Source organism: Legionella sainthelensi, from assembly GCF_900637685.1.
GTDB classification, from domain to species: domain Bacteria; phylum Pseudomonadota; class Gammaproteobacteria; order Legionellales; family Legionellaceae; genus Legionella; species Legionella sainthelensi.
Genome location: NZ_LR134388.1, coordinates 971,373 through 1,029,043, shown reverse-complemented (window position 1 = coordinate 1,029,043; position 57,671 = coordinate 971,373). Strand labels below are relative to the sequence as shown.

Below are 57,671 nucleotides of genomic sequence, written 5' to 3'. Positions count from 1 at the left end.
CTCATGAAGAAGAGATAGTTCATACTGATCGAGCCATTCAGAAAAAATCCATTCTTACCACTTTAGGACTTTTTAAGGAAATCAATACGAAGCAAATGCTGGTACCGCGCCCTATCCAAAAAGAGATAGTTAAACATGCATTTGATGATGTTCCGTCTTTATTTAGATAATGCCGTTGGGAGCATCTAGTCCCAAAAAACTCATTTTCTAAAACATTTTTAATGCAACATCGATGGGTCTCACAAAATCAGCATCAGGGATTTTCTCTTTAACGCGACCCAAAGCATGCTGCATAGTAATGGAGTGCTTACAAAGTACATTGATGGGCACTTCTCTAGCTTTCTGTTGGCCTGTTGTAGTCATTGTATTGCTATTTTGACAAATCATCCGCAATAATTTTTGCATGCCAGTGCCATGAATATAATCTATATCAGGTTGCGATTGCTCCAACACCTGTAAAATATGTTGGCAACGCCATGCGGCTTGATCATATGATTGGGATTGCTCGACTTGTTGAACGAGTAAAGAACGTACTCCGTGCTTATAATTCATGAGATGGTTTAACCATGCCACTGCGGCCTGAGAGTCGCTTAAGGGAGTCATTAATTGCTTCTCATTGCTCCATTTAATCTCATCCAAGAGTTGATTAACGAATGCATTCATGGTGACATTCACCCATTCGTGTAGAGGGCTTTCAATCCCATAATCTTTTTTTATTTTCATAGCAGTGTCATAAAATGCATCAAACACCTGCGTATTTTGGGGAGATTGTACTATTGTTTCGTACAAGTGGAATAATTCATCAATAACAGAATGCTCAGAGAGTTTTATCTGCTTTTTGATCTCCTTAATAACGGATTGCACATGTTCCATCGGTAAGAGATGATGATGCCATTCGCGTTGTACAAACTGAGTTAATTTTAAATGTTCACGCGCTTTGATACTTAAAGACGAATCATAGGTATCATGAATACGTGTCCGTTCTAAAATGTTTTCTCTCACCTCATTGGATACGATGAGCTGATAACAGAAAGTGCATTGTAAAAGGAATTCTTTTTGTGACTCATTCAATTCATATTGGTTGAGAATCTGTTTTTCATTTCCAGGTCTGGATAAGAGCTCCATGAGCACCTCTCTCATACTCTCAGGGAGTTCTGTAACAATATCACTTAATGTAAATTGATTTAGCATCATTTGATATTGCCCCATAAAACTGGAGAACAAGGTTTCTAATCCCCATTGTATATCAAGTGCGTTATTTATCCATGTTTGAATTTTATGCAATCCTTGCTCTTTTTCTTTTAATTTTGCAAGTGCCATGCTATTAAAACGGAACTGAGCTATATCTTTTCTTTTAGCATCAGGATTATTCGCATAGTAAACAGCCAAAGCAGTTAAGGCTTTGTCTTGCGGATTTTTTAATTTGTGTTTGTCAATTATTATTTTAATCTTTTCACGAGTCTCTTGCTCAAAATTGGGCATAGTTAAGCATTCATAAAGCGCATAAATTAACACATTATCAATTTGCAAGACATGCTTATTGATGATGCGCTCCAAGACTTTATTACTCCCAGTATCAATCACAGGAACGAATAATTGTTGCCATTCGGAGGCTTCTAATGGAAATGCGTTTAACAAAATTTGTTTATAGCGAATTTCTTTTGTGATGCGTCCAGAAAATAATGACGGATGTATTTTTTTAACATGAGTTAATAATCGATTAATTAGCTCTTCCTTTGATGGGCTGTGGCCATTCACTGTTGCCATGAGTTGCAGTAAATGATCACGGATATCCATAATCGCATGAACACGTGCTCCAGGCTCATTACTCGGTGCAGAAGAAATAGCCAAGCTATGATCTGCTTTTTGTTGCTGTATGGTTGAAGTAAATAAACTATTATAAAGAGTCCTGGGTATCGAACTTAACGCATGACTTGCACCTAAGCCTGTGCCATAAACAAAACCACCAATCCCAGAACCGATTGCCTTTAATAATTTGTAGCGTTCTTGAGTACTGTATTTTTGATAACCTGCAATATAAGCCTGAGCAAAAGGTTGGGTAAGCAGACTAAAGAAAGTCTTATCACGACGGATGAGAGGCAATAAAGCTCCCCCGGTTTTGACCATTATATCTAACCAAGCTTCACGGGCTGAGGGTCTAACAATTTGATTTCCATCCAAATCACGATAACCGGAATGAAAGTTCATCGTATGACGTCGACCATAGAAATCTTGGCTTATCGCTGGAGATGGCGCTTGATATTTTAAAGCATCATACATTAAACCTGGTGACACTTTGGGTGAAATATTCGCTGCTGGATTCTTACGTAGATCTGCAAAATACGCTTTGACCTCTTGCAATGCCAATAAGGGTTTAGCATGTAATCGCGCTTGTTGCGCTATGGCTTTTGCCGTTTCATCACTCGGAGAAGGATAGAAAAAATCAGTTAACTGACGCAGATAACTCAGCGTATTTTCATAATGTTGCAACCTCATTATATTTTGTAAAGGTTTTAGCGTAGTGAGCTCACGAATCAAACGATCACAAGTAGCACGATTCTGAGGAGCAAATGCATCGGGTGAGCTTGTCAACTCAACAAAATAATAATGCAAATCTGCATCTTCTGGAGTTAAGGGATATAAACTGTAGATGAGCTCTTTAAATAAGGAAAAAAACGCTTTATGACAGGCTTCTGCTGTTCGTTGTGGATCATGTAAGATCTTATCAAGCATTTTCCATTTACGATTTATTTCAATATTAGTATGACTGGGCAATAGCGGGGTCGCTCCATCGATCGGAGGTAAAAATCGTGCTGCAATCGCAAAATAATAAGCACTAAATGTAGGACAATAGGCCATTAAACGCGACGATTGGAGCATGCGAATGACAAAAGAAGCACAAAGCTCTACCTGTTTAAAATGTTTGTCGAAGTTTTTGGGTATCACCCCAATGAAAGGCACAAAGAAATCTTCTGCTTCACGTATTACCTGGCCATAAAATGCATCCGGTATAAATTCATCTGGCCCGATGGGATTATAAACCAGATGCCCACGCATTCCCGTAGAAGATGATTGTGCATATTGCAATTGCAGAGGCCACAATGGATTAGCGACAGAAAGTGATTGCGCGCAGTCACCAGAACCCGTATCTCTAGGAAATGCCTCTACCACCAATGAACCAGCTTGTCGGAACATAGGTGTTTGTTTGTAGTCACCTTTGTTCGTTTTAAAATAGGTACCTTGAGGATCTGGTTGGTAAAAAAAATCAATTTGTTGCATCCCTTCGTCAGTCTCATTCACCACATAATGACGACGATACTTGGCGTAAGCTGAATTTTCAAAATAAGGAGGCTCAGGAAAAAGACCTGTGACCAAATTATCCACCAAAGCATTGTAAAGCGTATTAGCGTGTTCTGAAGGTTGTAATTGAGTCATATACTCAAAACTTGATAGAAGCGCCTGAAGTTCATATTTAATCCCAATCGCTGCATTCATACGCGCCTCAGAGGGGCCTTGTCTATGGAGGCTTAAATTTCTGAAATGAAGAGCCCACTCAGGATCATTAAATCTAAATGCATCAACTCCCGCTTCATTAGAGTCACTAACAACTCCACCCCAATTTGCACCAATTCCCAAAGCTTCACCTCGATTAAATTGAAATCGCTGTAAGAAGCGCATTAAATAGCGACCGATTATGGGTAAGTTCTCAGCTCCAATAGTTATGTCTGCTTGCTCACACTGCTCTTGTAAAATGCGAAGAACCATTTCTTCATTTAATGAATTTAATATGGTCTTATGATTGAGAAAAGGACTGACATAACACTCATAAGAAGATGATTTTAAAGTGATAAATCCTACTCCCAAGCGTTGTAATACAGTTTGTAACCAATCAAAAAATTCATCATTAAGTGGTAGATTAATAAGTTGGGATAATTGCCGTCGAATGTTAGATTGCCATTGTACCCAAGGTAAGAAATCCGGAATTTTCTTAGCCAATGCATCTGCATGACCACCTGGTTTTAAAGCAAATCCATGAAGTGACAAATAAACACTTTTATCCGCGATACGTCCAGCTTCATTAATCTGATAATCAAATGTTGAGGTAAAGGGTTGTGTCTCTACGTTCTTATTTGTGGGAAGATGTTGGGCAATCGGATCAACCAATTTTTTTGAAAACGATATTGACTCCACCTGGGCTGGATTATCTGTATGAGCCACAGGTGACAACAGGTAAGGATAATTCGGTAAAAACATTTCTACAGGAGCTGTTGACCAAGCGCTCATAGCTTTTAGCAATTCCCATAAGCTATTCATATTGCACCCCATGTAATGATCTTTTAGGGCAAGTAAGACGTCTTGATAGGCATTATCTAATGCAGATGCATCTAACTCTTTGGCATGATCATCAGCATGATATGCCTCAATGAGTTGATTAAATTGTTTGATCTTAATGTTAATTTCCCTGCTGTGAATAGGGTATTCACCTAAGAAGTTGGGCAAGCGATACTTGAAGGGAGCCAAGTGATTGCATGGACTTTCTTGTAATTGGGTGATTAATGATAAAGCTTGTTCTAGCGGAGTTTTAGAAGAAGGGTGTACTTTGTATTGCTCTTGCAATTGCTCACAAAGTCGATGAACACAGTCATCATCACTCAACATAGCTAATAAAAAGTAAGCACGAGTTTGTGTTTTCAGATTTAGCTGCTCCCTCATCACGTGCGGTAATTTTGTTCTTAGCGTTCTTAGCATGACAACACTGCCATCCTGATCATCGTCAATATCGAAAGTGTGATAGTTGTACATAGGTTCACTCTGTTTTTGATCCATTCTGAGGTGCACTAGCAGCGTCTCGAAGCAGCAACATAAGCATATTGAGCTCCGAAACAGCGAAATGTTTCTTCAGCCCGAACGTCTCAGGGTAATGATTCACGTTCTTATCTCGAAACGAACGTTCACTTAAAGGATCTATCTTATTACTACGTCCCACGACTTGTTCGTGGGATCCAGAAATATCGCCCCATATTAGATCTCACGGACAAGGCACAGGGCGCCGATTCAGGCGAATGTCTCTGATATCAATGTCTGGACTCGTTGGCAAAACAGTTCTAAGTAGCTACTGGAACCTCAATGTTTCATTTTATAAGCTTTTTTCAGAAACAAGTCGCACAGAACATAGAGGGATGAAAAGAAACATTCCCTAGTCTACCTATTTTTTACATCCTTAGGGCGCTAGGTTGATGAGTCTCTTCTAACTGGGGTTGCACCAGGCCTATATCCACCTGGAACTCCTGTCGTGTAGGAAGTTTTCTTTTAGTAGAATTATGGCGTGCGACATCACTCATTTTAATTTGTTTGTAATGTTGAAAGAGTTCTTCAAAAACATGTTCATACAATATCTGGGCTTTTGCACTTCGTTGGTCTTGTGGTAACGCGTCATGTAATGCTTTTAGTAAAGACAAATCATCTTTAGATTTATCTATAAATTTACGCAGTATGCCTTGCGCATCATCTTCATTTGCAAATTGAGCCACAAACCTTAAATCAGGTACAGGCTCATCGCTGTAAGCACCAAATTTTGAGTGATAACTTGATAAAGAAACACCACCAAAATTGAGTCGCTTAATCAAACTATCAAGATCTGTCGCCTGAACATTGGGCGCCAATAAGCGAATAATGATTTTATAAAATTCTTTCAAGCCTTTTTTATGATCAGACTGCTCTTCATCGTCTTTTAGTGCCATAAGTCCAGCAATCTGTTGATCAATCACCTCTTGCAATCTGTTTTGGGCATTTAAAGTAGAGTCAGTGTCACTATATTGATCAAGTGTTTTAAAAGCATCAAGAATATTCATTAAAATGGCACTCGTTCCCGCACTAGAACCGACGCTAGGCTGGCTGAATGTATTTATCAATACTCCATTAGGATTAGAAGAGTCATTGGTTTCCAATTGCAATGCAATGTGTGAGTCTCGATGCAAACTAATAATTTCCAGTACGTGAAGAAGCCTTAATGTAGTATCAAGGCCAATTAAACCTCCTTGAGCCAAAACTTTAAGTATATTAGTGACTGTTCCGGCAACAAGATCGGTACTAAACCCTATCGATTGGGACGAATCACTGCTTCTTTTACTGCAATTTTCACTTTCATGTGTTTGTGCGGGATGTAAATGAGCATCGGTAGTGTGAACTTTTTTATGCGTCCAATTCACCGAACCATTTAAGCTCGCAGGAGATGCTGAAGCAGCACCGGTTGTTAATAATGAGCCCTCTGCAAGATAAAGTGCAGCATAAGCGCTGGAAGTCAGCAAGCTTTGTTGTAATGTATGCATAGCAAGATCTCGTTGTACTGTATCCATGTTATCTTTCAATGCATTATGTAAATCCAGTGCGATTCGCATCAGAGCAATCCCCGTATGCGATAAAGTTAAGCGTAACGCACTTATTGCATGAGTAGTGCTATAATCTTGACCTAAATGACTATCCCACCCAATCTGGTCTGTGGATTGAGCAGACTCCTCTTTGCTAGGCACCTGACTGGCTTTTTGTGATATAACTTGCAGACGATTTTGATCAATTAAGGTCAATGAACGACAAATACTTAGCATTTCGTCGCATAATAAAGCTAAAGTACTTGCTGCCCAATATACGGTTGCAGTGTTGCTTGCAACCGATTGGTGTGTTGATAATAAAGAACCCTGTTTTTCTGATTTTCCCGATTTTGCTTCTTTTTCAATTTCTACGATAAAGTTTCGCGTCGAAGCTTGAATAACATTTAGCATCTGCGTCATCTCAGGAAGCGTTTCCATCAAGGCTTCATTTTTTTGCGCCTCATTTATTTTGGCTACCGCTTCTTTAGAGGCTTTCGAAGCCAGCGTCACAGGATTGCTAAATAGGCTGTGCGTCGCTACCAGAGAAGAAACCGCACCGTGGGCAATCGAACTTAATTGGCTTGCCATATCTTGATTAAGGCCTGGGATAATATTTTGTTGATTTTCTTGTTCAATTCGATCAAGCACTCCTTTGATAGTCGCTTCAGATCGATCCAAGATCTCTGGATTGGCAATATCCACCGAACTATTCACTATTCCTGAAGCATGATTTACTTCATTTTCTTGCTGTGGGCTAACGAGTTGACGTAATGCGTCAGCCAATTCGCCCACATGACTTAACAATACACTCATGGAACGACTTGAGATCACTTCACTACTTTGCTCTGCTGTCATTATTGCAGGCGATCCCCCAAGATTTTCGGCACAAAGACGCATAATATTTGAAAGAAAACTAAGATTAGAATGTAAACTGTTGATACGGTCTACACCACCAGAAGGCCCTCGAGCTGTTGCTTCAGCAAGAGCTTTTTGCACACGTCCATCGGTGGTTACAATAGCTGTTTTGTTGATGCCTCGTGACGATTCAACAAAAAAAGATAACACAATTAAACGAAGCAATGCTGTGGTCCATGGACTGGTAACGCTTTGATCGGACATTAAATCAGCTGCCGGTGCAGTATGAGACAAGGCTGCTTCTAGATCGCGTAACTGTTGTTTTGAGGCACGGCTATCTCCGTTTTGTGTTGCTTTAGATACACCACTGCTGGCATGGTAGACATTTTTTTCGTTATCTTTGCTTGCTGATTCATTTCCTGAAAAATGACTAATCGCCTCCCCTTCCCTAAAAATTTGTCCAATCATATCAGTTAACAATGCTGTCGCGGTAGGGAGGACGGCTGTCGTTGCTACGCTGGCTCCAGCCCCTGTGGATGCTGCAGCACGAGCATGAGTTTCTGCATGGGAGTTACCATCTATGTTAATCCCTCGAGCAACTTCATCCATAACATGACCACCTTGATCACTAACACCTCGAGAGACACTATTAATGCTGACAGATGCCCCCTTACCTTTAGCATCGAATTTGAATGCTTGTTTGATTGCTTCTTGCATTTTGTCAGTGGGAATTTGTGCCTGGGATACGCCATGTCCAGTTTCTTTTACAACCGTTACAACATCACTAGGCACTTGTGCCAAGTGACCTGCACCGCTTAGCAAACCCAATAAAGCATTTCTAACAACAAAAGCTATAGAATCATTGGTTGCAATAGCCCCTTCTCTTATTTCTTCTATATAAGTTTCTAAAGCGCTGTGATCCAGTTTAGGAGGGTTCTCAAATAAGACATGCATTGCTCGGAGAATAGAATCACGTTGACCACTTTTTTCAGACAATACCGCAGAAGCGTTTTTTGCAGCTAATACAGATTGGGATACACCACTACCTACCCCTAACACAGAAGCGCTCGGGATACCTGTAATTGCGGCACCAGTTACAGTAAAACTACGAAAAAAATTATCACGCATGATCAACATCCCTGCTTTTATTAAAGTGGCGCAATGTATAGAATTGCTTTTTAATTGTCAATCTGTTTAGGATGATCTGACAGTGGCATCAATTCCGATAAGTATTCTGCGCATAAAATACATTATGCTGAATTAAAAACCGTTGACATAACAAAGGTGTATGTTGCAACAAATGATGCAAATACGCTTTAGTAAACCGTTGGCTACAAGTAGGGCAAATGCATTTAATATCAATTGGTTCAAACTGCATTTGGGCGTTTAAATCCGTTAAATCTATAGTTCCAGATTGAGTATATATTTTTCCTTGTAGCGCTGCTTTTGCAGGTTCATCAGTCTCAACAAGCGCAACTCCTTCATGAGACAATTCATGAATTAATCCTGGTTCAAAACTACCTATTACATAGCGCGGGATGTTAGACCAGCGACCTAATTGTTCCCAATCCAATCCATTCTCCTCAGTGTTAAAATAAACACCATAGAGTTGGTTTATATTTTGTTTTTCTACATCATTCTGATGAAAAAAAGGAAAAATAGCACAATTCCAATGATCCCAAAATTGTGGAAAATGATTCATGATATTTTTAGGTAGAATAACCGCTTTGGGATTTAAATGATGGATTAATGCAAGTAAATCAAAAAGGCTAAGCTTTATTTTGGAACCATCATAAGGAGACTTAAGCACAAAAAGGCCTTCCTTATTCACTCTAAGCGACATTCCATTGAATATGACAAAACCAGGCCATGCTAAATAATGCCCAATATCAGTTATTTTCTTTAAAACGTCTATGCCTGGTTTATACAATAAACTTTCCAACGAATAAGAACCCGCAGTTATATTGACCTCCTGCCAATTTTTCGCGGTAAGACATAGACCTGCTTCTGAAGTTAAAATGGGTATAAACTTTTGAGTGACAGCAAACATTCCTATTTCTCCTGATTTACAGCAATAAGCTTGTGTCGCCATAACTAAAAAATCGATACTTTTTCTCAATCGCCTCATGATAAAGCTTCATTGCTTGTTTATGGCCTATAAAAGCTGAAACCAACATAAGTAAAGTGGATTCAGGTAAATGAAAATTAGTCATCAAACCATCACAAATTTTAAACTCATATCCCGGATAAATGAAAATATCTGTGTCTCTGCTGCAAGGAGTTAAAGCCCCATTCTGTACCGCACTTTCAAGACTGCGCAAAGCGGTAGTACCTACTGCAATCACCCTATTTCCAGCAGCTTTTGTTGCATGAATCGCAGCACATAATTCCGCACTAATGGTAAAATGCTCACAATGCATTTTATGATCTTCAATCTTATCACAGCGAACTGGTCTAAATGTTCCCGCCCCTACGTGTAATGTGACATACGCCACAGCAATACCCCTTGAACGTATATTGGCTAACACTGTTTCATCAAAATGTAGTCCGGCAGTTGGGGCTGCAACTGATCCTTCATATTTAGCGTAAATAGTTTGATATCGATCTATGTCTAAACTTTCATCATTTCGCGCAATATATGGTGGCAGAGGAATATGTCCTACTCCGTTGAGTAGTTCCAACACTTCTGTGTTGGCCTTACAAACAAATAGATCATCTTGCCGGTCAAGAATTTCAATGTGTTTATTTTGTTCTAATTGTATAATGGAACCCGCTTTCAATGCTTTACTTGCTTTAATATGAGCAAGAAAAGTCAATTCGCCTGTAATACGTTCCACCAATAACTCAACCTTTCCTCCGGTAGTTTTGTGACCATATAATCGTGCCGGAATTACTTTCGAGTCATTCATAACCAGCAAATCACCTGATTTTAAAAAATCTGCGATTTCTCGAAACTGATGATGGCCATATTCGCCTATTTTACGGTCATAAACCAGAAGTCTTGAATCGCTCCGATTAGCTAGCGGGTATTGAGCAATAAGCTCCGGGGGTAAATCAAAATAAAAGTCCTCTTTATTCATAAAACAACCTGCAAACAAATTATCGTTATTATACACTAAAGAAAGAATTCAGCACTTAAATAGTGTAAGGCATTCAAGTTAAAATGCCCTCTGATCTTTTCTAGTTACATCGAAGCTGTGTATGGGTTGTTATCGGATTGAATCCATCAAACTGCTCTTCTGTTGAAGGATCATAAAATAATGAAGCTTTTTGTACCGGTTTTTGGCCTACGTCTATATTTTGTCTTGTATTTAGACCAAGATCTTTCATTTGAGAATGAGATGTTTTTATCTCTTCCAGCTCTATTTCCTCATCTTCTTTTGATTGAGAAAATCTCGAGTTATAAGTCTGCACAACAGCCTTAGCTCCCATACCTGCCAATCCTCCAACAAGTAAAAAAGGGGACCATAGAATTGCACCTATAGATTTTACTGCGCCTGTAAAACTCAAACCATCTTCATTAACAACCTGTGATTTAACCATATGGAGCACATTTTTATTACTGCCGTAGCATTCTTTAGCACTAGAATATAAATAAACCATTCCGATAACACCGTAAACAAAGAGAGCACCTATTCCCAAAGCAGTACTAAAAGCAAGTGTACTACCTATACCAACCCCTACTCCAGTAGTGCTTGTCCCTGCGGCTATTCCAGCGCTTACCCCCATCTTTGCCCCAACTAAACCAGTAGCCGCCATGGATGTCGTTGCAAAATGATACGCTCCCACCGTCAATTTAAGGATTAACGCGATGAGAATAATAGGAATAACAATCATTGCGCCGATGAATAAGGAACCTAAACCCCAGCCAGAAGTATTATAATAATGTCGATGATAGCGGCCGTGGTGACTATGATGATGCGTATGAACGTTAACCTGGGCTCCTTTATTTCTTGGCTCATAATGCATTCTATCGAACACTTTAATCTCCTTTTATTACTTTCAACTGATTTGAATCTTGGAGTATATGAAAGAAAACTTAAGGTTTTATTAAAAAATTATTGTTTACTAAAAGTTACTTTGTAGAAAAAAAAATTACGTGATAAATAAATAACCCAATGAATTGATAGATATTTTCATAAAGATGGGTGGTCAGCAGCATCTATTAACATGACCATTAAATCCGCAAAATCGCACGGGATAACGTCTTAACTAATGACGGTACTCCCAAAAATCAGATGATAACCAGCAAAACAACACATAAAATCCAGATAATCCAACTTGTAACATAGGGATATTTATACTTTCTAAAACTTTTTCTTCGAGATTGGAGATCCAGAATAAATACGGGGACTACAGAAGCAGTTGTGAGCAAGATAACCAGTGCAACTGAGTTTGCACCTGTTCGAAAAGGCATGATACCTGTTAAAAACATCACGACATAAAGTAACGTTTCACGTAAATAAAAAGCTACCCATAAAAACCAAAAATCAAAAGTATAAATAAGCCAGGAAGCAAGAAATAAAGGTATAAATAATTTGGCTCCTTTTATCGCAAATAATTTCTTAAAAATTTTAATAAATTCTTCTGAAAAAAAGACCAATATGGAGCCTAAAAAAACAAGCAATGCTAAAGTTACTAACATTTATGTGTTCCTTTTTTCAACAGCTTCCAGGGTTTCCCAACGTGCATAAAGTTGTGCTAATGAATCTTCATTCTCCGCAAGACTTTGATTTATCTTCGTAATTGTCTGAGCATCTTGTTGATAAAATTTAGGATCAGCCATTTGCAGCTGTAAATCAGCTATTTTTTCCTCTAAATGCTCAATTTTCTGTGGTAATTGTGCCAATTCGCGCTGCTCATTAAAACTTAACTTATTTGCGATTGTATTTCGTTTTACAACAGGAGCTTTTGTTACGACCTCACGTTGCTGTTGTTTTTTATGCATTTTATATTCATCATAGCCACCAACAAACTCATTGAACTTTCCCACTTCCTCATAGACGAGAACGCTGGTAACAACTTGATTAATAAATGCTCTATCATGACTAATTAGTATTAAGGTTCCAGGATAGTTTATTAACATGTCCTCCAGGAGCTCTAAAGTTTCAATATCCAAATCATTGGTTGGCTCATCCATCACCAGTAAATTGACAGGTTTTGCAAAAAGTTTCGCTAATAATAATCTATTTCTTTCTCCACCTGATAAAACAGAAACAGGTTGATTAAATCGTTCAGGTGAAAATAAAAACTCTCGTAAATAACTCGCAACATGTTTTTGTTTGCCGTTAATAGTTACATAATCGGCACCATCACCAACATTAGCCATAACAGTTTGATCTTCACGTAATTGCCTACGTAATTGATCAAAGTAGGCAACACTTAAAGAGGTTCCAAGTTTAACCTGTCCGCAATCAGGCTGTAGCTCTCCGAGTAATAATCGTACCAATGTTGTTTTGCCACAACCATTAGGACCTATAATTCCAAGTTTGTCGCCACGGGTTAGAAGTAATGAAAAATCGCGTAAAATCGTCTTTTTCCCTAAGGTATAATCAATGTGATTTGCCTCTACAACCATTGACCCCGAACGTGTCACATCTAAAGAAAATGCTTTTACCTGCCCTAACTGATTACGACGAGCTTTATATTCCTCACGCATTGATTTTAAGGCACGCACCCTGCCCTCATTACGGGTTCGTCGTGCTTTAATTCCCGTGCGAATCCATACTTCTTCTTCAGCCAGTCTTTTATCAAATAAATCATTTTGCTTTTGTTCACTAAGGCGAATAGATTCGCGTCTATCTAGATAAGTTTCATAATTACAATCATGTTGGTACAATTTTCCACGATCAATTTCAACGATACGATTGCTGACTTGATCCAGAAACTCTCTATCATGGGTGACCAATAATACCGTACCCTTAAACTCTTTTAAGTAAGATTCTAACCATTCAATTGCTCCAATATCTAGATGGTTTGTAGGCTCATCCAAAAGTAATAGATCGGGAGTAGCAATTAATGCTGCGCCAAGCAGTACTCGTCGTTTCATTCCTCCTGATAAATTACTCATACGTTGATTTGTAGCTATGCCTAAACGACTTGCCATCGTTTCTATTAGTGGTAATTTATCCCAAGCATGTAAATTATCCATTTGTTGTTGGCATGCCACTAATTTATCCATATCACCTTGCTGAGACAATTCATAGAAGCGTGATAATACCTCACCTACCTCACCAAGACTTTTCACTAAAAAATGATAAACCGTATCATCTTCAGTAATTGGGACTTCCTGGGTTAAACCTGCCACACGTAATCCAGAAAGCCGATTGATTTGACCACTATCAGGAAGTAGGTCACCCTGTAATAATTTAAGTAGAGTCGATTTTCCAGCACCATTCCTCCCTACCAACGCAATGCGCTCTTGGGGATGTATCTGCCAGTCCGCTTTATCTAATAATTGATTACCTGCAATATTAAGGGACACACTATGAAGAGAAATAATACTCATAAAAATGAACTCTAGCTTTTTAATGTGTAGTCTAGTTCCAATAAATCATAGAATAAAGCATAGCACACATAAGTTATGCTGTTATTTTTCTCCAGACTACATGTACTGAATTACTTTGAAGACAAAACCATAATGCCATCCATCTCAACCAATGCACCACGTGGTAGTGCTGCAACACCAATAGCAGCTCTTGCTGGAAAAGGAGCGGCAAAATATCGACTCATCGCTTCATTAATCAAAGGAAAATGATGTAAATCGGTAAGATAAACATTTAATTTCACAATATGAGCCAAGCTACCGCCAGCAGCCTCACATACTGCAGACAGATTTTCTAGAACCTGTGTAATTTGAAGCTTAATGTCTTCGCTGCACATCTGCATGGTTGTCGGATCAAGTGGTATTTGTCCCGAAAGATAAATTGTATCACCACATTGAATGGCCTGTGAGTAAGTTCCAATAGCCTCCGGAGCCAATTTTGTATTTATTGCTCGCATTAATTCTCCCCTTGTTTTTTTCTATAAAGACGCATAACCACTTTATTTGCTCGTAATCTACGCATAACACGAGCTAAATGCGTCCTGTCAATCACGCTAATTGAAAATGTGACCGCATTATGTCGCCCATCACGCGGATCTACATTTATATTTCCTATGTTTGAACCTGATTCCGCAATTGCGGTTGCTAAAGCCGCTAATACCCCTCGTTCATTGACAACTTCAACCGTAATATCAACCCAATATTCGCCCTCAACTTTTTCATCCCAACGCAGGGCAACAAATTGTTCTGGATTGGTACAGGAATTTTTTAGGGTGACACAATCACTGCTATGCACAATGATTCCTCGTCCTTGTTGAAACTTTCCAACGATATTATCGCCCGGAATGGGTTGGCAACATTCACCAAAATGAATAACCATTCCTTCAGTACCTTTAATAGCTAGAGGACGAGCTTTAATTCCTTTATCTAACTCATTAGAATCTTGAGTCACGATTAATCTCTTGGCGATAACCATTGCCATTTGGTTACCCACTCCAATGGCATACAACAAATCGTCCATGATTTTATAATGTAAATCACTTAATAGTGCTTGCAGCGACTCGGGAGGAATTTTCGCATAATCACTGGATAATTCATTTAAGGCTTGTTCCAATAAACGTTTTCCTAAACTAATTGATTCCGTATTTTGCTGGCTTTTCAAAAAATGACGGATATTAGAACGAGCTTTTCCGGTAACAACAAAATTTAACCAGGATGGATTTGGATGTGCACCCGGCGCAGTAACAATCTCTACCGTTTGGCCATTCGATAAAGGAATACTCAGTGGAACTAATTTTCTATTTACTTTAGCAGCAACACAACTGTTTCCAACTCCCGAATGCACGGAATATGCAAAATCAACAGGAGTAGCTCCTTTAGGTAATTCCATAATGTGTCCTTTTGGAGTAAAAACATATACTTCATCTGGAAATAAATCAATTTTCACATTTTCAATAAATTCTAATGAATTACCCGTACTGCGCTGCATTTCTAATAAACTTTGCACCCATTCTCTTGCCCGCAGCTGAGCTTCATTCACTTCAAGACCAGAAGACTTATAAATCCAATGAGCGGCTACTCCATTATCAGCCACTTTATCCATATCACGAGTACGTATTTGCACCTCTAGAGGCACTCCAAAAGGACCAAACAAAGTCGTATGTAAAGATTGGTATCCATTTGCCTTGGGAATGCCAATATAATCTTTAAACCGTTGCGGGACAGGTTTATAGGTACAATGTAATGCACCTAAAATGCGGTAACAAGAGTCAATATCCTCAGTGATCACGCGAAATGCAAATACATCGGTAATCTCGGTAAATGAAGCTTTTTTTTGACGCATCTTTCGATAAATACTGTATAAATGCTTTTGTCTGCCAAATACTTGTTCGTACGGAATATTTAACTGGGCCAGTGCAAGCTGCAAATCTCTTTCTATGGTTTGAGTTAACTCACGACGGTTGCCACGAGACTTTTCTACAGCTGATTTAATTGCTCTATAACGCATAGGGTAGAGCGCTTGAAATCCTAAATCTTCAAGACCTACATAAATTGAATGCATGCCCAGACGGTTTGCAATAGGCGCATAGATTTCTAGAGTTTCTATAGCAATGCGTCTGCGTTTTGCATAAGGCATTGCTCCAAGTGTTTTCATATTGTGCAAGCGATCGGCTAACTTCACAATAATGACACGAATATCTTTAACCATAGCCAAAACCATCTTGCGGAAATTTTCCGCTTGGGCTTCTGCTTTTGATTCAAATTTAATTTTAGTCAGCTTCGTTACGCCATCAACAAGAGAAGTAACTTCTTCTCCAAATTGGCGAGTTAAATCCTCTTTGCTCACCGCAGTATCTTCAACTACATCATGGAGCAAAGTGGCCATAATAGTTTGATAATCGAGACGCATTCGTGCAAGAATTAAAGCAGCGGCTACAGGATGAGTAATATATGGCTCGCCTGAGCGACGGGTTTGACCTTGATGCGCTTTTTCAGCGACTAAATAGGCCTGATAGCATTTTTCTATTTGTGACTGCTCAAGATAGCATTTTAGCTCTTCATCGAGCTCCTTAAAGTAGCTCACGCAGTACTCCCTAGTATCTAACATGACCTCACCTCTCATTTACAGTATAGGGCATCCCCTCCTTTACTGCATTGCACAAAGAAATAGATTTCTTGATAACTTGCTATCTTGAGTCAAAATGACTTGATTTTCGAGCATCATAGCACACACAGTACAACATACACGAAGTATATGGGTACTAAATGCAGGAAAACAAGACACTTTGGACAAGTGAATAAAATTGCAACCTGTCCTACTCTTTATCCAAAATTTCAGCAGTAACTAAACCTTCTGCAATTTCGCGTAAAGCCACTACAGTTGGCTTATCATTTTCCCATTCAACCATTGGTTGATCGCCCCGCACAGCAATTTGTCGTGCACGTTTGGTAGCCACCATAACTAATTCAAATCGATTTGCAACGTGCTCTAAGCAATCTTCAACTGTAACTCGTGCCATAATTCTCATTCTCCAGTAGCAAAACTTCTTATTTTACTGCGATGACATCAGGAAAGAAAGTAATTTTGATTGTTTCTTTATCTGCCGCTCGATACGTAAGCGGTTTGCAAGCACAATTGCACCTAATTCCATCGCCGCTCTTTCAAAATTATCGTTAACGATTAAATAATTAAATTCAGAATAATGACTGAGTTCATCCTGTGCTTTTTTCATTCGATCGCTAATTACTTCATCTTTATCTTGACGTCGATTCAACAACCTTTGTTTCAATTCTTCTAAGGATGGCGGCACAATGAAAATACTCACCGCATCTGGAAAAGAATGTCTGATTTGCTGCGCTCCTTGCCAATCAATATCCAAAACCACATCGATTCCTTCATGCAGACGTTTGGTAATTTGCTCCATCGACGTTCCATATAGATGATTAAAAACTCGAGCGTATTCTAAAAATGCACATTCATCAACCATACAGGTAAATTCTTTTTCATCAACAAAAAAGTAATCTTTTCCATGTTGTTCTCCTGGACGCATTGATCGTGTCGTATGTGAAATAGAGACCTCAATACTGTCAAGAGTTTCAACTAATCTTCTTACCAAACTGGTTTTGCCCCCTCCTGAAGGTGCAGCTACTATAAACAAATTACCTAAATAATCACCCACAATAGTACTCACTCAATATTTTGAATTTGCTCACGCATTTGCTCAATTAAGACTTTCATCTCAACTGCAATCTGAGTTAAAGCTACAGAATCAGATTTTGAGCTGAGCGTATTCGCCTCCCTATTTAACTCCTGCATTAAAAAATCAAGCCGTCTTCCAACTATTTTATCGCAATTTAACGCCCGGTTCACTTCATTAAGGTGAGTTTGTAATCTGTCTAATTCTTCACTGACATCAAGGCGAGTTAAAATCAAGGCTATTTCTTGCTCTATGCGTGATTCTTGCACTTCAATTTGCAATGATTGCAAGCGTGTTAACAATTTATTTTTAGCTTGTTCCACTTGCTGAGATGCTGTAGTTCGCGCGCGTTCAACTTCTCTGCCTAAATCACTTAGACGACTTTCCACATGCTCTTTTAATGCATTGCCTTCGGCAATTCGCATTTGCATTAATTGTTCAATGGTGTGTTTAAATAAAGCGATTGCCTGCTCTCCTAAAGAATCAGCATCTGGAGTGCTGACTTGAACCACGCCAGGCCAAGATAAAACCCGAGTGACGCTCAAATCATTGGTCAAACGATGTGATACGGATAACTTATCACCCAAATCTATTAATGCATCAACCATGCCTCTATTTATAAGCATAGCTTGATTATTAAAACCTGTGTCTTGGTATTTAAGTTGACATTCTAATTTTCCCCGACTTATTTTATCGCGCAATTCATTGCGCAAATGAGGCTCTATAAATCGAAAAGACTCAGGCAGACGAAATGAAACATCCAAATACCGATGATTAACTGATTTAATTTCCCAGCAAAAATGACCTTCTTCAATCTGTTTTTGCACACGGGCAAAAGCTGTCATACTTTGTAGCATATTGATACCAATAAACAAACCTTGCGCGAATATACCCCAATTTAAAGGAATTGGACAGAGAGAGGCTACTTGAAATTAACAATAAGTTTAAGATGCAACTCAAAGAGTAACACGTTATACTCTAAGATTTTAGCGAGGATTATTTCATGCGCCCCAGTAATCGTGAAGCAAACCAATTACGTCCCATTCAATTAACCCGAAACTATACAAAACACGCTGAAGGCTCTGTCCTTGTCGAGTTTGGACAAACCAAAGTGTTATGTAATGCTTCCGTTACCGAAGGAGTTCCGCGTTTTATTAAGGGAAAAAATCAAGGCTGGGTAACCGCAGAATATGGGATGTTGCCACGGGCAACACATAGTCGTACCGAACGTGAAGCAAGCAAGGGAAAGCAAGGTGGTAGAACCATGGAAATTCAACGTTTAATAGGCCGATCTTTAAGAGCTTGCGTTGATTTAAAATTCTTAGGTGAAAATACAATTACCCTGGATTGCGATGTAATTCAGGCTGATGGCGGAACAAGAACAGCAGCAATTACTGGTTCTTGTGTCGCCATGAGAGATGCAATCAGTTGGATGGTAGAACGAGAAAAAATACGTAAAATGCCTACATTTAACTATATAGCTGCCGTTTCTGTTGGACTTTATCGCGGGCAAGCTGTACTTGATTTAGATTATGCGGAAGATGTACTTGCTGAAACCGATATGAATATTGTCATGAATGAAGCAGGACATTTTATTGAGATCCAAGGCACCGCAGAAGACCGGCATTTCAATCGAGATGAGCTGAACAATATGCTTGCATTAGCTGAAATAGGTATCCCACAATTAATCGAAATCCAGAAAAAAGCATAAAGAAGTCTTAATGGAATAAAGTCTAGCGTCATCCGCCAAGTTCTAGATAAGATTTAAGCAGAGTGAGGTGAACAAGCTTGCAAGCTTGGCGGATGACTGGAGCAGTGTCGGTTTCGGAGGGACGGCTGCCCTATAAAAATGGGCTCTATTTCGCTTGAAGTTCTGATAGCTAAGCAGTTCCTGGAGCGGAGAATTTTTCAAACTTCTTAAGAGCCTGCTCGCAAGGAGCTGGCTTCTCGTCTTTATGATAAAAAAATCTTTTTAGTAATGATGGTTCTGTAATCTGTAGCATTGGCTCAGTCTTTACCTCTTCCTGATGCTTATCAAAGTTATGCCTCATCGCGTTATAATTGGGAAACAACTTAGTCAAATAAAGTTCAGCGCTACTGCTATTGTTTCTTATAAAATCGTTGACTGTTGTAAATACGCTACCCTCTGGGTACTCATGTTGCATATGCCATAGTCTTCCCCAACAAAAAGTTTTGTTATGATCATCCGCATCGGGATGATGTAACGCCTGGATGTAATAGCTAATGGCTGAAAAAGCACAGATTTCTGCATGAGCGTTAGATTGCTCTACTGGGATTGCATCTTCCTCATAAAATACAGGGATCCGTTCTTGTTGTATCAATGCGGCAGCAACCAATGCCCAAGGTGTATTCTGAGCTAATAACTCGATGATTATGAGTGCTTTTTTACGAGCATCAATTTCTATAGGAAAACTACTAAAATCTGTATACAGTATCTCCGCAAAAGAGCAGTTTTCGTCTGTTAATGGCTGTTGTATGGCGGTCAGCAATCGTTCTACAGCACGCTGTGTCGCGGCGCTACTCCCTGATTGTGCTAATAGAAAGTCATCGACATTGAAGAGGCTATCATCGAGTTGAATATTGTGTATACGAGATGGAAGGCTAATAAAAAAGTTAATTAATTCATTACTGGTTTTCTTAACAAACTCATTCCCACTTAAATCAAGCGATGACACACTGGGTGACAAAGCATTTAGAATTTTAGCAAATGTTATGCTATTGAGGTTGTTCTCACTCAAATTAAGGGAAGTTACTGTGCTTGGCAACGCTTTGATAATATTAACTAATTGTTCTTCTGTCTTGTCACCCAAAAAACTTGCACTCAAATTAAGTGAGGACACATGATTTGGCAAGACATTCAGGAGTATCATTAATTCCTCATTTGATTTTTTACTAAAGTTCCCACTTAAATCCACTGAGGACAATGTTTTTGGTAAGGCATTAAAAATCTCTAACCATTCCGAACTATTTTTATCTCTAAGATTATTGCGTCGCAAATCAAGCGAACTTAAGTTATTCGGTAATTCATTTAAAATAGCAACTAATTCGCCACTGCTTTTTTTACCGAGACCGTTGCTGCCCAACATTAGTGAGACAACACTTTTTGGCATATATTTTAACATATCGACCAATTATTGGCTGTTTTTCTCACCTAATTGATTCGAACTCAAATTAAGTGAGTTTATGTTTTTTGGTAAGGCACGTAAAATTGCAATTAAATCATCTTTAGATCTCTTATTTAGATTGTTAGAGCTTAAATTTAGTGAAGTAACACTTGAAGGCAGAGCATTAAGGATCTCAATTAATTCCGCGCTCGTCTTGTCACCAAGATCATTGTCACTTAAATCAAGAACAGCCACTTTTTTTTTCATTGCCTTAAAGATGAGGACTAATTCTTCGCTGTTTTTTTTCCCAAGGCTATTATGACTCACAGCAAGAGAAGTAACGTTATCAGGCAAAGAGCTAACAATATTGACTAACTCCGCGCACGTTTTGTTCGCAAGATCATTTCCACCTAGATGAAGCATCGTTATGCTGTTAGGCAAGGCATTGAACATAGCGATTAATCCTGTGCTTTTTACACGATTCAGTTTATTCCAACGTAAATTAAGGGTAGATAAGTGATTAGGTAGGGTTTTAAAGAGAGTACTTAATTCTGCCTCGCTTTTGTTGGCAAAGTCATTTCCACTCAAATCCAAGGTGGTGATTCTGGTGGGCAATGCGTGAAAAAGAGGGATTAACTCCTCCGTCCTTTTGCCACCAAGATTATTCCAACCCCAAACCAGCCAAGTGACTTCATTAGGAATTTCTTTAATAGCCTGCAAGCAATCTTTTTGGGATAAGCCATCCAATTTCAAGTTATGGTACATCAATCTTCTCTAGATATTTAAAACACCATTTAGGCCATACATTGTACATTATGTTGGTAACAATAAACTAATTTACGTCTTTAAAGCAACCTATTACCAGACTGAAACGCCAATAATCCTGCCTGTACAAAAAACCTTAAGGATCGTTACCTAATATTATCTTAAGAGAATAATGATATTATTTTTAATCATTAGATCCAAAAAATATACAAAATTAAATATATGCCCAAATATATGCTGCAGAGGAAAATATTATGCGTGAAAAAAATGAAACAGCTGCTTATTTGCAAGCTCTAAAAGCAAACCCAATAGATTCCTCTGATTTTATTCTTTTGACCACAGCTCTTCTAAAAAAGGAATTAGGTGGAAAAGTTAGGCAAGAAGTAGATGAAATTATGACCCACTATCTTCATCTTGAGAAGGATAAGGCCATATTAGCGATTGAAAAAATTTGTGAAACCCATCGGGAAATTAGTGAGAATCATCTGTTATCGACCACTATTGTAGAAGCAAAAAAACATGTTACAGATAACCCTATAGAAAATCAAAGTAGACGGTATTTTGAAACTAGATTTGCTACGAATCTGTTCGAATCTATGGAGGAGGAATCACCGGTTTTCTACGATGGCATGCAAAAACTTTCTGATTTGGTAAAAGAATTAAACCCAGGATTATATGATAAGGACATTGGAAAAGGTAAAGACGACGTAGCAATTACAACCATGGAGGGAGCAAAAAGTGTTGTGGGAACCATACGCGAATTAGGCGATACGACCCCAGATTTTACCTTGAAGAGAAATGCTGTTCGGCGCAATAGCCCTGCCGCTTATAAAACCAAAGACAGACTTAATGAGCCAGTGCGAGGAACAAACGAAGAAAATAATGTATTCAGTCAAAATCCAGGTATTATGAAATCCATTCATGCCATGCCATTCAATGAAAGAACCTCTGAAGAGCAAAACAGAATTGTTGATTCATATGCGTTAAACCCTGCAGTGAAGGATGGTTATTCTGCTACTAAAACCCATGTTCCATTTGTTAATTCTGTATCAGGAACAGCCTTCTCTACGGTGACTCTCGCTGGTGCTTTCATTGAAAAGCATCCTCAAGATCCTGATTTACAAGAGCATGTGGATAATATTGTCCTGACGTTTGTCGCACGAGCAGTGAATGAGGGATTCCATAGCCTGAGAGAAATAATGGATGTTTTTAAAGAACCTGCCGTTCAAAAGGTTATTAATGATCACAAACTTGAGCTGAGGATAAAATATCCCCCCGAAGTACTGAATAAGAGTTTTCAGGAGGCTGTTCAGTATTCCACTAAAGTTTGTTTGGGTCGTTGCGTGAAAGATGAGTTACAAAACATACATGAACATACAGGAAAACCCGAAGTATCAGAGAAAGGAAAACCTCATAAACCACCATTTCCTACAGAACTTGGTATTCGCGAAAACAAAGTCACAGGGCCTCGCGTAGAAGAAGCACTTAGAGAAATGGCTAAAAATAATCCACAACAAGCACTTGAATCTGCCCAAAGATTCTTAGCATGGAAAAACTATCATCATAGGAATTTTAATGTTAAAGGTATAAAAGAACTAGTAGGCGAACTCAAACCCAAAAACTCATTGTTGGATTCTTTTAAAAAGATGAAAGATGTTTTACAGACTACTAAAAAAGAAGAAATGATCAATACTGATAGTACAAGACAGGATATGAACAAGACTTTTTAGGAAGGTTCAATGAATACGTTCTGTCGAGAAAATTTCGCCAGAGCAATTATTATTCCACTCTGATTGCTAATAACATAAAAAATCACTTGTACCATTTGTAGATTTAAAATAAAGACTTATCAAAAGCAACTGCATAAGCCGTATTACGTGAAATAAGATTTTTATTAACCAGTTCTTTTAAATGTTGATCTAAAGTTTGCATTCCTTTCGCTTGCCCAGTTTGGATGGAAGAATACATTTGTGCGACTTTATCCTCTCGAATTAAGTTACGAATAGCTCCTGTGCAGATCATTATTTCTAAAGCAGCTACTCTCCCACCCCCATTTTTTTTCAACAAAGTCTGAGCAATGACAGCTTGTAGCGATTCAGACAGCATTGAACGAACCATAGCCTTTTCTTCTGCCGGAAATACGTCAATTATTCGGTTAATTGTTTTTGTTGCAGAATTAGTATGTAAGGTACCGAATACTAAATGCCCTGTTTCAGCTGCGGTCATTGCTAGACGAATCGTCTCTAAATCGCGTAATTCTCCTACCAAAATAACATCAGGATCTTCACGTAATGCGGAACGCAAAGCTGCATTAAAACTAAGCGTATCCCGATGAACTTCACGCTGATTCAATAAACATTTTTTACTTTGGTGAAGAAACTCTATAGGATCTTCAACGGTCAAAATATGATCATAACGAGTTGAGTTAATGTAATCGATCATCGCAGCTAACGTTGTACTTTTTCCTGATCCTGTAGGTCCGGTGACCAGTACTAATCCCTTAGGATAGCTTGCCATTTCTTCGAAAATAGAGGGCAACCCTAAGTCTTTCATACCTAAAATCAGAGAAGGGATAGTACGAAAAACTGCTGCGGCACCTCGTGATTGATTAAATACATTGACCCTGAAACGAGAGAGATTGGCAATTTCAAAAGAAAAATCAGTTTCTAAAAACTCTTCAAACTCTTTTCTTTGCCGATCATTCATTACATCATAAATAATTTTTATCACCTCTTTATGTTCTAGAGGAGGTAAATTGATTTTGCGTAAGTCGCCATCAACGCGAATCATTGGCGGTAATCCTGCTGACAAATGTAGATCTGAAGATTTATTTTTGACTGAAAATGCCAATAATTCTGCTATATCCATTGATTAATCTATCCTGATTCTTCATGCTTGTTACTAGATTAACTTACTAACCAGCACTCGGCAAATACTGTTTCTTTTGCTATTGTTGAAATTTTTTCATTTACTTTATTAATCATGAGCCTTCATCAAGATCTAAATCGAATACAACACTTAATCACCCAAACTGCCTTGGGTTGCGGCCGAAAACCAGAAAACATTTTATTACTTGCTGTCAGCAAACAACAAAATATTGATAAAATTCAAGAGGCTTTTCATCTGGGAGTCAAAGACTTTGGAGAAAGTTATTTCCAAGAAGCGCAAAAAAAAATATCTGCCTTAAAGAATTTACCTCTCAATTGGCATTTTATTGGCCCCATTCAGAGCAATAAAACTAAGGGTATTGCTACCCTTTTTAGTTGGATTCATAGTATAAGCCGAGTTAAAATTGCCTCTCAGCTTAATGAATATCGAACAAAAGATTTAAATCCACTTAATGTATGCATACAAATTAATTTAATCGATGAAAAATCTAAGTCGGGGATACCTCCCGAAAATGCCGCGGAGCTTGCCTTAGCTATAAGTCAATTACCTAATTTGAAGCTTCGAGGGTTAATGACTATTCCTCCTCCACTCAACGATCCACTTCTTCAATACGATGTATTTATTCGTCTTAATCAACTCATGCAACATCTTAATCAAACCCTTAATTTGAATATGGATACTTTGTCCATGGGAATGAGTGATGATTTAATTCCTGCAATCAAAGCCGGTGCTACTATAGTTCGTGTTGGTCGAGCTATTTTTGGTGAGCGACAAAAATCAAGCAACGCGGTATAATCGCAAAAAAATAAAGATCTGTTTACTCTTCTGAGACTAGTGTAGCGCTGCATGCACACAGTCTCGTGACGAACCCAACAAAAGAGAATTACAAACAGAACCAGTATAAATTAGGATGGGGGAAAATATGTCAGGTTTTAGCGCGGTAGCTTTGTTTCTTGTGTCGTTGGTTTTTTCGCTCCTTATTTTCAGCTTATGGCTCCGTATTAGTTTACGCTACTTGCGTGTCAGTGTACTACATCCAGTAAGCCAACTTATTTATAAAATTTCAGATCCAATAGTAAATCCAATTCAACAAATAACACAACAAAAACACCAGCCAGGACAGAAATACGATATTCCGGCTTTGATCACTTTAGTTGTTGTCGAGTTATTAAAAGTCATTTGCATCAGTTTACTTGCATTACATGGAATAATGCCTTTCCTCTATTTACTCATTTATATTATTGCTGATTTAATCATTCAACCGTGCGATATTCTGTTTTTTGCTATTCTCGTGCGAGCAATAATGAGCTTCGTCAATCCAGGATGGCAAGGACCAATTGCTGATTTTCTACGTATATTGACAGAACCATTATTAAAACTCGGTAGAAAATTCATTTCCAACATCGCAGGATTTGATTTTTCCCCCTTTATCATTATGATAGTGCTAAAAATCATCACTTTATTTATTAGTGCTAGCCTCCCCTGGAGATTGTTATAAAAGCATCTATACTTTATTTAAACGCTGAGGATTAGTGGGGAAAATTATGAAATTGACTCTTCACAGGTGCATGAGTTTGGGGTTATTTATTTTACCTTTTAACCTATTTGCTGACACACAGTCTTATTATTGCCCCCAAAATCACGGTTACGTTAATCTCGGAATGACACCTGATCAAGTTATTGCAGCATGTGGCCAACCCATAAGTCAACAGGAATCAAATCAACCTGTATTACAGAAAATTCCCATGCAGCAGCTTATGTATAATAATGCGGGAGCAAGTAATGCTTATTCAGGGGTATGGCAAGTTCCGGGAACAACACCTGCTGGTTCAGGTTCTGCTTACTATAACGTTTGGAGTATTCCTCAACCAAACAGTGGTGCCCAACTGGAAGTAGATGTGGTGAATCAAAAGGTCAAATACATCAAATTAAATGGTTCTAACAGTAATGCCGTTTCTATTTGTAAGGGCACTAATATTCAACCTGGTGATCCGATACAAAAAGTATATTATTCTTGTGGAAGCCCTTCAGTGACAAATAACACTTATATCAATGAAGTGGTACCAACAGCAGAAAAGCCTCAGGTTTGGATCTATCAACCGGGACAATATCAATCTGCTGTTACAATGACTTTTGTAAATGGCAAACTCTATTCCATTCAATAACAGCAAACAAAAGGTTTAAATTTAACCGCAAAACCCAATTGAAATGTTAGATTTAAAGTCCAGCTTAAATTTAACCTTTTTTACCGTAGAGAAGAATCGCTTTGGTGTACGAAAAAAATAAGATACACTCTCAAAATTTTAGCGCAAGCAACATTCATAATTAATGTTGTTTCTTTTATTTAATTTACAGAGGTAAAGCTCCAAATGACTGCAAACATTGATGAAATCACGATAGCATTTAACGACGATGGTACCGAAACGACTAAAGAACTTGATAAAAAGGTGTTAACTAAAGGAGCCTGGACTACAATTATGTTTAAATATCAAGATTGGGATAATAGCCAAAATGATTTTGGTCCAGTCAAATATTCAATCCGACGGTATCAAAAAAGAAATAATCAATACTGGCTAAAATCTAAATTCAACATATCGAGTACAGAACAAGCACAAAAAATAGTTGACATACTTAGTGATTGGCTCAAATAATTTGCATGGGAGAAAAAAATTATGGCGTTAAGCACATTTTATCCCATAAAGCTTATCCCGGCGAAGCCACGAATGTGTAGCATTTATATCTAAAAAAGCTGTTCGATAGAAAAACAAGTTAATTTTATCGAACAGAATATAAAAATAGTTTTTCTTTTGCTCAAAAAACATATTATAAATTAAGAAGCAATTAACTAAAAAATCAGATAGAAAATCATCAACTTTTATAATAGATTTCTATGCTTAGATAGTGTACTATTTTTTTAAAGCATGATGGTTTTAATTGCACATTAACTTTTTTATAAACTTTTAAGGAATAAAAATATGCTGCGCTTTTTAGGATTTTTTGCTCAACCAACCAAAATCGCAATTCAATCGGGTGCTGGTGCAATGGCTACCGCCGCTATTGCATCGGGTGCATATCAAGTGGGTACTACAGTGCAGAGTAAAGTAAAGGAAAAGTATCAGCAACTTCAAGGTGATGATTCACCACTAAAGGACTGTTATTTCCCCAAAATTGATTTTACACCACGCTAGAGCTTGTAACTATCTTTAGTAAACTTAAAAGTAAAATACTATTACCTGAAAGTAAAACGGTGTTTCATGTTGAACACCGTTATAATCATGTAAAGAAAATGAGTGTCTGTTACAGCCACTCTAAAGCAGCATGTGAGCGATCAAAGTAAGTTTGGACTAGATCGTCAGTTACCAAATCAAGACGAGCAGGATTCCATTTAGGATTCTTATCTTTATCAATTAATAAGGCCCTCACACCTTCATAAAAATCATTTCCATGCATAAAGTGACTCACGATATCATAATCCATTTGCAAACATTGCGCTAAAGTTAATCCCTTTGCTTTTTGCAATTGAGCTAAAGTGATTTTTAAACTTAGTGGAGATTTCTTTGCTAAAGTGGCCTCAACACCTTTAGCCCATTCTCCATCCTCATTTTGTAAACACTCGCGAATCTTTTCAACTGTTGGATGTGCAAAACACACATTAATTAACAGCTGATTTATCTCTTCTGCAGAAGATACCATAGTAAAATCTTGCAGACATTTATCCACACGTTCAAATGCCTCTTTTGACAAGTCTTCATTCATTAATGCGTCAAACAAAACCGGCATTTGTTCTGAAGATACTATTTTTTTGACTAAACCTGCATTCATTGCATCCATCGCGCCTAATCGATCCCCAGTCAAACCTAAATAAATACCTAAAGATCCAGGACATCGTGTCAATAAATAACTTGCTCCAATATCAGGGAAAAAGCCTATACCTGTCTCAGGCATTGCAAAAATCAAACGTTCACTTGCTATGGGATGACTGCCATGCATGGAAATTCCTACTCCCCCCCCATAACAATTCCATCAATTAAAGAAATATAAGGTTTACTAAAATGATGAATAAAGTGGTTTAATCGATATTCATGCCAAAAAAATTGCATTTGTTCTGCGTCATTTATTTGCCCAGAAGAATAAAGTGAACGTATATCTCCACCAGCACAAAAAGCATTCCCAGGCACCGCACGTACAACTACCGCATGAACAGTATCGTCTTCTTTCCAAAGACTTAATTGTCTTTGCATTTTAATGATCATGGTTAACGTCAGGGCATTCAGTGCACCAGGTCTATTTAAAGTAATAACGCCTAATGAACCCTCTTGTGTAAAAAGTACTTCATCAGCCATAATCACTTCCCTTCGAATTGTGCTACTCGTTTCTCTAAAAATGCAGTTACTCCTTCTTGCTTATCCTGGGAAGCACAGGTTTTGGCAAAATGAATTGCTTCTAAGTGTAATGCATCAACCAAAGACAAATCGTAGCCATGATCAATCACCTCCATAACCCCTGCTATCGCTAGTGGTGCCATACTTAAAATTCCCTGTAATATATTTTTTCCTTTTTCTAACAAAGCATCAGGCTCCACAACTTCGCTCACCAACCCCCACTGAAACGCTGTTTCCGCATTAATAAATCGACCTGTTAAACATAAATCTAAAGCGCGCCCTTTGCCGATTAATCGGGCTAAACGTTGTGTCCCACCATAACCAGGAATAACCCCAAGCTTTACTTCAGGTTGGCCAAATTGTGCCTTAACTGAAGCAATTCTCATTGTTGCAGAAATAGCTAACTCGCATCCACCACCAAATGCAAACCCATTTACTGCTGCTAAGGAGGGTTTTCCCAAAGTCTCCAAAAGTCTAAATACCTCTTGTCCTCGACATGCAAACTCATACCCGGTTTGCGCGGTACATTCAGCAAGTCGGTTAATGTCAGCCCCTGCACAAAAGGCTTTCCCATTACCCGTGATCATTAATGCTTTAACCTTTGAGTTCGCTCTCGCATAACCAAATGACTCCGCTAAAGCATCTAACACTTCGCTACTTAACGCATTCAATTTTTCGGGGCGATTTAAGGTTAACGTTAAAATTCCCTGATTATCCAACTCTTGTTCTATTAAATTCATCAATTCACTCCTTTTTATTAGCACAAAAAATGCTCTTCATCTAAAGTCGCTTTAGCTACAATTTCTCGCATAATTTCATTGGTGCCTTCAAGAATTTGATGAACCCGTAAATCCCTAAAGATTCGCTCAATCTGATAATCACGTAAATAGCCATACCCACCATGTATTTGCATCGCTTTATCACTAATACGAAATGCAACGTCGGTAGCAAAACGCTTAGCCATAGCGCAATACATGGGGACATTAGGCTCATTTTTGTCCATAGCATTTGCCGCCCGATAAACCATTAATCGCGCTGCTTCATAATCAGTGAGCATATCGGCAAAATAAAAACGCAATGCCTGCATTTCCGAAAGAGGTTTTCCAAATTGTTTACGCTCATGCATGTATGCCTGAGTCAATCGCAAACACGCAAGAGCACCTCCTAAGGAGCAAGATGCTATATTAATTCGACCACCATTTAATGCATTTAATGCAATTTTGAATCCCATACCTTCATCACCAACTCGGTTAGCAACGGGTACACGACAATTTTCAAAATAAACAATGCACGTAGGTTGACTACGCCACCCCATTTTGTTTTCTAATTTGCCAAAACTCAAACCGGGAGTATCTTTTTCAATAAGCAAACAACTTATTCCGTGATGCGATTCATCACCAGTACGAACCATACACAAATAAACATCACTTACTGAACCACCCGAAATAAATGCTTTTGAGCCATTGAGGACGTAATAATTTCCGTCCTTTACCGCTTTAGTTTTCAAAGAAGCAGCATCTGAACCTGATTCAGGTTCAGTTAAGCAATAACTCGCCAATACCTCCATTGAGGTTAATTTGGGTCCCCATTGCGCTCGTAAGTCAGGATGAGCATACCGATCTACTAGAGAGGTAACCATGTTGTGAATCGATAGATAAGCACTCGTGCTAATACAACCTGTTGCCAATTGTTCAAACAACAAAGCAGAATCTAAACGTGTTAATTGCGCTCCACCAATGTCCTCTCGCGCCATCATTCCCGCCATTCCTAAAGCCGCTGCTTCACGCAAGACCCCAATGGGAAAATAATCATGCTCATCCCAATTATCTGCCATAGGCGCTAATTTCTCACGAGCAAAATCAGCCGCCATCTCCCGAAAAGCCAAATGCTCGGCCGTGAATTTAAAATCCATAAAACTATCCTTAGAAAAGTGGTTTCACATGTACTATTATTGCGAATTTTTATCATCCATGAAAGATATATGTTCCAAAAATTACCCAGAACATTTTATGAGCGTGACACAATTAGTGTGGCCAAAGCTCTTCTAGGCAAATACCTCATCCATAATAAAGACGGAATAGAATATATAGGAAAAATTGTCGAAGTCGAGGCTTATTTGGGACAACACGATCTGGCGTGTCATTCCTCAAAGGGGCTGACCCCAAGAACAAAAGTGATGTTTGGCCCCGCAGGCTATGCCTATATTTATTTAATCTATGGGATGTATTATTGCACGAATGTGGTTACAGAAACTGAAGGCACAGGCTCAGCAATATTACTACGTGCCCTGGAGCCCATTAAAAACATCCAGGGAAAAACGCAAGGTCCCGGGTTATTATCAAAAGCAATGCATATTGATAAAAATTTGAATCAGCATGATCTCACGAGTGATACTTTTTATATTGCTGAATCAGATTCTCCTCAAACTTTTACACTCGTTGAAAAATCAAGAATTGGTGTTCATTATGCAAAAGATTGGGCAGAAAAATTACTCCGTTTTTATATAAAAGAGAGTGCTTTTATTTCCAAACCATGATGATATACTGCGCAGAATATCGTTGTTCCTCTTTGGCGCTTGTAATAAAAAAAAGAATAAGCACATGGAAACTATTGTAGCCCCTATTACTCGCAATACTTTATCAGTACTCAAAGAGTATTTTGGTTTTGACTCCTTTCGTCCTCCTCAAGAGGATATCATTAAGGATGTCATTGCGGGTAATGATGTTCTCGTTTTAATGCCTACTGGTGGGGGAAAATCGCTGTGTTACCAAATACCTGCTCTAATAAGGCCAGGTATTGGTATCGTTGTTTCCCCATTAATTGCGCTCATGGAAGACCAAGTAACCGCCCTGCGATTACAGGGAATCCGTGCTGCTTACTATAATTCTTCTTTAACCAGTATCGAAGCAAAAAATGTATTAATTCAACTACACCATGGTGAGTTGGACTTACTATACATTGCCCCTGAACGTCTTATTAATATAACGTTCTTAGATCGATTAAAGGAATGTAAGATCGCTCTATTTGCAATAGACGAGGCACATTGCATCTCTCAATGGGGACATGATTTTCGTCCTGAATATGCCGCTTTAGGAGTTTTAAAAGCACAATTTCCTGAGGTTCCAATTGTTGCTTTAACGGCAACTGCAGATAGACAAACTCGTCAAGACATTGTAGCCAGGCTTAACTATGAACCCAATAAATACATTGCTTCATTCAATCGCCCTAATATCCATTATAAAGTAGTACCTAAAACCCATGCCTTAAAACAATTAAATCAATTTTTAAGCTCGGTAGAGCAACAGTCAGGAATTATTTATTGTGGAACACGTAATAGTGTAGAAAATCTAGTCGAAAAATTACAAACAATGGGTTTCAAAGCGCGAGCTTACCACGCCGGACTTTCTCATGACGAACGCAAAGAGGTACAAACCTTATTTAGATACGATCGCATCGACATAGTAGTTGCCACAGTTGCGTTTGGAATGGGGATTGATAAACCCAACGTTCGGTTTGTAGTGCATTATGATTTACCTAAAAATATCGAAGCTTATTATCAGGAAACTGGCCGTGCTGGAAGGGATGGATTGCCCGCCCAAGCGCTTTTGCTTTATGATCCAGCAGATAGTGCCCGACTTCGCTCTTGGATTGTGAATAACCCACTTGATGAGCAACGATATGTTGAGACCAATAAACTGAATCATATGCTGGCTTTTGCCGAAGCAGCGCATTGTCGCCGTCAAATTTTGTTACGTTATTTTGATGAGTCCTCAGAGACGAAATGCGACTATTGTGATGTATGTGATAGTCCCCCTGTAACCATAGATGCAACTGAAGATGCACAAAAATTTTTATCCTGTATTTATCGGTTACGACAAAATTATGGCTTAACGCACACCATAGATGTATTACGCGGTAGTACTTCCGATAAAATAAAGCAATATGGTCATGAGCAACTAAGCACTTTCAGCATTGGCAAAGACAAATCAAGCCATTATTGGAAACACCTTGCTTGGCAACTCATTCACAAAGAATATTGTATGCAAGACATGGAGCATTTTAATGTGCTGAAATTGACATCTAAGGCCATTCCCTTGCTTAAAGGTGAGGAAAAAATTTTTTTAACTTTGCCTAACAAGGAGCCTAAGCATGACAAAAAGAAAAACAAAGAGCGTCGAGCGATTCAATCCACAAATAGCCCCTTATTTGAAATGCTACGTGTTTTAAGGCGCAAACTTGCTGATGAGGAAAACAAACCGCCCTTTATGATTTTTAGCGATGCAACCTTACATGCTATGACTGAAATAAAACCTCAAAGTATGGAGCAATTACTATCGGTACCTGGTGTGGGACAACATAAATTAGCGCGTTATGGAAGTCAGTTTCTCAACGCATTCAATGAATATAATAAATAGAAAAAGGGATAAATTTTATGACCAAAATAAGACTTTCCTAACTGTTCCTGTCGGCTCCGCTTAAGTTTTCATACGCTATACTCAAATTACAAAAGATTGAAATTAAGGATTCAAAAATTGCCTTTCTCTTATGAAGAAGAAATGATATTTCTTTTTGAAGGAGCACTTAGGTCTATACCTTTTAATACAATTTTGGCTTTATTATTGACGTTAGACCTTCTCCACAATAAAGCCCCCCTCAATTAATGATCTGGATTTTGTTTATTATCTTAAACAGCATCATCCGATGGATTTTTTGTCATTATGTCATAAGAAAACATGTGTATATGACGCCTAAAATGCTAGCGATTTTTGTTCTTTTGACTTTTTTTATGGGAGCTATTTGGGGATCTTGTTATTTACTGATGCTACACCATATCTCCATACTTCAAGAATTTATTATTATTTTGGTATTAGGAGGAATGAGTGCTGGAGCAATTGCCTCATTATCAGTTTATCTCCCCGCTTACTATGCCTATGTATTACCTATGTTTTTACCTGTCATTACCTACAACTATTTAACATTTGAATTAGATAGAGCCATGCTAGCAACTATGTTTTTACTTTTTGTACTTATGCTTGTCACTTCTGCCAGAATTAACAATTTATTGTTAAACCGGGTTTTTAGGTTATCAAGAGAAAAGCAAGTATTAATTGATGATTTGCATCAATTATCCATAACAGACTCACTAACAGGCCTATACAACAGGCGTTATTTTGAATCAATTTTAAAAACGGAATGGGGTGTAGCGCAGCGTAACCATTATCCATTCATTTTGATATCAATCGACGTAGATAATTTTAAATTAATTAACGATAATTTAGGGCATCCTTATGGAGATCATTTTTTAATTTTCATATCAGAATTATTAAAAAGTTCTTTTCGCCGTTCTAATGACTTCATTTGTCGTATTGGAGGAGATGAATTTTCAGTCATTCTCGTCAATCAATCACTTCAAGAGTCTTTGGCTATTTGCGATTTATTTAATAACAAATTCCATCAAAATAAACCTCAAGAAGAAGCAATTATGGAGCAAATAACTTTGAGTATGGGCGTCGCTTGGATAAAATCAAATTATAGTCTTCAAATTGAAAAACTCATTACTTGCGCTGATGAGGCTTTGTATCAAGCAAAAAATAAAGGTAAAAATCAAGTAGAGGTCATCGCGTTAGATTAAATCAGCTCAATATAAAAATAAAATAATTTTTATATTGAGCTGTTTTATTTAGAACTTGAGTTCGTATAAATGCTCTCTTAATAAATACATAGCTCTCGCAATATTGCTGTTGCATAAGAACCCGCAGGAAGAATAAAAGCCAGCTCCACTTCATTGTTCTGAATGATACATTTCAGCTGCTCCACATGAAGAATATTCGCACGCCAGGCTTCAGCTACTCCAAAAAGTTCCAAACCATTCAACCAGGGTTGCCAATTTGCATAAGTGTTATTGATTAATTCCAAGGCCTTATCTCTTGCTTTATGTTTACTTATTCCTGGTAAAGGGCTCGCAGGAGAAAGATCTTTATCCTTGATTCGTTGCAACAGCTCCTGGCTAACCTCATCCACAACAAAAATACTATTAGACCCACTAAGTTGTATTACATCACCAGGAAGAGGTGTATTCCAACAGCGCTCTATTACACGTTGCGATAAAATTAAATTATAAAGCCATGAACGTGCAGCAGAACTGTAGATACCTTTTAAAAATCTATCCTTAACTTTACGACCATGCACCAGCATTTCTTCTGCTTTTGATAAATTTCCTGCTTCACGGCCAAAGCGTTGTTCACCAAAATAATTTGGAACACCACATTCCTTAATTTGCTCGATACGTTGCTTCAAGTCATCTAAATGAGAAACTTCACGCAAATGTATAACAAATTGATTACCGGTTAAAAAACCTGGTCGTAATTTTTTATGATGGCGAGTACTTTCTAAAACTCGCCATCCTGAAGCGGCGTAGTGTTCAATTCCTGGAATAATTTCTCCTGGAGCATGAATACTTAACCATTGAGTTGTCAGTGCCTGTCTGTCTTTTAAGCCAGCATAACCAATAGATGTGATTGGCTTATGCAGTAATTTTGCTAATGATTTAACCACTTCCTCGGTTGTTAAACCTCTTTTTTCAATTTTAAGGAGAATGTGCTCTCCTTGACCACTAAATGGACTATCAAAAAATTCATTTACTTGAAAATCTTCAGGAGTATTTTTAAAAATTGCTATGGACTTAGGTAAACCATAAACACGAGACCAATCTAATGAATACATCTAAAACAACCTTCTCTTAAAGAACTCTAGTGCTAATTGTCTTGCAAAAAGTATATAAATCAAATGATTTTCAGTGCATACTTAAACAATTGTTATTGAATGGATGAATTAACAATGAATTCAACATTTTCTTCTATAAGAAAAGCTGTGTTTCCTGTAGCGGGTTTAGGAACGCGGTTTTTACCCGCAACAAAAGCAGCACCTAAAGAAATGTTAACTGTAGTTAATAAACCCTTAATTCAATATGCTGTTGAGGAAGCATATGCTGCTGGCATACGCGAAATGATTTTTGTCACCTGTCATAACAAAACAGCCATTGAAGATCATTTTGATCTTGCCTATCAATTAGAAAATGAGCTAAGAAACCATGATAAAAATGAACTCTTGTCTATAGTTCAATCCGTTACCCCCCCGGATATGGAATGTTTTTATGTCCGCCAAGCAAAACCTCTTGGACTAGGTCATGCCGTTTTATGTGCTGAGAAAATTATTGGTAATGATGCATTTGCAGTAATTCTGGCTGATGATTTAATGACGGGACAAATACCGGTTATTAAACAGTTGATTCAATTATACGAAACACATGGGCATAGTGTTATAGCTGTAGAAAATGTGCCTAAGGAGTTAACCGGATGTTATGGGATTATTCAAGGAGTCCCATGGAACACCAATATTTTGAATATACATCATTTAGTAGAAAAACCGAAATCAGATCAAGTTTCATCTAATACAGCAATAGTAGGACGCTATGTTCTGACACCAGAAATTTTTGATCAAATCAGAGCCTTACCCCATAAAGAGCATAAAGAAATTCAACTTACTGATGCAATCAATGGCCTACTCCAAAAAGAAACAGTTTTAGCTTACCTATATGAAGGAAAGCGTTATGATTGTGGTAGCGTACTTGGATTTTTAAAAGCTAACGTAGATTTAGGAAAAATACATCCAATCGAAGGTGAAAATTTTTCCAAATGGCTTACAGCACAATAATTATTTAAGTTTAAATAGGAAAGTTATGGAACAACTCACTCAAAAAAACGCTTGGAAAAAACTCGAAAAACTTGCGAAAAGAGATAGTGTTAATAATGTTGAAATAAAAAATCAGTCTAAATCTGCAGCTAATATTACTCTTGATTACAGTGGTCAACAGGTAAATTCTATAATTATGGATACCCTTTTTGATCTCGCCAATGAATGCCTCCTGTCTGAGCATATAGACTACTTAATGAGTGGAAAACCCATAAACAATACGGAAAATAGAGCTGCTTTACACACAGCGCTTCGTGTCCCAGAAAATGAAATAATATGGGTTAATCAACAAAATATCGTTCCTGACGTCATTAATACTCGAAAACAAATGTATGAAATTTCGATTAAAATCAGAAATAAAGAATGGCTTGGTTATTCTGGAAAACCAATCACTGATGTCATTAACATTGGTATTGGGGGTTCAATGCTTGGTCCCTTCTTTTGTATTGATTCACTCAGCGATTTAGTAACAAATCAGTTGCGATTCCATTTTATTTCTGACATAGACCCTCGTGCTTTTCAGCGTGTTACAGCAACACTTAATCCAGAGACTACACTTTTTATTGTCTCCTCAAAATCCTTTACTACTCCAGAAACTTTAGCTCATTACCAGCAGGCATTGAAATGGGGTAAGTTGCAACAACATCGTGACAAACACTTTATAGCGGTTACTGCTAATGTGAAAAATGCACAAGAGATGGGATTTGCAACAATTCTTCCTATATGGGATTGGGTGGGTGGACGTTATTCTTTCTTTTCTGCGATTAATTTGATTTCCTGTATTGCTATTGGTTGCGATCATTTTGCTGAAATCATCTCCGGCGCTCATGAAATGGATGTTCATTTTCGCACTGCAAATTTTGCAAATAACCTGCCAGTATTATTAGGATTACTTGGGATATGGAATATTAATTTTTTAAACACGAATAATTTGCTGCTGATGACCTATGCTCAAGAGCTCCAACATTTTGTTTCTTATCTGCAACAACTCGATATGGAAAGTAATGGAAAATCAATCGATAAACAAGGACGAAGGATAGATTACGCAACAGGCCCTATTATTTGGGGCGGGTTAGGTAATCACGCTCAACACAGTTACTATCAGCTTTTATGCCAAGGCACACATAAAGTCGCAGCTGATTTAATTAATGTTCAAACCTACGCGGACGAGGTAATAAACAAAATATGTCATGCCCATAAAGAAGTACTCACCAAAGGAGGAAGCCCAAGTGATAATCCGCATAGCCATATTCCCGGACAAATGTCAGTCAATCTTCTTTCATTAGTCGATTGCTCACCAAAGACACTGGGCTCTTTAATTTCTTTATATGAACATAAAATTTTTGTACAAGGTATTATCTGGAATATCAATTCCTTTGATCAACCTGGGGTTGAAAGCTCTAAAGAAATAATTCGACAAAATAATTGGATTAATTAAAACTACCAGACCAGGGTTTATGTTATTGCTGACGTAAGCCCATAACATTTTTTACGCTAAAGAGCCATTGTTTCTATTTTGACTCCTACAGAATCTTGACATCAACAAGCTCCTCTTGTATCTTTTCAAAAAGATAAAAATATAGGCCATTATGATTAAAAACAAATCTATTTCTATTGTAGGTACAGGCCACTTGGGCAGCGCATTTATACGTGGTCTTATTAAAAGCGGGTATCCAGCAAATTTAGTCACTCTTAGTAATCGTAATCCCCACAAATCGGAGCAACTCGCTAAAGAATTAGGTGTTTTATCTACAAAAACCAACATCCATGCAGTTCAAGATACCGAAATTATTATTCTTGCAGTAAAGCCTCAATTTATGCAGGAGGTTTGTCAGGAAATTGCCCCAATAATTCAAAATAAAAATCCTATAGTTATTTCTTTAGCTGGTGTCATAGATGTGAACAGCATTTCTCGATGGCTTAATAATAACCAACTAGGCATCATCCGAGTCATGACGAATACTCCAAGTGAATTCTGCAAGGGAACATCAGCTTTATTTGCCAGCCCATCAACCACTGCAGCGCAAAAATTATTGATTGAAGCTCTTTTTAATAATGTGGGTTACGCGTTTTGGGTAGATCAAGAATCCATGATAGATACACTTACCGCTCCTATAGGTTGTGCACCAGCCTATATTTTTCTGTTTTTAGAAGCATTGCAAAATGCCGCTATAAGTAGAGGGATTTCTGCAGAGTTAGCAGAAAAAATTTCCTTGGAATCTATATTTGGCGCTGCAGAATTAGCAAAAAAATCCGGTCGATCTTTTGCTCACCTACGGGAAAGCGTGACCACACCACAAGGTGTTACTGCTTATTCGTTGGAAAAACTATCTATGGACAATTTTTTTGATATCTTCAAAAAAATTTATACTGATGCTGAAGAGCGTATCGAACAGATTTCACAAACATTGCCAACTTAAGGCGAAGCTCTAAATTTTTACGAGACGCGTAAAACATGAAGGACTATAACTTAGAGGTCTATTGCAAATAGACCTCAATCTTAACACCTGTGCTAATTTTAAACCTTCCGCTTTTGTGGAAGATGACGAGAAAGATTTATAAAAATATCACACCGATTGCAACAACTGAAGAGCTCAACCACAGTGCTATTTTACCTTGCTCACGAAGAAGAAGCTGCCTCATTTGACCAATGCAATTTATACCAAATTCTACATGAGCCTCTATCCTTGCAAATGTTCCTGTATTTGCGCGATTATTCAATAAAGTTAGATCTTAATATGTCCGTCTAGAGCTGCTCATTGCATTCTTTAATGAGTAGTTTTCCAGGAGAGTATTTGCTCTTTATCGGAAAGTATCTTTAATAATTCTAAATTTTTGGGACTATCTCCCAACATGCTCTCAAGATCAAGTAACTCTGTTTCATCACAACCTAAATATTCTCCGATTTCAATGAGCTCCATATTATTCATGGTGGGCCGACTAAACGTTATAGCCATCCATGCTTGATCCCGTTTTATCCTATATTCATTTAATTTTTCTTTTACTTATTCATTGTGGAATAAAAGATTGGAACATTGTTAACCAGCCATTAAAAATTTCAGCCCAAGAAGACTGCGCCATCAATATCACTTGCTGTTTGGCATCTATATTACATAAAATGATTCTCAAAATGTTCACACAGCCCCCAATAGCACGCTGTTAAGGGGCAGTTTAATCCCTTCGGGCTCAAATCGGCTTTTTCACAAGTGGATTCGCTTAGAGCGAAGAAAACAAGCGAACGGCTTGAAGCAAATTAGGTATAATTCCAATAAGGATAAATTATTTATCCAAAACTAGATACTGGCCTGACCCAAGGATGCAACTTTGCCAAATTTGTTGGTAGTTTGCTAACACGATGCTGTGCTTGAACTTTATTTTGATATTCCCCTAAAGTGAGCACATACCAAACACCTTTTGCATTAGTAATGCGTCTTAGTTTCGCATGTTGAGCAAGCAATTTATTCGTCTTGCGAAAATGCTCAATGTGCTTTTTATCATGACTCGCAGTTAGTTGAATTGTATATAGATTAGCAGTTGATTTATGATTGGATTGTTTGACTGAAGATTTGGCCAATTTAATTTGTTTTTTTGATGGCGTTTTCTTTAGTTTCTTATTTGAAACGTATTTGGCCGGTAGTTGATGTTTTTCGACAATTAAATTTTTTTCCGGTAATTTAGGAATAACAACGACCTTATCCACAATTGGCTTAGTATCATTTGGTATTTCATCATCTGGCTCCTCGAAAACATCCTTTGTAGGTAAAGATGAATAAACCAATTGCCGAGTAGAAGAATCCTGCCAGGAAGCGATGTAACTCTCTAATTTTTCAGGCAACTCGGGGAGCTTCATTGCAATAGTTTGTATCTCTTCGCTATGAGCAGGAATCGCTATGTTGTCTTGAGAAGGTGGGGAATGAAACGCTTGCGATAAATAAAAGCCCAAAAGACCAGTAACAAGTACCGTACCTGCAACAATTCCTACTGTTTTTACTTTCTTCAACATGTCTTTTTTCATAGGAGGAGTGCATTGATTTACAAAGGCTTCCAAATCATTATTGATTTTAGCCAGATTTCCTTTAGTTAATTGATAAAATTGTGTAATTTGCGCATCACTTAAAGGTTTACTAATTAAATGTGAGGCCATTGCACGCTGCAATACATAAGTTCTTGCCTCAGTTTCATTTAATGCCCCTAATTCTATAGTATGAATGAAACTATCACCCAAAGAAGACCTTAAATGATTTAGCGATGCAACAATCGAATAATCTGAGAGAAAACATAAATGAAAAAAGCTATAACTCTCCTGGCTTTTTATTGCAAAAAAAACTTCCTGAATTAAAGCGTCAGGTAAGTACTGTGCATCATCGATCAATAACAGCACATGCGACTTTTGCTCATTAATTTGTTTTACTATTGAAATTAAATCCGTGTTTTCATCGGGGTTAAGATCTAATTGAGCGGCAATATCTTTTATTAGATTTTCTTTATGATAAGGAGGTTTAATTACTATGGAGGCTGATTTGATTTGCTGATCCAGATTATTTTGCAAAAGAGTCGCAAAAGAGGTTTTACCTCCTTCTTTTTCAGATAATACCGTAACAAGAACATTGTTAAAGAGAATCAAATGATTAATGAAGTCAATTGTTGCCAACCAAGATCCAGGTTTAAACAATACTCTTGGTTGGGTTTCAGCCTTTACTTCCGACTGAATCATTCCCTCTGTCATTTTTATTCTCCTCTTACAGCCGCAACAAGTGCATGATATAAACTATCTTCTGTGATTCTAGCCTCGAGATAACAACTACCAGGATTTTTAATTAAGATAAAGCGTAATCGATTATTTTTAACCTTTTTATCCAATCGCATTAAATCTATAAGTTTTTTCAAGTCGATAGTGCTCGGAATTTTATGAGGCAAACCAGCAAATGTTAACATTTGCTCAATTTGCCCTACCAACTGCTCATTGATCAATTTCATTTTATAAGACAAAACCGCTGCGCAATATATTCCTATTGCAACTGCCTCACCATGCAACCATTGTTGATAATGGGTATATGCCTCTAAGGCATGGGCAAAAGTATGGCCAAGATTGAGTAATGCACGTTGACCTGATTCTTTTTCATCATTTTGAACAAATTCCGCTTTAATTTTACAACATGTTGCAATTAACTGAGGTAATTGGGGATTATTCGCACTTAATCCCATTTGCAAAGCAGCAAACAACTGCTTATAAAACGCTCCTCCAGCAAGTAGCCCGTACTTTATCATCTCAGCAATCCCTGCACGAAACTCTCTTTCGGGAAGTGAGCTTAAGGTAGCTAAATCAATAACTACGGCTTGGGGTTGATAAAAACTGCCAATCATGTTTTTCCCCGAAGGATGATTAATTCCAGTTTTTCCACCAATTGAAGCATCAATTTGCGCTAACAAAGTGGTAGGTATTTGTATAAACTTCACCCCTCTTTGGTATGTTGAAGCTGCAAAGCCAGCCATATCACCCACCACACCACCACCCAAAGCTATGAGCGTAGTGTCCCTATGATGTTTGTTTTGTATTAATGCATCATAAATTGCAAATAAGCTTTGTTGATTCTTATATTGTTCACCATCCTCTAAAATCACCACATCACATTGAATTGCAGCAAAAGCAGCTTGTATTTGCTTTAAATAAAGTGAAGCAATGGTTTGATTCGTGACAATCAAAACCTGTGAAGAAATCACCAATGTTTGCAAAAAATTCAAATTTTGCAAGCCATTTCGACAAATAATAACAGGGTATCGATGTTCCGTTAAACAAACATCAACCTGCTCATAAACCTCAAAGTTCGCCATAAATATATTTTATTATATTATTTGCAACTGCTTTAACTGTTAACTTATCAGTTTCAAAACTAACATCAGCTAACTCATTGTAAAAAGGCTCTCGCTCATCTCTTAATGATTCCAATCTTCCTTCAAGATCATTGGTTTGCAGTAAAGGACGTTTAGTATCTCGTTTAGTACGCTCAAACTGTTGCTGTAGCGAAGTCTTAAGATAGATTACAGTTCCGCGCCCTGCTAGCGCATTTCTGTTTTCAGGAGTAATTACCACACCACCGCCAGTTGCTAAAACAATGTTGGTTTTTTGAGTTAACTCATCAATAACTTTTTGTTCACGACGCCTGAAACCTTCCTCACCTTCAATATCAAAAATCCATGATATATCAGCACCAGCACGTTCCTCTATAACTTCATCCGAATCAAAAAATTCTAACTTGAGCTCCTTTGCCAAAGCACGACCTATTGTGCTTTTACCAGCACCCATAGGCCCGATGAGAAAAATATTTCGTACTTTAACTATGCTCATTTTTTATTACATACCTCTTTAGCTTTAAAGTCATTAATTCACAGATTGGATTTTGAATAACCCTTTTTGACATCGATTTATAAGGATGATCATTGCCAAAAAATAGGGGTTATTGACACTCAATCCTAATTGTACCTCTCGTAGTAAAAATTCTCGAACAGTATTCTACAACAAATGGACATATTTTATAACCATTTACTTTTAATCATTTACAATTATATCACCTTCTTAAAAAACATAAGCCTATGTCATCAATTAAATAGTATTTTCTTTAATTATAAATCTAAGCCTCAACTTAATCTCTAAAATTGAGATGGCGCTACCTATTTTTCATCAAAACGTACTGGATTTCGCCCCTCAATTGTAGTGATAGATAACGAATTAGCTATTATTTTAGGCGTAATAAAAATAAGCAGCTCATCATTATGCACCCCAATTTGTGTATTTTTAAATAAATTACCTACTACCGGCAATTGACCAAAAAAAGGCACCCTGGTAATAGTCTTGCTCTTATCTTGTTGATAAATTCCCCCCAATACAATAGTTTGTCCATTGCTCACTAAAACATTTGTCTGAATTTCTTTAGTTGCAATTGCGGGAACTCCATTATAAGTCTGATTAGGTAATGCAAGATCTTGATTAATTTTTAAATCCATAAGGATTTTGTTATCAGGAGTAATCTGTGGGATTACTTTTAAACTCAATACGGCTTTTTTAAATGCCACTGCAGTTGCACCACTGGAAGTTGATTGTTGATAAGGAATTTCTTGCCCTGAGTCAATTAATGCGGGCTGCTGGTTTGCTGTAATTAACCTTGGGCTTGAAATCAGCTCTGCGAGACCTTCACTTTCTAAAGCAGAAAGCTCCAAATCAAGTAAGATATTATCACCAAGCTGAGCTAAAGCAATGCCTACTGTAGCGGGATTTGCCTTTGTCAAAGGCGCTGCGACCAAATCCAAATTTAATCTGTCTGTAAAAGGTGTAACATCTGCAGGAGCAACGCCTTGTGCTAATTGATTTGCTCCAGCCAAAGTACCACTTAGATGTTGTGGCTTAGAAACACCCCAACGAATACCTAAATCTTGGGCAAAATCTTTAGTTACCTCAACGATACGGGCTTCTATCAGTACTTGTTTTACAGGAACATCTAATTCCTTAATTAATTTTCTAACCTCATCTACTCTACTCCCACTATCTTGGATCCATATGGTATTAGTACGCGTATCAACACTAACTTTACCTTTGTCGGATAAAAGTGAATTTTGTCTGTCTTTAATTAAAATTGCGAGATCGGTTGCTTTAGCATAATTAATTTGTATTAGTTCGGAACGTATCGGTTCAAGTTTTTGAATTTTATGTTGGCTTTTAAGCTGCTGCTCTTCCATGTCATTAAACGATTTTTGCGTGTCGATCACCATCACGTTTCCATTTTGACGCTTTGCCAAACCTTGTGTTTTTAAAATAATATCTAATGCTTGATCCCAGGGTATATTATTTAATCGCAAAGTAATATTACCTTGAACTCTATCACTTGCAACAATATTTATCCCTGTAAAATCAGCAAGTAACTGTAAAACCGATCGGATGCTGATATTTTGGAAATTTAAAGAAATCCGTCTTCCAGAAAATACCTGTTTTTTAAGTTTTTCCTGTTCAATTTCTTCCTGAGTCAACGGAAATAAATCAACCATAAACTGCTTGTTAATCTGATAGATATTATGACCAAAATATCTTTCCCCCAACAAGGTCATACGCGCATTTTTACCATCTTGCTGAAAGGTAATCAAATTCACTGGGCTGCGAAAATCAGAAACATCAAAACGTTTCCTTAAATTTTGAGGCACTTTAGTATTTAAAAATTTAACGATAATTTCTTTGTCGTGTTCTTCTACATCAATAGGGATACTGGTACTTGAAACGTCAACTACAGCACGCCCCCCCTGACGCTCAACTCCTCGAAAATCAAAATGGGTAATTTCATAACTTGTTTTTACAGGGCGATTGGTAATCAAAATTTCTTTAGGAGCTTGAAATAATTCATTGCTCTTTCCATTTAAAATAATCGTATAAACCTTGCCTGAAATTGAGCCTAAATAAGGCACGGCATATTTTAAATCCAAAACAGCTCGAACACGAGCGCCAACAGTTACTAGAGTGTAATTATTCAGAGAACCTAATTTAATTTCCTTTGTTTTCTGCTCTGTGGGCAACTGTAAGTTAGTGTCAACGAAATCGATAACAATCCGTGCCGGATTTTCGATTACAAAACTTCCTGGTTGTTTTTTAAGCGGATGAGCAAATATAAAATCTATACGTAACTTTTCTTCCGGTAAAGGAATCACCTTCACGGATATCAACGAGTTATTCTGAGCAAAAGCCACGCTTAAGCTCATTCCTATAAAAATTAAAAAAACAGCTATTCTTTGCACTTATGCTCCTACTTCCCAGTATATAGCTCAATTTTAGTTCTGTGTTTTTCCCATTTTCCCGAGCTTTGAGTGGTTTCAATTAACTCTATCGAATCATTCTTTATGGACACAATACGACCATAATTTTGTCCCATATAATCACCAGTTCGAACTGGAGTTACTCCCTTGTTAGGTAGCTCAATTAAGGCCCATATTTCATTATCTTGTTTCAAAATACCTACAAATTTTAATGCATCAAGAGGAAAAGCCTCCAAAGGTTGTTTCGGCCTATTTTTATCCGGCGCATTTACATCAACCTCTTTTTTTTGAGAAATGGGCTTAAAGGGACTACGCCTACTACCATTATCTGGAAATTTAAAAGAAGGCAACGGAGCAAATGAAGGAAGTGGTTCAATTTCCCGTGTTTTCCTCTGTTTTACTTCATTAATGTAGTTTACTAAATCCTCATTATCATCAGTACAGGCAACCAGTAATAAGGATAAGAAACAGATACAACAAATTCTTTTGTTTCTCATTGTGCGCGATATCGATATATTTTTGCGGTAATATTCATCACCAATTCATCCTCTGAAATAACCTTATGATCTTTAGAAGATACTCCTTCAATACTAAAATCATGTAAGGTAACAATTCTTGTCATTTCAGCCACTCGACTTATAAACATTGCTAATTGAAAATAAGTCCCTACTACTGAAATTTTTATTGGTAATTCTATATAAAAATCATGAACTACCTCTGGTTGAGGAGCAAATAACTCAAACCTTAAACCTGATGCGACTCCTGTCTTGGAAATTTCTTCAAGTAAACCAGGCATTTCATTTTTTTCAGGGAGCTGCGTAAGCACCAAAGCAAAGCGGTCAGCCAACGTCTTTAATTGGGCACGATAAGCCGGTAAATTATACAGCTGACGTTGTTTGTTTTCAAAATCTGCTTTTAAAGTTGTTTCTTGCTGTTTTAGTGTATCAAACTGAGTAAAATTATCTTGAATAATAAGCCAATATCCCAATGCGATAATTAATAAGCTCGTACCTAAAAGCATTCCAATTTTTACTACTAGTGGCCATTGTCCTACATTTTCCAAGGTTAATTCACTAAGATTAATACCGTTCATCGTATAATTCCCAGCTGGAATTGAGGGGTAAGTACAAAATTTAACTTAAATTCATTATTAGCAGGCTCCTGCCTGTCTTCCTTCTTAATTTCACTCAGAACAGGAGAATGTATCCATTCATTATTCTCTATATTTTTCATTAAAATTGAAACGTAGGTGTTCGATTCAGTATACCCAGTGACAGTGAGAATATCATTTTTCCCTTCTACCTTTGTTAAATAAATGCCAGAAGGCATTACATTAATTAACTCATCAAATAAATGAACCATTAATGTCCTAGTTGATTGTAAATGCTGAACTATAAACATTCTAGAGATGAACAGCTCTCTAGTTTTTTTCAAGCTTTTAATTTCGTTTAGCTGGTTATTCATAGCCGCTATTTCATCTTGCAGCATCTGATTTCGAACCAGTTGATTACTCACTAAATCAGACGCATAAGTATTAATTAAAAACACGACAAATATTGAAATTACTATAACTATGCAAAATAAAACCATGAACACCTTTTTTTCTTGCTCCCGCTTTTGTTCACGCCAAGGAAGAAGATTAATTTGTGTCATAGAGTCACTCTACATTTCTTAATGCTAAACCACAAGCAACCATTAGTGCGGGCGCATCATTATTTATGTCATCTAAATGGATTTTTTTACTTGGGGTCATATATGAAAGTGGATTAGCGATAGCAGCTGCTTTTCCTAATCGGTCTTTAACTAGAGTAACTAAGCCTGGTAATCTTGCTAATCCCCCAGCCAATAGAATATGATCAACCTCTCCTTCTGGGTTTGTAGAATAAAAAAACTGCAACGTCCTCTTAATCTGCAACAAGATATTTTCTTTAAAAGGCTCTAAAACTTCTGTTTCATAATTAGAAGGTAATTGCTTTTTATCCCTAGCAACTGTTGCCTCCTCTAAGGTTATTTTATAGTGCTCTGCAATTGATTCAATTAATTGCTTATCACCAAATTTTTCTTCTCGAGAATAAACTAATTTCATTTTATGCAATACGAATAAATGAGTATAACATGCCCCAATATCAATAATAGCAATTGTCTTTTCTTTACCAAGTCCTGGTAAATCTGAAACTATTCGTTGTGCTGCTCGCTCCACTGCGTAAGATTCAACATCTACTACTACAGCCTCTAAACCCGCAGCCGTAGCTATTCCAACACGCTGGTTGACATTTTCTGCTCGCGAAGCAACGATAAGCACATCAAGTAAATGTGGGTTTTTCGGATAGGGTCCCAAAACCTCGAAATCTAGATTAATTTCTTCAATTGGATAAGGAATATATTTATCAGCCTCAGTCGCGATAAGCTCCTCCATCTCCTCATCATTTAAGCCTTCATTAATTTGCACTACTTTACTAATGATCGCCGCATCTGGCACAGCCAATGCAGCTTGCTTACACGGAGTATGCAATCGGTCAACTATTTTTTTAACACATTGAGAGACTGCATCGAGATCCTTGATAACATTTCCATCCATTGCATTGGGTGGCAATAGTTCACGTCCGTAATTCTCAATAACAAGATCACCATTCTTACCTGAAATTTCTAATATTTTGACTGCTGTAGATGTTATGTCTATTCCAAGAGTTGAACGATGCTGGGGTTGCAATAATTGAAGCATGTTCTTTATTCCTTTGAATCTTCCATACATTCATGCATTCCTTTTAGAGTATAGGGAGATGTTAACGTAACCCATTAAAAAATTACACTATTTCCTACTCCTTTAAATTATCACAAATAGTTATCAATTGTCATTTTTACTTCGATAACCAACTTGCGCTTCATCAAAACATTTAATATAGTGAAAAACCAACTTGCAAGGGGATTTTACATTTATGCTTTAACAAGGAGATTCGCATGACTAAATTAGAAGATTTAATCAATTCGTTGGCATCCGTCATTGTACGCTATCACGATACTCAAAAAGATGTTACTAAATTAATCGTCGAAAGTGATCAAACGCTACTTAGAAAAAAATCTCGTAGCTATGCGATTGATATCATGCAAAATACGGAACTCAAATTTGACCAAAGACTTACACGATTAATCGATGCATGTACCAAAAAATATCCTGATCGTAAGCCCTTTCTTACATTCATATTAAAAGAAACCATTTTTTTAAAAGAACAGCTCGATAGAAAAATTCCATTTACTTCCGAAGAATTAGAAAAATTAAAACAACAAATAAGCCAGCTTTTTATTGATAGTCGACAGCTATTAAAAATTTATAAAAATACCTCATACAAAGTAACTTACAGTAGCCTGGACGACAAAGCGATAACCTATGATGATTTAAATGGTTTAATCAACGATGCTTATTATGGTAACCACTTTTGTAATTCAGGAGATATACTTCTTGATGAAGTTCTAGGTAGATTTCACATCACCATAGACTATACTGATGAAGAAATAAAAGAGATCGCTGCTGCCCTGTGTATTGAACATCAGAATGCCTTACTCGTTTCAGAACTTAAAAATCAAAAATTTGAATTAGAGTCCGAGCAGTCCAATTTAGTATTACAAAAATCTGAGTTAGAAGAGCAGAAGTCTACATTAGAACGGCAAATATCCCAACTAGAAAGCGATAAATCTATGTTATCACGCCAAAAATTGGAACTAGAGGAACACAATTCAACGTTAGAACTGCAAATGTCTGAATTAAAAGATGAGAAATCTACTTTAACGCATGAAAAAACTGAACTAGAGGAACAAAAGTCTGCATTAGAGTTGCAAATGTCTCAATTAGAGGACGATAAATCGATATTAACCCACCAGAAATCTGAATTAGAGGCGCAAAAATCTACATTAAAGCTTCAAGTTTCTCGGTTAGAAAAGGATAAATCTACTCTTACCCACCAAAAATCTGAGTTAGAGATGCAAAAATCAACATTAAAACTCCAAGTTTCTCAGTTAGAAGAGGATAAATCTACTTTAACACACCAAAAATCAAGCTTAGAGTCAGATAAATCCTCACTCACATTGCAAAAGCTAAAGCTCATTGAAACAAATAAAACACAAGAAAAAACTATTGAGGAATTGCATCGTGATTTGGAAAATGCTCGAGCAGAACTCGAAAAAACCCAATTAGAATTCGAGACTTTCAAAAAACAAAAGGCTGAAGAAACTCCGTTTCCCAAACGTCCCCTCCCTTCTTTATATGGTGGTTTAACTCCATTCTATTTACTAAACCAGCACAAGGGAACATTTTTTCGATCTAATCTCTCCCCTGAAGCAGACATAGATATAGTCGAAGATACTACTTCACGACCAAACGTTGATTAAATAAAATATGTCATTAGCTACATCTTTTGTTAGTTTGCCTTATTGAACGTGTTTCTATAGTACTTCGATCTCTAATAATACTTTGTTTCATTGAATTTTTGGAAGAAAATTCAATGAAACAGTTAAAATCAGTATAAAATTCCTTCTCTTTTTTGCACAAAACTCGCAATCTTACCGAGAATCACTGTATAATACTCGCCAAATTTCATTCAAAACATATAACTCTATGAAAATGGCATACTTCTGGCGTAAAGGTCTATGGGCGCTGATGAGCCTACTTTTTCTTTTATTAGTAGTAGGTAGCTTTTTATACCTCTATCTTGAAAGTCAACTTCCTAATGTAGACTCATTAAAAACAGTACAATTACAAGTACCTTTACAAATATTCAGCAAAGAAGGTTTGCTGATTCAGGAGTATGGCGAAAAAAAACGTATTCCTGTTACTTACGATGAAATTCCACCAATGCTTATTCATGCATTAATAGCCACAGAAGATCAACGCTTTTTTGAGCATCCTGGTGTCGATGTAATGGGCCTTGGCCGTGCTGCTGTTCGCATGATAAAAACTGGGACAAAATCCCAGGGCGGCAGTACAATTACCATGCAAGTAGCTCGTAATTTCTTTTTAAGTCGTAAAAAAACATTTTTACGTAAACTTAATGAAATTATGCTGGCCATAAAAATTGATAGGGAGTTAAGTAAGGAGAAAATCCTTGAACTTTATTTGAATAGAATTTATTTAGGTAATCGCGCATATGGTGTCGGTGCCGCAGCAATGGTGTATTTTGGCAAACCACTTAATGAATTAAATTTAGCAGAGCTAGCAATGATTGCGGGGCTTCCTCAAGCCCCTTCGACACAAAATCCTATTGCCAATCCCCTAGCAGCTAAAAAGCGCCGTGACCACGTATTGGAGCGTTTATTAGAAGAACGATATATCAATGAAGAACAATATCAAAATGCGATTAATCAACCGATTACAGCCAGGTATCATGGTACTCCTATTGAAGTAAAAGCACCCTATGTTGCAGAAATGATTCGCCAATCTTTATATGACAATTTTGGCCCAGATGCTTATACCAAAGGATATAAAGTTTATACTACTATTGATGGAAAACTGCAAAATACAGCAAATGGTGTAGTAGAAAAGAATTTGATTGCATATGATCATCGCCATGGATATAGAGGACCTATTGCCACCATTGGTGAAAAAAACAGTAAATCCCTGCATGAAATTCAAAAAAATCTAGAGAAATATCCCGAACTTAATCATCTTTCTCCAGCAGTAGTAACCGAAGTACGAGAAAAAGATGCTACTGCCACATTACAAAATGGTCAAACTGTACTAATCCCATGGAAAGGTTTGTCATGGGCACGGCCAGCCCTTAAAAATGGGTGGGTAGGGAAAGCCCCCGTAAAAGCCATGCAAGTAGTTGCCGTTGGGGATATTATTTATGTTCATTCAACAAAAGAACATTGGGAATTAGCACAAATTCCTGAAGCAGAATCAGCAATGGTAGCACTTAATCCTAAAAACGGAGCCATAGAAGTTCTAGTGGGTGGATTCAACTTTCAAAAAAGTAAATTTAACCGAGCCACTCAATCAAGCAGACAACCTGGCTCTAGCTTTAAGCCATTTGTCTATGCAGCTGCATTAAATAATGGGTATACTTTAGCAACGTTAATTAATGATGCCCCTATTGTAGTTGATGATCCAAGCCAACCAAATTTATGGCGTCCTCATAATGTAAACCTAAAATTTAATGGCCCAACACGCCTGAAAACGGCATTGGTTCAATCTAAAAATTTAGTGTCGATACGTATTCTGGATGACATAGGTATTAATTACACGATAGATTTCCTTACTCGTTTTGGATTTAATAAGAAAGCCCTGCCTAAAGGATTATCCCTTGCATTAGGAAGCTTGTCTATTAGTCCTATGGAATTAACTACTGCTTATGCTGTTTTTGCCAACGGTGGGTATAAAGTAGAACCTTATCTTATCGATCACATTACGGACGCAGATGGAAAGATTTTATTGCAAGCAAAACCGACCGTTGTGTGTAACAACTGTGAAAATATAGATCATTCTACTTTAGCTCCACGAGTCTTACCTGAAGATATTACTTTTTAATGAATAGTGCATTAAAAGACGTGATTCAACATGGTACAGCTCGTGCAGCCAAAGTGCTTAATCGCCAAGATATAGCGGGTAAAACAGGAACAACTAATGATCAGGTTGATGCATGGTTTGCAGGTTTTAATGCAGATCTTGTTGTAACAACCTGGATTGGTTTCGATAATCCTAAATCCTTACACGAATATGCCGCAGGACTTGCTCTTCCCTTATGGATTGACTTCATGAAAGTTGCCTTAAAAGGAAAACCTGAAAGCGAAATGAAACAACCAGAGAATGTAGTAGCAGTTCGTATTGATCCCCATAGCGGATTACTGGCCCGACCTAATCAACCAAATGGGATCATAGAATATTTTCGTAGTAAGGAAGTTCCAGCAGAGGAAGAGCTTGCTCCTGTTTATAATGCAAGCAATGATCAGCAACAACTGGCCCCAGTAGAAGAGAGTCTATTTTAGTCATTAGACTGGTGGAGATATAAATTTGACATATCTCCACATAAAAAATCACTCTCTTTACGATTTCATATGCACTTTGCGAGTTGAAGTCCTCCCTAGAGTGATGACGACATCTTTTACTTAAAATAGCATATTCTCAATGTTGATACTTCTTTCATGCCTGTTGTGTTAGCATATTATTTTTTCAGAAAATCATAAAAAATGTCTGATGAGTTAATAAATTTTAAAGCGATACAAAAAGCCAGTTGGGGACTATTTGCTCCTCTAGAAATGCTCACCACCCTCGTTGCTCCGAAATTGATTCAATTTTCTGGGCTCCAGGCTCATGCTCATATTTTAGACGTAGGATGCGGAACAGGAGTAACTGCGATTACAGCTGCTCGTATGGGTGTCCAGGTGTCCGCTCTTGATTTAAGTCCTACTTTATTAGAAAAAGCAGAATTAAATGCACAGCTAGCTCAAGTTGCTATTGATTTTAAAGAGGGCGATGTAGAACAACTACCTTATCCTGATGCAAATTTCGATATGGTTTTAAGCCAGTTCGGTCATATGTTTGCTCCGAATGCACAAAAAGCAATCGATGAAATGCTTAGAGTTTTAAAACCTGGAGGTATTATAGCATTTTCGACATGGCCCGCAGAACATTTTGTTGGTCAATTGTTTGTATTGGTCAGTAAGTATAATCCTCCCCCGGATACCATTGATCTACCAACAAAGTGGGGAGAACCTGAATATGTTAAATATCGGTTAGGCAACCGTGTAACAAATGGATGTTTTGATTATGGTACAATGCCGGTACCAACGATGAGTCTGGGACATTATTTGAATTCTATTGAAAAAAGCCTCGGACCTGTGGCAAATCTACTAAAACGCTTTGGAAGCGATTCATATGAAATGAATCAATTTCGAATTGAAGTCTGTAATATTGCTGAAAACTATTATCGCGATAACATCCTTCATCAGACCTATATGATGTATCGGGCAACCAAACTTAATTAATTACGAGGCAAGGAATTAAAAATTAATGAATAGTAGTAAATCTTCGCATCCCTTTTTGATTTTAATCTTACTTCTTCTTTTACTACGAATATTCTTTATGTTCAAATCCAATTTATTAGTTGAAGAAGCATATTATTGGAATTATTCGAACCATCTTGATTTTAGTTTTCTAGATCATCCGCCTATGGTTGCCATTTTAATCAAATTAGGAACTTTAATTTTTGGTACAAATGAATGGGGAGTACGTTTTGCGACTATTCCTTGCTGGATCTTAACCTGTTACTTTAGCTTTAAATTAACAACATTAATACGAAAGGATGCGGGATTGTATGCAGTAGTATTGCTCTCTATAATGCCATTCTTTTTATACACTCTCTAGTTATTACCCCTGATATACCTCTTATTCTGTGTTGGTCGGCAACTCTCTATTATCTTTATCAAGGACTTGTTTTAGAGAAACATAACAGTTGGTATTGGGCAGGAATATGGATTGGTTTAGGGCTCCTCTCAAAATACACTATTGTGCTGTTAGGATTATCGACAATAATCTATTTGATATACGCTCCCTCATCCAGAAAATGGTTCTTACGTAAAGAGCCTTATTGTTGTGCGTTAATAGCATTTATTCTATTTATACCTGTTATTTATTGGAATGCCACACATAATTGGGCATCATTTTTATTTCAAAGTTCGCGACGATTTCATGATTACTATTCTTTTTCTTTTCATAAATTAATGGGTTTAGTCCTGGCATTTTTAACTCCTGCAGGAGTTTTTGGTGCATGGATTCTATTCTCAAAGAAGTATTCGAAAAAAATTATAGCCCTTGAAACAAAATACTTTTTTCAAATTTATATTGCTGTACCCCTTTTATTTTTTTCCTGCTTTAGTTTATTTCATGTAATCAAAATGAATTGGATTGGCCCCATCTTTCTAGCTATTATCCCATGGCTTGCGCTCTTAATAGCGGATAAGCAACAAATACTCGGTATAACTTTTCGTAAAAGTTGGGCTATCACTTCTGTCATTACGATGTTTATTTATAGCAGTATTATTTATTGTATTTTGTCAGATAAACCTGAAAAAATTAATCATTACTTTTTTGAAAAATTAATTCCGTGGGATAACCTTACTCGGGAAATTCATAACATTGCTCAACAATTAGAAGATAAAACTCATAACGTTCCTATCATTTTACCACTAGATACTTATAATATTGCAAGCGAGCTTACTTTTTATCAGAAAAAGTACTTCGAACAAGGACAAATGAATAATTCCTACAAAGTTACGGGTTGGCATATTTTTGGTTTAAACAGTTTGATGTATCAATATTGGGGAAGTATGGACGAGGTTAAGGGGAAGAATTTAATTTTAATTTCCTCGAAAACTTCTTTCTTTTCACATCCCCAAGTGAAGAAAAAAACAATCTCTTTAACTACTATAAAACCTATCCATTACCATGATAACAATGGGCATGAATCGTCTGTTTTTTATTATAAAGTTGTTAAGATGAGTTAGAAGCTGTTAAATCCATGAGAAATACTTCTTATATGATTCAACAGCATCTTTAAAATTATCGCCCAGCTAAGGCAATAGCGGCAGGTGTATACTCATAACCTAAATCACGAGCAACTGCTTCAAAAGTAATTTTACCTTGATGAACATTCAATCCATTAAGTAAATGCTTATCATTTAATAAGGCCAGTTTCACACCTTTAGTAACAATACTTAAGACGTAAGGCAAAGTCGCATTATTCAAGGCAAAAGTTGAAGTTCTTGGTACAGCTCCTGGCATGTTAGCCACACAGTAATGAACTACATGATCAATAACATATGTTGGTTCTTGATGTGTCGTTGGACGACTTGTTTCAAAACATCCGCCTTGATCGATAGCAACGTCTACTAAAACAGAGCCTGGACGCATTGAGCGAAGCATAGATCGTGTTACCAATTTGGGTGCTGCTGCTCCGGGAACCAAAACGGCTCCAATCACTAAATCAGCTCTAGCAACATATTTTTCAATACTGTCAACAGTAGAATAAACCGTATTAATCTTAGAGCCAAATTGAAAATCTAATTCATTTAAGCGCGCTAAAGAACGATCCAATACTGTGACTCGTGCTTCCATCCCCATAGCCATGCGTACTGCATTAGTACCAACAACTCCGCCACCAATAACCACCACATTGGCAGCAGCAACCCCAGGCACGCCACCTAATAAAATACCGCTTCCACCCTGAGCCATTTCCAAACAATGCGCACCTGCTTGAATTGACATCCGACCAGCAACCTGAGACATAGGTGTTAATAATGGCAAACCACCATCATCTTGAGTCACCGTTTCATAAGCAATGGCTGTAACACCAGACTCTTTAAGCATACGTGTTTGATGTGGATCTGGAGCCAAATGTAAATAGGTAAATAAAGTCTGACCTTCACGCAAGCGTTTGCATTCAATGGGCTGCGGCTCTTTTACCTTTACAATTAACTCTGCCCTAGAATACACTTCATCAGCACTCTCAACTACTTCGGCTCCTGCATGCCGGTAATCATCATCAGAGATACCAATCCCTAAACCTGCACCCTTCTCGACAATAACTGAGCTTCCTACCCTGATAATTTCCCTGATACTAGAAGGAACAAGACCCACACGATTTTCTTGAGGTTTAATTTCTTTTGGAACACCTACTAACATACTTTTTCCCCTCTAACGATTTTTTAACTGTTCGATTAATTGTGGTACTAACTCAAATAAGTCCCCAACCAAACCATAATCTGCAACTTGGAAAATAGGCGCATCTTCATCTTTGTTTATTGCAACAATCACTTTGGAATCTTTCATTCCTGCTAAATGCTGTACAGCACCGGAAATGCCGATAGCAATATAAAGCATAGGAGCAACAATTCTTCCAGTTTGTCCTACTTGATAATCATTAGGAACAAAACCAGCATCAACAGCAGCACGGGAAGCGCCTACTGCAGCGCCAAGAGCATCAGCTAACTCTTCTATTAATTTAAATTTCTCAGCACTTTGCAACCCTCTACCACCTGAAACTACAATTTTGGCACTTCCTAAATCTGGCCTTTCCGATTTACTTAATTCATGTTTGACAAATTGAGCTCGTTCAGCAAGAACCTCTTTATCGATGACTTCAATGTGACAAACCGCTTGATTGGCTGTTATCGGAGCAAATGCTGTGGATCGAATTGTTAATACTTTAATAGGATCTAAAACACGCACTGTTTCTATAGCATTACCCGCATAGATTGGATGTTCAAAGGTATTTGCATCAATTATTTTAGTTACATCAGAAACTTGAGTTACATCTAATTGAGCAGCAACACGCGGTGCAATATTTTTACCAAAAGTACTGGCAGAAACTAATATATTATCAAATGAGCGTGCAAATGAAAGAACTAAATCACTGATTTGTTCTGCCACTGGATGTTTATAGCAGGATTTATCAATACACCAAACTACATGGACTCCTGCAAAACTTGCAGCTTGTTCTGCTACTGAATGACATTCATGCCCTATCACTAATAAAGTCGGCTTATCGTCCAGCTCTAATGCTGCAGCCAAAGCATTACGAGTAGATGGATGTACTATTTTGTTATCATGTTCAACGATTACTAAAGTGCTCATCACTCCTCCCTATCAAAGCACTTTGGCTTCATGCTGTAGTTTATTTAATAACTCAGTGACTGATTCAATTTTCACACCAGAACTACGAACTGCTGGTGCAGCCACCTTTAATATTTCACTATGCTTTTTAAGTGACAATCCCATATTTTCTAGTTCAATTATATCTAGCGGTTTCTTTTTCGCTTTCATGATATTTGGAAGGCTCGCATATCGAGGCTCATTCAAACGTAAATCGGTACTCACAATAGCAGGCAAATGTACACTTAGAGTTTCTAAGCCTCCATCTATTTCACGAGTTACCTGAAGAGAACTTCCATTTGGCTCGATTTTGGAAGCATAAGTAGCCTGCGGCCAATTTAATAAAGAAGCTAACATTTGCGGCGTCTGATTACTGTCATCATCTATAGCTTGTTTGCCCATCAATACCAAGTCTGGTTTTTCATCTTCACTAATTTTTTTTAATATTTTAGCGATATTTAGGCTTTCAAAAGAATCTTGAGTTCGTACCAAAATTGCTCTATCAACACCTAAGGCTAAAGCATGGCGCAGTGTTTCTTGTGAATTGTCACCACCAATGCTTACCGCAACAACTTCAGTCGCCCAGTTCTTTTCACGCAAACGTAATGCTTCTTCAACAGCAATTTCATCAAATGGATTCATTGCCATTTTGATATTTTGTGTTTCAACTCCGGTATTGTCCGATTTGACTCTAATTTTTACATAAGGATCAATTACACGCTTCACTGCCACGAGAATTTTCATAATTCCTCACTGGATAATCAAAACAAACGCATCTTGCCAGAGATACGGTATCTAATTCAAGGGGAAGTAACAATTTAAACAAAATTTACCGTAGTGTTTGTTTATAATTCTTCTATGC

Annotated in this window: 48 protein-coding genes and 2 pseudogenes (1 of these 50 only partly in view); 19 read left to right on the top strand and 31 right to left on the bottom strand. The window is 37.5% G+C overall.

Features of this window, described 5'->3' with window-relative positions; all coding sequences use genetic code 11:
• Positions 1 to 170: the end of a hypothetical protein gene (locus EL220_RS04535; protein WP_027270635.1), read on the top strand. It extends 259 nt beyond the left edge of the window; only the last 170 of its 429 coding nucleotides appear in the window; its start codon lies beyond the left edge, outside the window; its stop codon occupies positions 168 to 170.
• A gap of 37 nt (positions 171 to 207) precedes the next feature.
• On the opposite strand, the gene EL220_RS04530 is transcribed toward EL220_RS04535, so the two are convergent.
• From EL220_RS04530 to EL220_RS04470, 12 genes are all read right to left on the bottom strand, one after another.
• Positions 208 to 4,827, bottom strand: a complete 4,620-nt coding sequence (locus tag EL220_RS04530) for a hypothetical protein (RefSeq protein ID WP_232002620.1) — start codon at positions 4,825 to 4,827, stop codon at positions 208 to 210.
• Positions 4,828 to 5,213: 386 nt separating this feature from the next.
• Positions 5,214 to 8,351 (bottom strand): hypothetical protein, encoded by a 3,138-nt coding sequence (locus EL220_RS18595; protein WP_232002619.1) that lies wholly within the window; start codon positions 8,349 to 8,351, stop codon positions 5,214 to 5,216.
• A gap of 88 nt (positions 8,352 to 8,439) precedes the next feature.
• Positions 8,440 to 9,273 carry a tRNA-guanine transglycosylase gene (locus tag EL220_RS04515; RefSeq protein WP_027270632.1) on the bottom strand — a complete coding sequence of 278 codons (834 nt, stop codon included), beginning with the start codon at positions 9,271 to 9,273 and terminating at the stop codon, positions 8,440 to 8,442.
• A gap of 16 nt (positions 9,274 to 9,289) precedes the next feature.
• Positions 9,290 to 10,303, bottom strand: a complete 1,014-nt coding sequence (gene queA, locus EL220_RS04510; protein WP_027270631.1) for a tRNA preQ1(34) S-adenosylmethionine ribosyltransferase-isomerase QueA — start codon at positions 10,301 to 10,303, stop codon at positions 9,290 to 9,292.
• A gap of 100 nt (positions 10,304 to 10,403) precedes the next feature.
• On the bottom strand, positions 10,404 to 11,204 hold the full coding sequence (locus tag EL220_RS04505; protein ID WP_027270630.1) for a hypothetical protein: 801 nt from the start codon (positions 11,202 to 11,204) through the stop codon (positions 10,404 to 10,406).
• Between the two features lie 253 nt (positions 11,205 to 11,457).
• Positions 11,458 to 11,868 carry a hypothetical protein gene (locus EL220_RS04500; RefSeq protein WP_027270629.1) on the bottom strand — a complete coding sequence of 137 codons (411 nt, stop codon included), beginning with the start codon at positions 11,866 to 11,868 and terminating at the stop codon, positions 11,458 to 11,460.
• Positions 11,869 to 13,731: an ATP-binding cassette domain-containing protein gene (locus EL220_RS04495; protein WP_027270628.1), complete on the bottom strand. Its 1,863-nt coding sequence runs from the start codon at positions 13,729 to 13,731 to the stop codon at positions 11,869 to 11,871.
• Between the two features lie 110 nt (positions 13,732 to 13,841).
• A complete protein-coding gene (locus EL220_RS04490; RefSeq protein WP_027270627.1) occupies positions 13,842 to 14,225 on the bottom strand; it encodes a Rid family detoxifying hydrolase in 384 nt (127 codons plus the stop codon).
• A complete protein-coding gene (gene spoT / locus EL220_RS04485) occupies positions 14,225 to 16,351 on the bottom strand; it encodes a bifunctional GTP diphosphokinase/guanosine-3',5'-bis pyrophosphate 3'-pyrophosphohydrolase (protein ID WP_027270626.1) in 2,127 nt (708 codons plus the stop codon). The genes EL220_RS04490 and spoT overlap by 1 nt, the downstream gene beginning before the upstream one ends.
• A 232-nt stretch (positions 16,352 to 16,583) precedes the next feature.
• Positions 16,584 to 16,787: a DNA-directed RNA polymerase subunit omega gene (gene rpoZ / locus EL220_RS04480; protein ID WP_027270625.1), complete on the bottom strand. Its 204-nt coding sequence runs from the start codon at positions 16,785 to 16,787 to the stop codon at positions 16,584 to 16,586.
• Positions 16,788 to 16,820: 33 nt separating this feature from the next.
• Positions 16,821 to 17,450 carry a guanylate kinase gene (gene gmk / locus EL220_RS04475; protein ID WP_027270624.1) on the bottom strand — a complete coding sequence of 210 codons (630 nt, stop codon included), beginning with the start codon at positions 17,448 to 17,450 and terminating at the stop codon, positions 16,821 to 16,823.
• 5 nt (positions 17,451 to 17,455) lie between these two features.
• A complete protein-coding gene (locus tag EL220_RS04470; protein WP_027270623.1) occupies positions 17,456 to 18,322 on the bottom strand; it encodes a YicC/YloC family endoribonuclease in 867 nt (288 codons plus the stop codon).
• A gap of 146 nt (positions 18,323 to 18,468) precedes the next feature.
• Here EL220_RS04470 and rph point away from each other — a divergent pair, with 146 nt between their 5' ends.
• A complete protein-coding gene (rph, locus tag EL220_RS04465) occupies positions 18,469 to 19,176 on the top strand; it encodes a ribonuclease PH (RefSeq protein ID WP_027270622.1) in 708 nt (235 codons plus the stop codon).
• A 169-nt stretch (positions 19,177 to 19,345) separates the two neighbouring features.
• Here rph and EL220_RS18590 read toward each other — a convergent pair whose 3' ends face one another.
• Both EL220_RS18590 and EL220_RS18585 read right to left on the bottom strand, forming a co-directional pair.
• Positions 19,346 to 20,596: a leucine-rich repeat domain-containing protein gene (locus EL220_RS18590; RefSeq protein WP_232002618.1), complete on the bottom strand. Its 1,251-nt coding sequence runs from the start codon at positions 20,594 to 20,596 to the stop codon at positions 19,346 to 19,348.
• 21 nt (positions 20,597 to 20,617) lie between these two features.
• Positions 20,618 to 21,355 (bottom strand): leucine-rich repeat domain-containing protein, encoded by a 738-nt coding sequence (locus tag EL220_RS18585; protein ID WP_232002617.1) that lies wholly within the window; start codon positions 21,353 to 21,355, stop codon positions 20,618 to 20,620.
• Positions 21,356 to 21,609: 254 nt separating this feature from the next.
• On the opposite strand from EL220_RS18585, the gene EL220_RS04455 reads away from it, so the two are divergent.
• The gene (locus EL220_RS04455; protein WP_027270621.1) at positions 21,610 to 23,085 is read left to right on the top strand and encodes a hypothetical protein; all 1,476 of its coding nucleotides are present in this window, start codon (positions 21,610 to 21,612) and stop codon (positions 23,083 to 23,085) included.
• 103 nt (positions 23,086 to 23,188) lie between these two features.
• On the opposite strand, the gene EL220_RS04450 is transcribed toward EL220_RS04455, so the two are convergent.
• Positions 23,189 to 24,223, bottom strand: coding sequence for a type IV pilus twitching motility protein PilT (locus EL220_RS04450; protein WP_027270620.1), 1,035 nt, complete (start codon positions 24,221 to 24,223; stop codon positions 23,189 to 23,191).
• Between the two features lie 114 nt (positions 24,224 to 24,337).
• Here EL220_RS04450 and EL220_RS04445 point away from each other — a divergent pair, with 114 nt between their 5' ends.
• The 5 genes from EL220_RS04445 to EL220_RS04425 all read left to right on the top strand — a co-directional run bounded on the left by EL220_RS04445 (position 24,338) and on the right by EL220_RS04425 (position 27,432).
• Positions 24,338 to 25,039 carry a YggS family pyridoxal phosphate-dependent enzyme gene (locus EL220_RS04445; RefSeq protein WP_027270619.1) on the top strand — a complete coding sequence of 234 codons (702 nt, stop codon included), beginning with the start codon at positions 24,338 to 24,340 and terminating at the stop codon, positions 25,037 to 25,039.
• A 127-nt stretch (positions 25,040 to 25,166) separates the two neighbouring features.
• Positions 25,167 to 25,742 (top strand): YggT family protein, encoded by a 576-nt coding sequence (locus EL220_RS04440; RefSeq protein WP_027270618.1) that lies wholly within the window; start codon positions 25,167 to 25,169, stop codon positions 25,740 to 25,742.
• A 46-nt stretch (positions 25,743 to 25,788) separates the two neighbouring features.
• Positions 25,789 to 26,409, top strand: coding sequence for a DUF2845 domain-containing protein (locus EL220_RS04435; RefSeq protein ID WP_027270617.1), 621 nt, complete (start codon positions 25,789 to 25,791; stop codon positions 26,407 to 26,409).
• Positions 26,410 to 26,613: 204 nt separating this feature from the next.
• Entirely contained in the window at positions 26,614 to 26,895 is a 282-nt protein-coding gene (locus tag EL220_RS04430; RefSeq protein ID WP_027270616.1) for a hypothetical protein, read from the top strand.
• 324 nt (positions 26,896 to 27,219) lie between these two features.
• Positions 27,220 to 27,432: a hypothetical protein gene (locus tag EL220_RS04425; protein WP_027270615.1), complete on the top strand. Its 213-nt coding sequence runs from the start codon at positions 27,220 to 27,222 to the stop codon at positions 27,430 to 27,432.
• A gap of 109 nt (positions 27,433 to 27,541) precedes the next feature.
• On the opposite strand, the pseudogene EL220_RS04420 reads toward EL220_RS04425, so the two are convergent.
• From EL220_RS04420 to EL220_RS04410, 3 genes and pseudogenes are all read right to left on the bottom strand, one after another.
• Positions 27,542 to 28,587, bottom strand: a pseudogene (locus EL220_RS04420) (enoyl-CoA hydratase/isomerase family protein).
• A gap of 2 nt (positions 28,588 to 28,589) precedes the next feature.
• Positions 28,590 to 29,366, bottom strand: coding sequence for an enoyl-CoA hydratase/isomerase family protein (locus tag EL220_RS04415; RefSeq protein ID WP_027270613.1), 777 nt, complete (start codon positions 29,364 to 29,366; stop codon positions 28,590 to 28,592).
• Positions 29,367 to 29,383: 17 nt separating this feature from the next.
• Positions 29,384 to 30,538, bottom strand: coding sequence for an acyl-CoA dehydrogenase family protein (locus EL220_RS04410; RefSeq protein ID WP_027270612.1), 1,155 nt, complete (start codon positions 30,536 to 30,538; stop codon positions 29,384 to 29,386).
• Positions 30,539 to 30,607: 69 nt separating this feature from the next.
• Between EL220_RS04410 and EL220_RS04405 the strand changes: the two genes are divergently transcribed.
• The 3 genes from EL220_RS04405 to EL220_RS04395 all read left to right on the top strand — a co-directional run bounded on the left by EL220_RS04405 (position 30,608) and on the right by EL220_RS04395 (position 34,258).
• The gene (locus tag EL220_RS04405) at positions 30,608 to 31,162 is read left to right on the top strand and encodes a DNA-3-methyladenine glycosylase (protein WP_027270611.1); all 555 of its coding nucleotides are present in this window, start codon (positions 30,608 to 30,610) and stop codon (positions 31,160 to 31,162) included.
• Between the two features lie 64 nt (positions 31,163 to 31,226).
• Entirely contained in the window at positions 31,227 to 33,041 is a 1,815-nt protein-coding gene (gene recQ, locus EL220_RS04400; protein ID WP_027270610.1) for a DNA helicase RecQ, read from the top strand.
• Between the two features lie 326 nt (positions 33,042 to 33,367).
• A complete protein-coding gene (locus tag EL220_RS04395; RefSeq protein WP_232002616.1) occupies positions 33,368 to 34,258 on the top strand; it encodes a GGDEF domain-containing protein in 891 nt (296 codons plus the stop codon).
• A gap of 77 nt (positions 34,259 to 34,335) precedes the next feature.
• On the opposite strand, the gene truD is transcribed toward EL220_RS04395, so the two are convergent.
• Complete coding sequence (truD, locus tag EL220_RS04390; RefSeq protein ID WP_027270608.1) at positions 34,336 to 35,349, bottom strand: tRNA pseudouridine(13) synthase TruD; 1,014 nt, start codon at positions 35,347 to 35,349, stop codon at positions 34,336 to 34,338.
• A gap of 114 nt (positions 35,350 to 35,463) precedes the next feature.
• Between truD and galU the strand changes: the two genes are divergently transcribed.
• From galU to proC, 3 genes are all read left to right on the top strand, one after another.
• Positions 35,464 to 36,339, top strand: a complete 876-nt coding sequence (gene galU, locus EL220_RS04385) for a UTP--glucose-1-phosphate uridylyltransferase GalU (RefSeq protein ID WP_027270607.1) — start codon at positions 35,464 to 35,466, stop codon at positions 36,337 to 36,339.
• A 25-nt stretch (positions 36,340 to 36,364) separates the two neighbouring features.
• Complete coding sequence (gene pgi, locus EL220_RS04380) at positions 36,365 to 37,816, top strand: glucose-6-phosphate isomerase (RefSeq protein ID WP_027270606.1); 1,452 nt, start codon at positions 36,365 to 36,367, stop codon at positions 37,814 to 37,816.
• Positions 37,817 to 37,967: 151 nt separating this feature from the next.
• Complete coding sequence (proC, locus tag EL220_RS04375; RefSeq protein WP_027270605.1) at positions 37,968 to 38,798, top strand: pyrroline-5-carboxylate reductase; 831 nt, start codon at positions 37,968 to 37,970, stop codon at positions 38,796 to 38,798.
• Between the two features lie 348 nt (positions 38,799 to 39,146).
• On the opposite strand, the gene EL220_RS04370 is transcribed toward proC, so the two are convergent.
• The 9 genes from EL220_RS04370 to pilM form a co-directional block, all read right to left on the bottom strand.
• On the bottom strand, positions 39,147 to 39,335 hold the full coding sequence (locus EL220_RS04370; RefSeq protein WP_035905911.1) for a hypothetical protein: 189 nt from the start codon (positions 39,333 to 39,335) through the stop codon (positions 39,147 to 39,149).
• 326 nt (positions 39,336 to 39,661) lie between these two features.
• Complete coding sequence (locus tag EL220_RS04365) at positions 39,662 to 41,104, bottom strand: SPOR domain-containing protein (RefSeq protein WP_027270603.1); 1,443 nt, start codon at positions 41,102 to 41,104, stop codon at positions 39,662 to 39,664.
• Between the two features lie 2 nt (positions 41,105 to 41,106).
• On the bottom strand, positions 41,107 to 42,210 hold the full coding sequence (aroB, locus tag EL220_RS04360; RefSeq protein ID WP_027270602.1) for a 3-dehydroquinate synthase: 1,104 nt from the start codon (positions 42,208 to 42,210) through the stop codon (positions 41,107 to 41,109).
• Complete coding sequence (gene aroK, locus EL220_RS04355) at positions 42,197 to 42,724, bottom strand: shikimate kinase AroK (protein ID WP_003632469.1); 528 nt, start codon at positions 42,722 to 42,724, stop codon at positions 42,197 to 42,199. Before aroK ends, aroB begins: the two co-directional genes overlap by 14 nt.
• A gap of 323 nt (positions 42,725 to 43,047) precedes the next feature.
• Positions 43,048 to 45,153, bottom strand: a complete 2,106-nt coding sequence (gene pilQ, locus EL220_RS04350) for a type IV pilus secretin PilQ (protein WP_027270600.1) — start codon at positions 45,151 to 45,153, stop codon at positions 43,048 to 43,050.
• Between the two features lie 8 nt (positions 45,154 to 45,161).
• Positions 45,162 to 45,668 carry a pilus assembly protein PilP gene (locus EL220_RS04345; RefSeq protein WP_027270599.1) on the bottom strand — a complete coding sequence of 169 codons (507 nt, stop codon included), beginning with the start codon at positions 45,666 to 45,668 and terminating at the stop codon, positions 45,162 to 45,164.
• Positions 45,665 to 46,264, bottom strand: coding sequence for a type IV pilus inner membrane component PilO (locus EL220_RS04340; protein ID WP_027270598.1), 600 nt, complete (start codon positions 46,262 to 46,264; stop codon positions 45,665 to 45,667). The genes EL220_RS04345 and EL220_RS04340 overlap by 4 nt, the downstream gene beginning before the upstream one ends.
• Positions 46,261 to 46,824, bottom strand: a complete 564-nt coding sequence (locus EL220_RS04335) for a PilN domain-containing protein (protein WP_027270597.1) — start codon at positions 46,822 to 46,824, stop codon at positions 46,261 to 46,263. The genes EL220_RS04340 and EL220_RS04335 overlap by 4 nt, the downstream gene beginning before the upstream one ends.
• Positions 46,825 to 46,828: 4 nt before the next feature.
• Positions 46,829 to 47,893, bottom strand: a complete 1,065-nt coding sequence (pilM, locus tag EL220_RS04330) for a type IV pilus assembly protein PilM (RefSeq protein WP_027270596.1) — start codon at positions 47,891 to 47,893, stop codon at positions 46,829 to 46,831.
• Between the two features lie 236 nt (positions 47,894 to 48,129).
• Between pilM and EL220_RS04325 the strand changes: the two genes are divergently transcribed.
• From EL220_RS04325 to EL220_RS04305, 5 genes and pseudogenes are all read left to right on the top strand, one after another.
• Positions 48,130 to 49,554 carry a coiled-coil domain-containing protein gene (locus EL220_RS04325; RefSeq protein ID WP_027270595.1) on the top strand — a complete coding sequence of 475 codons (1,425 nt, stop codon included), beginning with the start codon at positions 48,130 to 48,132 and terminating at the stop codon, positions 49,552 to 49,554.
• Between the two features lie 226 nt (positions 49,555 to 49,780).
• A pseudogene (locus tag EL220_RS04320) lies at positions 49,781 to 52,146 on the top strand (penicillin-binding protein 1A).
• Positions 52,147 to 52,347: 201 nt separating this feature from the next.
• Positions 52,348 to 53,145: a class I SAM-dependent methyltransferase gene (locus EL220_RS04315; RefSeq protein WP_027270593.1), complete on the top strand. Its 798-nt coding sequence runs from the start codon at positions 52,348 to 52,350 to the stop codon at positions 53,143 to 53,145.
• 25 nt (positions 53,146 to 53,170) lie between these two features.
• A complete protein-coding gene (locus EL220_RS04310; protein WP_128130823.1) occupies positions 53,171 to 53,524 on the top strand; it encodes an ArnT family glycosyltransferase in 354 nt (117 codons plus the stop codon).
• The gene (locus EL220_RS04305) at positions 53,440 to 54,663 is read left to right on the top strand and encodes a glycosyltransferase family 39 protein (RefSeq protein ID WP_128130822.1); all 1,224 of its coding nucleotides are present in this window, start codon (positions 53,440 to 53,442) and stop codon (positions 54,661 to 54,663) included. Before EL220_RS04310 ends, EL220_RS04305 begins: the two co-directional genes overlap by 85 nt.
• A gap of 55 nt (positions 54,664 to 54,718) precedes the next feature.
• Here the strand turns inward: EL220_RS04305 and ald are convergent, their stop codons facing one another.
• The 3 genes from ald to EL220_RS04290 are packed head-to-tail and all read right to left on the bottom strand — an operon-like array spanning position 54,719 to position 57,553.
• A complete protein-coding gene (gene ald, locus EL220_RS04300; protein WP_027270591.1) occupies positions 54,719 to 55,840 on the bottom strand; it encodes an alanine dehydrogenase in 1,122 nt (373 codons plus the stop codon).
• Between the two features lie 12 nt (positions 55,841 to 55,852).
• On the bottom strand, positions 55,853 to 56,791 hold the full coding sequence (locus EL220_RS04295) for an electron transfer flavoprotein subunit alpha/FixB family protein (RefSeq protein ID WP_027270590.1): 939 nt from the start codon (positions 56,789 to 56,791) through the stop codon (positions 55,853 to 55,855).
• 12 nt (positions 56,792 to 56,803) lie between these two features.
• Positions 56,804 to 57,553, bottom strand: a complete 750-nt coding sequence (locus EL220_RS04290; RefSeq protein WP_027270589.1) for an electron transfer flavoprotein subunit beta/FixA family protein — start codon at positions 57,551 to 57,553, stop codon at positions 56,804 to 56,806.
• Positions 57,554 to 57,671: the final 118 nt, after the last annotated feature.

What these genes read in the sequence shown, in the direction of transcription:
- queA (WP_027270631.1), bottom strand. Translation starts at nt 10,303, where the DNA reads ATGAATAAAGAGGACTTTTATTTTGATTTACCCCCGGAGCTTATTGCT.
- EL220_RS04365 (WP_027270603.1), bottom strand. Translation starts at nt 41,104, where the DNA reads ATGACAGAGGGAATGATTCAGTCGGAAGTAAAGGCTGAAACCCAACCA.
- EL220_RS04470 (WP_027270623.1), bottom strand. Translation starts at nt 18,322, where the DNA reads ATGCTACAAAGTATGACAGCTTTTGCCCGTGTGCAAAAACAGATTGAA.
- EL220_RS04430 (WP_027270616.1), top strand. Translation starts at nt 26,614, where the DNA reads ATGACTGCAAACATTGATGAAATCACGATAGCATTTAACGACGATGGT.
- EL220_RS04395 (WP_232002616.1), top strand. Translation starts at nt 33,368, where the DNA reads ATGACGCCTAAAATGCTAGCGATTTTTGTTCTTTTGACTTTTTTTATG.
- galU (WP_027270607.1), top strand. Translation starts at nt 35,464, where the DNA reads ATGAATTCAACATTTTCTTCTATAAGAAAAGCTGTGTTTCCTGTAGCG.
- EL220_RS04325 (WP_027270595.1), top strand. Translation starts at nt 48,130, where the DNA reads ATGACTAAATTAGAAGATTTAATCAATTCGTTGGCATCCGTCATTGTA.
- aroK (WP_003632469.1), bottom strand. Translation starts at nt 42,724, where the DNA reads ATGAGCATAGTTAAAGTACGAAATATTTTTCTCATCGGGCCTATGGGT.
- rph (WP_027270622.1), top strand. Translation starts at nt 18,469, where the DNA reads ATGCGCCCCAGTAATCGTGAAGCAAACCAATTACGTCCCATTCAATTA.
- EL220_RS04445 (WP_027270619.1), top strand. Translation starts at nt 24,338, where the DNA reads ATGAGCCTTCATCAAGATCTAAATCGAATACAACACTTAATCACCCAA.
- EL220_RS04530 (WP_232002620.1), bottom strand. Translation starts at nt 4,827, where the DNA reads ATGGATCAAAAACAGAGTGAACCTATGTACAACTATCACACTTTCGAT.
- EL220_RS04335 (WP_027270597.1), bottom strand. Translation starts at nt 46,824, where the DNA reads ATGACACAAATTAATCTTCTTCCTTGGCGTGAACAAAAGCGGGAGCAA.
- proC (WP_027270605.1), top strand. Translation starts at nt 37,968, where the DNA reads ATGATTAAAAACAAATCTATTTCTATTGTAGGTACAGGCCACTTGGGC.
- EL220_RS04345 (WP_027270599.1), bottom strand. Translation starts at nt 45,668, where the DNA reads ATGAGAAACAAAAGAATTTGTTGTATCTGTTTCTTATCCTTATTACTG.
- EL220_RS04500 (WP_027270629.1), bottom strand. Translation starts at nt 11,868, where the DNA reads ATGTTAGTAACTTTAGCATTGCTTGTTTTTTTAGGCTCCATATTGGTC.
- ald (WP_027270591.1), bottom strand. Translation starts at nt 55,840, where the DNA reads ATGTTAGTAGGTGTTCCAAAAGAAATTAAACCTCAAGAAAATCGTGTG.
- EL220_RS04440 (WP_027270618.1), top strand. Translation starts at nt 25,167, where the DNA reads ATGTCAGGTTTTAGCGCGGTAGCTTTGTTTCTTGTGTCGTTGGTTTTT.
- EL220_RS04370 (WP_035905911.1), bottom strand. Translation starts at nt 39,335, where the DNA reads ATGGCTATAACGTTTAGTCGGCCCACCATGAATAATATGGAGCTCATT.
- EL220_RS04425 (WP_027270615.1), top strand. Translation starts at nt 27,220, where the DNA reads ATGCTGCGCTTTTTAGGATTTTTTGCTCAACCAACCAAAATCGCAATT.
- recQ (WP_027270610.1), top strand. Translation starts at nt 31,227, where the DNA reads ATGGAAACTATTGTAGCCCCTATTACTCGCAATACTTTATCAGTACTC.
- EL220_RS04310 (WP_128130823.1), top strand. Translation starts at nt 53,171, where the DNA reads ATGAATAGTAGTAAATCTTCGCATCCCTTTTTGATTTTAATCTTACTT.
- EL220_RS18590 (WP_232002618.1), bottom strand. Translation starts at nt 20,596, where the DNA reads ATGCCAAAAAGTGTTGTCTCACTAATGTTGGGCAGCAACGGTCTCGGT.
- EL220_RS04410 (WP_027270612.1), bottom strand. Translation starts at nt 30,538, where the DNA reads ATGGATTTTAAATTCACGGCCGAGCATTTGGCTTTTCGGGAGATGGCG.
- EL220_RS04490 (WP_027270627.1), bottom strand. Translation starts at nt 14,225, where the DNA reads ATGCGAGCAATAAATACAAAATTGGCTCCGGAGGCTATTGGAACTTAC.
- EL220_RS04455 (WP_027270621.1), top strand. Translation starts at nt 21,610, where the DNA reads ATGCGTGAAAAAAATGAAACAGCTGCTTATTTGCAAGCTCTAAAAGCA.
- pgi (WP_027270606.1), top strand. Translation starts at nt 36,365, where the DNA reads ATGGAACAACTCACTCAAAAAAACGCTTGGAAAAAACTCGAAAAACTT.
- EL220_RS04495 (WP_027270628.1), bottom strand. Translation starts at nt 13,731, where the DNA reads ATGAGTATTATTTCTCTTCATAGTGTGTCCCTTAATATTGCAGGTAAT.
- EL220_RS18595 (WP_232002619.1), bottom strand. Translation starts at nt 8,351, where the DNA reads ATGCGTGATAATTTTTTTCGTAGTTTTACTGTAACTGGTGCCGCAATT.
- EL220_RS04315 (WP_027270593.1), top strand. Translation starts at nt 52,348, where the DNA reads ATGTCTGATGAGTTAATAAATTTTAAAGCGATACAAAAAGCCAGTTGG.
- EL220_RS04515 (WP_027270632.1), bottom strand. Translation starts at nt 9,273, where the DNA reads ATGTTTGCTGTCACTCAAAAGTTTATACCCATTTTAACTTCAGAAGCA.
- pilM (WP_027270596.1), bottom strand. Translation starts at nt 47,893, where the DNA reads ATGCTTCAATTATTGCAACCCCAGCATCGTTCAACTCTTGGAATAGAC.
- aroB (WP_027270602.1), bottom strand. Translation starts at nt 42,210, where the DNA reads ATGGCGAACTTTGAGGTTTATGAGCAGGTTGATGTTTGTTTAACGGAA.
- EL220_RS04405 (WP_027270611.1), top strand. Translation starts at nt 30,608, where the DNA reads ATGTTCCAAAAATTACCCAGAACATTTTATGAGCGTGACACAATTAGT.
- EL220_RS04415 (WP_027270613.1), bottom strand. Translation starts at nt 29,366, where the DNA reads ATGAATTTAATAGAACAAGAGTTGGATAATCAGGGAATTTTAACGTTA.
- EL220_RS18585 (WP_232002617.1), bottom strand. Translation starts at nt 21,355, where the DNA reads ATGTACCATAACTTGAAATTGGATGGCTTATCCCAAAAAGATTGCTTG.
- rpoZ (WP_027270625.1), bottom strand. Translation starts at nt 16,787, where the DNA reads ATGGCACGAGTTACAGTTGAAGATTGCTTAGAGCACGTTGCAAATCGA.
- EL220_RS04340 (WP_027270598.1), bottom strand. Translation starts at nt 46,264, where the DNA reads ATGAACGGTATTAATCTTAGTGAATTAACCTTGGAAAATGTAGGACAA.
- EL220_RS04290 (WP_027270589.1), bottom strand. Translation starts at nt 57,553, where the DNA reads ATGAAAATTCTCGTGGCAGTGAAGCGTGTAATTGATCCTTATGTAAAA.
- EL220_RS04435 (WP_027270617.1), top strand. Translation starts at nt 25,789, where the DNA reads ATGAAATTGACTCTTCACAGGTGCATGAGTTTGGGGTTATTTATTTTA.
- EL220_RS04450 (WP_027270620.1), bottom strand. Translation starts at nt 24,223, where the DNA reads ATGGATATAGCAGAATTATTGGCATTTTCAGTCAAAAATAAATCTTCA.
- EL220_RS04295 (WP_027270590.1), bottom strand. Translation starts at nt 56,791, where the DNA reads ATGAGCACTTTAGTAATCGTTGAACATGATAACAAAATAGTACATCCA.
- truD (WP_027270608.1), bottom strand. Translation starts at nt 35,349, where the DNA reads ATGTATTCATTAGATTGGTCTCGTGTTTATGGTTTACCTAAGTCCATA.